At 59.9% G+C, this 57671-nt stretch carries 53 protein-coding genes, 1 tRNA gene and 1 pseudogene (1 of these 55 running past the window's edge); 26 read left to right on the top strand and 29 right to left on the bottom strand.

Going from position 1 to position 57671, the window contains the following annotated elements:
• Positions 1–191: the 5' portion of a DUF2905 domain-containing protein gene (locus tag OP494_RS13290; RefSeq protein WP_280541411.1), read on the bottom strand. It extends 10 nt beyond the left edge of the window; 191 of the gene's 201 nt are visible here — the first part of the coding sequence; it begins with the start codon at positions 189–191; its stop codon lies beyond the left edge, outside the window.
• A gap of 11 nt (positions 192–202) precedes the next feature.
• Positions 203–3415, bottom strand: coding sequence for an FAD-binding and (Fe-S)-binding domain-containing protein (locus OP494_RS13285; protein WP_280541409.1), 3213 nt, complete (start codon positions 3413–3415; stop codon positions 203–205).
• Positions 3416–3640: 225 nt separating this feature from the next.
• Here OP494_RS13285 and serS point away from each other — a divergent pair, with 225 nt between their 5' ends.
• The 15 genes from serS (at position 3641) to OP494_RS13210 (ending at position 18012) form a co-directional block, all read left to right on the top strand.
• Positions 3641–4918, top strand: coding sequence for a serine--tRNA ligase (gene serS / locus OP494_RS13280; protein WP_280541408.1), 1278 nt, complete (start codon positions 3641–3643; stop codon positions 4916–4918).
• A 165-nt stretch (positions 4919–5083) separates the two neighbouring features.
• Entirely contained in the window at positions 5084–5956 is an 873-nt protein-coding gene (gene cobA, locus OP494_RS13275) for a uroporphyrinogen-III C-methyltransferase (RefSeq protein WP_280541405.1), read from the top strand.
• A 397-nt stretch (positions 5957–6353) separates the two neighbouring features.
• Positions 6354–7604, top strand: a complete 1251-nt coding sequence (gene urtA, locus OP494_RS13270; protein ID WP_280541549.1) for an urea ABC transporter substrate-binding protein — start codon at positions 6354–6356, stop codon at positions 7602–7604.
• A 239-nt stretch (positions 7605–7843) separates the two neighbouring features.
• Positions 7844–9412 carry an urea ABC transporter permease subunit UrtB gene (gene urtB, locus OP494_RS13265; RefSeq protein WP_280541546.1) on the top strand — a complete coding sequence of 523 codons (1569 nt, stop codon included), beginning with the start codon at positions 7844–7846 and terminating at the stop codon, positions 9410–9412.
• Positions 9409–10461, top strand: a complete 1053-nt coding sequence (gene urtC, locus OP494_RS13260) for an urea ABC transporter permease subunit UrtC (protein WP_280541403.1) — start codon at positions 9409–9411, stop codon at positions 10459–10461. The genes urtB and urtC overlap by 4 nt, the downstream gene beginning before the upstream one ends.
• Positions 10458–11324, top strand: a complete 867-nt coding sequence (gene urtD, locus OP494_RS13255) for an urea ABC transporter ATP-binding protein UrtD (RefSeq protein WP_280541400.1) — start codon at positions 10458–10460, stop codon at positions 11322–11324. Before urtC ends, urtD begins: the two co-directional genes overlap by 4 nt.
• Positions 11324–12034 carry an urea ABC transporter ATP-binding subunit UrtE gene (gene urtE, locus OP494_RS13250; protein WP_280541398.1) on the top strand — a complete coding sequence of 237 codons (711 nt, stop codon included), beginning with the start codon at positions 11324–11326 and terminating at the stop codon, positions 12032–12034. The genes urtD and urtE overlap by 1 nt, the downstream gene beginning before the upstream one ends.
• A complete protein-coding gene (locus OP494_RS13245; RefSeq protein WP_280541397.1) occupies positions 12031–12975 on the top strand; it encodes an urease accessory protein UreD in 945 nt (314 codons plus the stop codon). Before urtE ends, OP494_RS13245 begins: the two co-directional genes overlap by 4 nt.
• A 57-nt stretch (positions 12976–13032) precedes the next feature.
• On the top strand, positions 13033–13335 hold the full coding sequence (locus OP494_RS13240) for an urease subunit gamma (protein ID WP_280541396.1): 303 nt from the start codon (positions 13033–13035) through the stop codon (positions 13333–13335).
• 8 nt (positions 13336–13343) lie between these two features.
• Positions 13344–13676, top strand: coding sequence for an urease subunit beta (locus OP494_RS13235; RefSeq protein ID WP_280541394.1), 333 nt, complete (start codon positions 13344–13346; stop codon positions 13674–13676).
• A complete protein-coding gene (gene ureC / locus OP494_RS13230) occupies positions 13673–15388 on the top strand; it encodes an urease subunit alpha (protein WP_280541393.1) in 1716 nt (571 codons plus the stop codon). The genes OP494_RS13235 and ureC overlap by 4 nt, the downstream gene beginning before the upstream one ends.
• Positions 15389–15502: 114 nt before the next feature.
• The gene (ureE, locus tag OP494_RS13225; protein ID WP_280541392.1) at positions 15503–15997 is read left to right on the top strand and encodes an urease accessory protein UreE; all 495 of its coding nucleotides are present in this window, start codon (positions 15503–15505) and stop codon (positions 15995–15997) included.
• A complete protein-coding gene (locus OP494_RS13220; protein WP_280541391.1) occupies positions 15987–16679 on the top strand; it encodes an urease accessory protein UreF in 693 nt (230 codons plus the stop codon). Before ureE ends, OP494_RS13220 begins: the two co-directional genes overlap by 11 nt.
• A gap of 11 nt (positions 16680–16690) precedes the next feature.
• The gene (ureG, locus tag OP494_RS13215; RefSeq protein ID WP_280541390.1) at positions 16691–17350 is read left to right on the top strand and encodes an urease accessory protein UreG; all 660 of its coding nucleotides are present in this window, start codon (positions 16691–16693) and stop codon (positions 17348–17350) included.
• A gap of 56 nt (positions 17351–17406) precedes the next feature.
• Positions 17407–18012 carry a HupE/UreJ family protein gene (locus OP494_RS13210; RefSeq protein ID WP_280541388.1) on the top strand — a complete coding sequence of 202 codons (606 nt, stop codon included), beginning with the start codon at positions 17407–17409 and terminating at the stop codon, positions 18010–18012.
• A gap of 7 nt (positions 18013–18019) precedes the next feature.
• On the opposite strand, the gene OP494_RS13205 is transcribed toward OP494_RS13210, so the two are convergent.
• The gene (locus OP494_RS13205; protein WP_280541386.1) at positions 18020–18841 is read right to left on the bottom strand and encodes a DUF1206 domain-containing protein; all 822 of its coding nucleotides are present in this window, start codon (positions 18839–18841) and stop codon (positions 18020–18022) included.
• 214 nt (positions 18842–19055) lie between these two features.
• Here OP494_RS13205 and OP494_RS13200 point away from each other — a divergent pair, with 214 nt between their 5' ends.
• From OP494_RS13200 to OP494_RS13190, 3 genes are all read left to right on the top strand, one after another.
• A complete protein-coding gene (locus OP494_RS13200; RefSeq protein WP_075369869.1) occupies positions 19056–19286 on the top strand; it encodes a hypothetical protein in 231 nt (76 codons plus the stop codon).
• On the top strand, positions 19276–20784 hold the full coding sequence (locus tag OP494_RS13195) for a sodium:solute symporter family protein (protein ID WP_280541384.1): 1509 nt from the start codon (positions 19276–19278) through the stop codon (positions 20782–20784). Before OP494_RS13200 ends, OP494_RS13195 begins: the two co-directional genes overlap by 11 nt.
• Before the next feature lie 362 nt (positions 20785–21146).
• The gene (locus tag OP494_RS13190; protein ID WP_280541382.1) at positions 21147–21521 is read left to right on the top strand and encodes a Rap1a/Tai family immunity protein; all 375 of its coding nucleotides are present in this window, start codon (positions 21147–21149) and stop codon (positions 21519–21521) included.
• A gap of 356 nt (positions 21522–21877) precedes the next feature.
• Here OP494_RS13190 and OP494_RS13185 read toward each other — a convergent pair whose 3' ends face one another.
• Together OP494_RS13185 and OP494_RS13180 are read right to left on the bottom strand one after the other, a co-directional pair.
• Positions 21878–22030, bottom strand: coding sequence for a hypothetical protein (locus OP494_RS13185; protein ID WP_280541380.1), 153 nt, complete (start codon positions 22028–22030; stop codon positions 21878–21880).
• Positions 22031–22306: 276 nt separating this feature from the next.
• Positions 22307–22391, bottom strand: a tRNA-Leu gene (locus OP494_RS13180).
• A 209-nt stretch (positions 22392–22600) separates the two neighbouring features.
• Between OP494_RS13180 and OP494_RS13175 the strand changes: the two genes are divergently transcribed.
• The 6 genes from OP494_RS13175 to OP494_RS13150 all read left to right on the top strand — a co-directional run bounded on the left by OP494_RS13175 (position 22601) and on the right by OP494_RS13150 (position 27589).
• Positions 22601–23329, top strand: a complete 729-nt coding sequence (locus OP494_RS13175; protein WP_280541378.1) for a ComF family protein — start codon at positions 22601–22603, stop codon at positions 23327–23329.
• A 33-nt stretch (positions 23330–23362) separates the two neighbouring features.
• Complete coding sequence (locus OP494_RS13170; RefSeq protein ID WP_280541376.1) at positions 23363–24346, top strand: serine/threonine protein kinase; 984 nt, start codon at positions 23363–23365, stop codon at positions 24344–24346.
• A 171-nt stretch (positions 24347–24517) separates the two neighbouring features.
• The gene (gene folE, locus OP494_RS13165) at positions 24518–25072 is read left to right on the top strand and encodes a GTP cyclohydrolase I FolE (protein WP_040241905.1); all 555 of its coding nucleotides are present in this window, start codon (positions 24518–24520) and stop codon (positions 25070–25072) included.
• A 59-nt stretch (positions 25073–25131) separates the two neighbouring features.
• Positions 25132–25530 carry a dihydroneopterin triphosphate 2'-epimerase gene (gene folX / locus OP494_RS13160; RefSeq protein ID WP_040241902.1) on the top strand — a complete coding sequence of 133 codons (399 nt, stop codon included), beginning with the start codon at positions 25132–25134 and terminating at the stop codon, positions 25528–25530.
• 43 nt (positions 25531–25573) lie between these two features.
• On the top strand, positions 25574–26026 hold the full coding sequence (locus OP494_RS13155; RefSeq protein WP_280541373.1) for a hypothetical protein: 453 nt from the start codon (positions 25574–25576) through the stop codon (positions 26024–26026).
• A gap of 105 nt (positions 26027–26131) precedes the next feature.
• On the top strand, positions 26132–27589 hold the full coding sequence (locus OP494_RS13150; RefSeq protein WP_075369863.1) for an NAD-dependent succinate-semialdehyde dehydrogenase: 1458 nt from the start codon (positions 26132–26134) through the stop codon (positions 27587–27589).
• A gap of 114 nt (positions 27590–27703) precedes the next feature.
• Here OP494_RS13150 and purH read toward each other — a convergent pair whose 3' ends face one another.
• The 7 genes from purH to aroQ all read right to left on the bottom strand — a co-directional run bounded on the left by purH (position 27704) and on the right by aroQ (position 34168).
• Positions 27704–29293 carry a bifunctional phosphoribosylaminoimidazolecarboxamide formyltransferase/IMP cyclohydrolase gene (gene purH / locus OP494_RS13145; RefSeq protein ID WP_280541371.1) on the bottom strand — a complete coding sequence of 530 codons (1590 nt, stop codon included), beginning with the start codon at positions 29291–29293 and terminating at the stop codon, positions 27704–27706.
• A gap of 100 nt (positions 29294–29393) precedes the next feature.
• Complete coding sequence (gene fis, locus OP494_RS13140; protein ID WP_040241893.1) at positions 29394–29693, bottom strand: DNA-binding transcriptional regulator Fis; 300 nt, start codon at positions 29691–29693, stop codon at positions 29394–29396.
• Entirely contained in the window at positions 29690–30721 is a 1032-nt protein-coding gene (gene dusB, locus OP494_RS13135; RefSeq protein WP_280541544.1) for a tRNA dihydrouridine synthase DusB, read from the bottom strand. Before dusB ends, fis begins: the two co-directional genes overlap by 4 nt.
• Before the next feature lie 97 nt (positions 30722–30818).
• Positions 30819–31718, bottom strand: coding sequence for a 50S ribosomal protein L11 methyltransferase (prmA, locus tag OP494_RS13130; protein WP_280541368.1), 900 nt, complete (start codon positions 31716–31718; stop codon positions 30819–30821).
• A 68-nt stretch (positions 31719–31786) separates the two neighbouring features.
• Positions 31787–33133, bottom strand: a complete 1347-nt coding sequence (accC, locus tag OP494_RS13125; RefSeq protein ID WP_280541367.1) for an acetyl-CoA carboxylase biotin carboxylase subunit — start codon at positions 33131–33133, stop codon at positions 31787–31789.
• A 70-nt stretch (positions 33134–33203) separates the two neighbouring features.
• A complete protein-coding gene (gene accB / locus OP494_RS13120) occupies positions 33204–33668 on the bottom strand; it encodes an acetyl-CoA carboxylase biotin carboxyl carrier protein (RefSeq protein ID WP_280541365.1) in 465 nt (154 codons plus the stop codon).
• A 62-nt stretch (positions 33669–33730) separates the two neighbouring features.
• Positions 33731–34168, bottom strand: a complete 438-nt coding sequence (gene aroQ, locus OP494_RS13115) for a type II 3-dehydroquinate dehydratase (protein ID WP_280541363.1) — start codon at positions 34166–34168, stop codon at positions 33731–33733.
• A 215-nt stretch (positions 34169–34383) separates the two neighbouring features.
• Here aroQ and OP494_RS13110 point away from each other — a divergent pair, with 215 nt between their 5' ends.
• Positions 34384–35394: a DUF2333 family protein gene (locus tag OP494_RS13110; RefSeq protein WP_280541361.1), complete on the top strand. Its 1011-nt coding sequence runs from the start codon at positions 34384–34386 to the stop codon at positions 35392–35394.
• A 66-nt stretch (positions 35395–35460) separates the two neighbouring features.
• Here the strand turns inward: OP494_RS13110 and ppa are convergent, their stop codons facing one another.
• Complete coding sequence (gene ppa, locus OP494_RS13105; RefSeq protein WP_280541359.1) at positions 35461–35991, bottom strand: inorganic diphosphatase; 531 nt, start codon at positions 35989–35991, stop codon at positions 35461–35463.
• Positions 35992–36178: 187 nt separating this feature from the next.
• On the opposite strand from ppa, the gene OP494_RS13100 reads away from it, so the two are divergent.
• On the top strand, positions 36179–37900 hold the full coding sequence (locus OP494_RS13100) for a bifunctional protein-serine/threonine kinase/phosphatase (protein WP_280541357.1): 1722 nt from the start codon (positions 36179–36181) through the stop codon (positions 37898–37900).
• Positions 37901–38070: 170 nt separating this feature from the next.
• Here the strand turns inward: OP494_RS13100 and OP494_RS13095 are convergent, their stop codons facing one another.
• From OP494_RS13095 to OP494_RS13020, 16 genes and pseudogenes are all read right to left on the bottom strand, one after another.
• Complete coding sequence (locus tag OP494_RS13095) at positions 38071–38295, bottom strand: SEL1-like repeat protein (RefSeq protein ID WP_280541355.1); 225 nt, start codon at positions 38293–38295, stop codon at positions 38071–38073.
• Between the two features lie 8 nt (positions 38296–38303).
• Complete coding sequence (locus OP494_RS13090) at positions 38304–38858, bottom strand: tetratricopeptide repeat protein (RefSeq protein WP_280541354.1); 555 nt, start codon at positions 38856–38858, stop codon at positions 38304–38306.
• 11 nt (positions 38859–38869) lie between these two features.
• Complete coding sequence (locus OP494_RS13085; protein WP_280541353.1) at positions 38870–39583, bottom strand: hypothetical protein; 714 nt, start codon at positions 39581–39583, stop codon at positions 38870–38872.
• Positions 39584–39792: 209 nt separating this feature from the next.
• Positions 39793–40641, bottom strand: a complete 849-nt coding sequence (locus tag OP494_RS13080) for a tetratricopeptide repeat protein (protein ID WP_280541352.1) — start codon at positions 40639–40641, stop codon at positions 39793–39795.
• On the bottom strand, positions 40638–42419 hold the full coding sequence (locus OP494_RS13075) for a hypothetical protein (protein WP_280541350.1): 1782 nt from the start codon (positions 42417–42419) through the stop codon (positions 40638–40640). The genes OP494_RS13080 and OP494_RS13075 overlap by 4 nt, the downstream gene beginning before the upstream one ends.
• A pseudogene (locus tag OP494_RS13070) lies at positions 42419–43995 on the bottom strand (T6SS effector BTH_I2691 family protein). Before OP494_RS13070 ends, OP494_RS13075 begins: the two are co-directional and overlap by 1 nt.
• Positions 43992–44891 carry a DUF4123 domain-containing protein gene (locus OP494_RS13065; RefSeq protein ID WP_280541347.1) on the bottom strand — a complete coding sequence of 300 codons (900 nt, stop codon included), beginning with the start codon at positions 44889–44891 and terminating at the stop codon, positions 43992–43994. Before OP494_RS13065 ends, OP494_RS13070 begins: the two are co-directional and overlap by 4 nt.
• A 2-nt stretch (positions 44892–44893) precedes the next feature.
• On the bottom strand, positions 44894–45940 hold the full coding sequence (locus tag OP494_RS13060; protein WP_280541346.1) for a type VI secretion system Vgr family protein: 1047 nt from the start codon (positions 45938–45940) through the stop codon (positions 44894–44896).
• A gap of 34 nt (positions 45941–45974) precedes the next feature.
• Positions 45975–47048: a DUF6708 domain-containing protein gene (locus tag OP494_RS13055; RefSeq protein WP_280541344.1), complete on the bottom strand. Its 1074-nt coding sequence runs from the start codon at positions 47046–47048 to the stop codon at positions 45975–45977.
• Between the two features lies 1 nt (position 47049).
• Positions 47050–49746 (bottom strand): T6SS effector BTH_I2691 family protein, encoded by a 2697-nt coding sequence (locus tag OP494_RS13050; RefSeq protein ID WP_280541343.1) that lies wholly within the window; start codon positions 49744–49746, stop codon positions 47050–47052.
• A 171-nt stretch (positions 49747–49917) separates the two neighbouring features.
• The gene (locus tag OP494_RS13045; protein WP_280541341.1) at positions 49918–50952 is read right to left on the bottom strand and encodes a DUF6708 domain-containing protein; all 1035 of its coding nucleotides are present in this window, start codon (positions 50950–50952) and stop codon (positions 49918–49920) included.
• A 12-nt stretch (positions 50953–50964) separates the two neighbouring features.
• On the bottom strand, positions 50965–51930 hold the full coding sequence (locus tag OP494_RS13040; protein ID WP_280541339.1) for a hypothetical protein: 966 nt from the start codon (positions 51928–51930) through the stop codon (positions 50965–50967).
• Between the two features lie 5 nt (positions 51931–51935).
• Complete coding sequence (locus OP494_RS13035; protein WP_280541338.1) at positions 51936–52982, bottom strand: DUF6708 domain-containing protein; 1047 nt, start codon at positions 52980–52982, stop codon at positions 51936–51938.
• A gap of 12 nt (positions 52983–52994) precedes the next feature.
• The gene (locus tag OP494_RS13030; protein WP_280541336.1) at positions 52995–55730 is read right to left on the bottom strand and encodes a T6SS effector BTH_I2691 family protein; all 2736 of its coding nucleotides are present in this window, start codon (positions 55728–55730) and stop codon (positions 52995–52997) included.
• Entirely contained in the window at positions 55727–56644 is a 918-nt protein-coding gene (locus OP494_RS13025; RefSeq protein ID WP_280541335.1) for a DUF4123 domain-containing protein, read from the bottom strand. The genes OP494_RS13030 and OP494_RS13025 overlap by 4 nt, the downstream gene beginning before the upstream one ends.
• 12 nt (positions 56645–56656) lie before the next feature.
• Positions 56657–57671: type VI secretion system Vgr family protein (locus OP494_RS13020; protein ID WP_280541333.1), on the bottom strand; the 1015-nt coding region annotated here is incomplete at its 5' end.

The following is a 57671-nucleotide window of genomic DNA, read 5'->3' as shown; positions in this document are numbered from 1 at the left end:
AATAGCCACAACAGAGCCGATACGACCACGCTGACCAGGACCATGGTGGTGATCGGAAAATAGAAGGCAAAGCCCTCGCGCTTGATGGCGATATCGCCGGGCAGATGCCCGAGCGGTAGCTTGGAAAGCCAGGGCCACAACAAGCCGATGACCACGATGGCCAGGCCAATGAAAATAATCGATCGGGACATCGTCGACACCTTCAAGATCGGGTGCGTTTGAGTGCCGTCAGCAAGCCCTGTAACGGATGCGGCAGTACGGCATCGGAGAGGCGCTTGGCCTGGCTGCGGCACGAGTAACCGGTGGCCAGCAGGCGCCCGGCATTGGCGTCGTTCTCGACCGGCGCTCGCCACGAGAGATCGTAGATTTTCTCGGAGGTCTCGCGATTACGGGCTTCGTGCCCGTAGGTGCCGGACATGCCGCAACATCCGGTGGCGACGCTTTCCAGGTCCAGCCCGAAAGCCGCGAACACCTGTTGCCAGGCCTTGGTAGCGCCTGGCGCGTTAGTCTTTTCGGTGCAGTGCGTCAGCAACTTGTAGCCAGGGTCCTCGAGCGTCGGCAGGCTCGTGGGCGGCAGGGCGCGACCCAAGGACAGCAGCCATTCCTGCAGTAACAGCACCTCGGGGACGGCCTCGGGACCCAGCGCCTTGACGTACTCCTGACGGTAGGCGAGCGTCATGGCCGGGTCGATGCCCACCAACGGCACGCCGAAGTAGGCGAGTGTCTTGAGACGCCTCGCCTGGGCCGTGGCGGTCTTTTCGAATGCATTGAGGAAGCCTTGCACGTGCAGCGGTTTGCCGTTGGCGCGGAAGGGCGCCACGAAGACGCGAATATCCAGTCGCGAGAGCAGCTCGACGATATCCATCACCAGCTTGGCCTCGAAGTGGCTGGTGAAAGCATCCTGAACGATGACCACGCTGCGCGTCTTCTGGCGTTCGGTCAACAGGCCCAGCGCGGTGGGCGTGGCCTCGGCGATGCCCCACGCCTTGAGTTGCTTGGCGAGACTCGCGCGAGACAGGCTCGGGGTGTCGACCATGCCCAGTGGCCCGGCGAGAAGGCGCTCTGCGAGGCGTGTGTTTAGCAGCGCGTTATACGCAGGCGCCACCGGCTTGAGATAGGGCACGAAGAATTCCAGCGAGCCGATCAGGTAGTCGCGTGGCGGGCGCAAGTAGCGGTTGTGATAAAGCTCCAGGAACTGCGAGCGAAACTCGGGGACATTGACCTTGATCGGGCACTGGCCAGCGCAGGACTTGCACGCCAGGCAGCCGGCCATGGCGTCATACACCTCATGGGAAACATCTTCCTGGCCACGTCGCTTGCGCAGGGTGTTGCGCAGGCGATGCGGGAAGGCCTTGGTGGCGCCCCAGAGGCCCTCGGCTTGCTTCTGGCGTGATTCCTCGATGACGTCGATGCCGGCCTGGTCCTGCAGGCGTAGCCATTCGCGCATCAAGCTGGCGCGCCCCTTGGGGGAGTGCACGCGCTCGCGGGTGGCCTTCCATGAGGGGCACATGGCGTCATTGGGGTCGTAGTTGTAGCAGGCGCCGTTGCCGTTGCAATAGACGGCACTGGCATGGTGCTGCCAGACGCGCTCGTTGATCTGGCGGTCGCTTTGCCCACGGGTCGGCACGCCGTCGATGGTCAAGAGCCCCGGATCGACCCATTTGACCGGTTCCGCCTCGGCGGCCTCAGGCGAGCTAACCGCTTCATCGTTCGTGGAACTAACCGCTTCATCGCTCGTGGAAGATGTATCGGCGGGTGTGGCGATCTTGCCAGGGTTGAGCTGATTATGCGGGTCGAACGCTGCCTTGAGGCGTTGCAGGCTGGGATATAGCTCGCCGAAGAACTGGGGTGCGTATTCCGAACGCACGCCTTTACCGTGCTCACCCCACAACAGGCCGTGATAGCGCTGGGTCAGGGCGGCGACCTGGTCGGAAATCTCGCGGATCAGGGCTTCCTGCGCCGGGTCTTTCATGTCGATGGCCGGACGCACGTGCAATACCCCGGCATCGACGTGGCCGAACATGCCATATGCCAGTCCGTGCGCGTCGAGCAGGGCGCGGAACTCGGCGATGTAGTCGGCCAGGTGCTCGGGCGGTACGGCGGTATCCTCGACGAAGGGAATCGGGCGCTTTTCGCCCTTGGCGTTACCGAGCAGACCCACCGCGCGCTTGCGCATGGCGTAGACACGGCCGATCGCTGCGCGACCTTCGGCCAGGGTATAGCCCAGGCGCTCGACTTGGGTATCGGTGCCGAGGTGCGTGCAGAAAGCCTCGACGCGTGCCGCGAGGCGCTCGGGGTCGTCGTCGTTGAACTCGACCAGGTTGATACCGTGGATATCCTCGCCGTCGGCGGGGAAGAACTCGGCCACGTCGTCCCAGACGAAATCCTCCATGGCCAAGGTGAGCACCTTGTCGTCGACCGTCTCGATCGAGGTAGGGCGCGCCTGCGGCTGGGTTGAGGTGGAAAGCGCCTGCGGCTGCTCTGGTGAAGAGGTACTGCCCATCAGCGCCTTGGCATCGCGCAGGGCGTCCATGAAGCCTCGGTAGCGGACGTTGACCAGCGTCGAATGCGCCGGGATCGGCAGCACGTTGAGTGTCGCCTCGGCAAGGAAGCCAAGCGTTCCTTCCGCGCCGCACAGCACGCTGTTGAGGTCGAAGTCGCCATTATCGCGATACAGGTGTGCCAGGTCGTAACCCGTCAGGCAGCGGTTGAGTGGCGGAAACGTGGCCTTGATCAATGCGTCTTGCGTGTCGGCGATCTCGTGGGCGGTGCGATGCGCCTCGCCGATGCGGTCGTCGCGCTTGCAGGTCTGCTCGAGGGCGGCGGCATCCTGTGGCTGGCTGTGCAAGCGTTCGCCGCCCAACAGCAGCATGTCGAGTGCCAGCACATGATCGCGGGTCTTGCCGTATTCGCAGCTGCCCTGGCCGCTGGCATCGGTGGAGATCATGCCGCCAATGGTCGCGCGGTTGGAGGTCGAAAGGTCCGGGGCGAAGAACAGGCCATGCGGCTTGAGGGCAGCGTTGAGCTGATCTTTCACCACCCCGGCCTGGACACGCACGCGGCGGTTTTCCACGTCGATCTCGAGGATCTGGTTCATGTGCCGCGAGACGTCGACCACCAGGCCATCGGTGAGCGACTGGCCGTTGGTGCCGGTACCCCCGCCGCGGGGTGCGAGCACGATGGCTTGAAACTCCTCACGCCCGGCGAGTCGTGCCAGGCAGGCGAGATCCTCGGCGTCGCGCGGATACAGTACCGCCTGCGGCAAGCGCTGATAGATGGAGTTATCGGTGGCCATTACCGTGCGATTGGCGTAGTCCGGGGCGATGTCGCCACTGAAACCGGCCTGGTCGAGCGCATCGAGAAAGCGCAGATAGGGTGTGGCGGTGCGTTCCGGGGTATCCAGGGGTGCGATCATGAAGTCTCAAGCCATCGGTCAGCGTCGGGCGGCGGTTTCTATGGCCGCCTGTGCCAGGGCGTCGTCGGGACGCCGGTATCTGGCACCACTTTACTTCAGCGCGCCGCGTGACGCATCCCGCCTGCGGGTTCGAGAAGGCGGTGAGCGTGGTGAACGGCGTGGCTTTTCCCTACAATGTGGGCCTATTCACGTGGCTTCATTATTTCTTTTCGACGGATAAGATCCATGCTCGATCCTAAATTGTTGCGCAGCGACCCGGCATTGGTCGCCGAACGACTGGCCCGTCGCGGCTTTACTCTCGACACGGCGCACCTCGAGACGCTGGAATCGCAGCGCCGCGAGCTGCAGACCGAGACCGAACGCCTGCAGAACGAGCGCAATACGCGCTCCAAGGCGATCGGCCAGGCCAAGGCATCGGGCCAAGATATCCAGCCGCTGCTCGACGAGGTCAGTGACCTGGGCGAACGCCTCGATGCGGCAAAAGCGCGCCTCGCCGACGTGCAGGCGCAGTGGGACGCGTTCGCGTTGGCGCTGCCCAACCTGCCCCACGACAGCGTGCCCCAAGGTGTTGATGAAGCCGACAATGTCGAGCTGCATCGCTGGGGAACGCCGGGCACCTACGACTTCGACGTGCGCGATCATGTCGATCTGGGCGCCAAGTTCGGTTACCTCGATTTCGAAATGGCGGCCAAGTTGACCGGGTCGCGGTTCGCCGTCATGCGCGGTCCCATCGCGCGTCTGCACCGTGCACTGGCGCAGTTCATGCTCGACAAGCAGACCCGCGAGCACGGTTACGAGGAATGCTACGTTCCCTATATCGTCAATGACGACTCGCTCACCGGCACGGGGCAACTGCCCAAGTTCGGCGAAGACCTGTTCAAGCTGGAAGGGGAGAGCGACTATTACCTGATCCCCACCGCCGAAGTACCGCTGACCAACATGGCGCGGGAGCAGATCTTCACCCCGGCTGAATTGCCCTTGAAGCTGACGGCGCATACACCATGCTTTCGCAGTGAGGCCGGCGCCTATGGGCGCGATACCCGCGGCATGATTCGTCAGCACCAGTTCGACAAGGTCGAGATGGTGCAGATCGTCGAGCCGGAAACCAGCTATGACGCGCTGGAGGCCATGCGTGGGCATGCCGAGGCGATCCTTCAGGCGCTCGAGCTGCCGTATCGCGTGGTCACCCTATGTGCCGGCGACATGGGCTTCGGTGCCACCAAGACCTACGATCTCGAGGTCTGGCTGCCGAGCCAGGAGACGTATCGCGAGATTTCTTCGATCTCCAACTGCGAGGATTTCCAGGCGCGTCGCATGCAGGCCCGCGTACGTCATCCCGAGCAGAAAAAGCCGCAGCTCGTGCACACGCTAAATGGCTCCGGCCTGGCGGTGGGGCGCTGTTTGCTGGCGGTGCTCGAAAACTACCAGCAAGCCGATGGCGCGGTGGTGATTCCCCAGGCGCTGCGTGCCTACATGGACGGCGTCGAGCGGATCAACGCTTGATGGCTATATGAACGGAGCATGCCATTGCCGTACGCGGGCAATGGCATGCCTAGCCACTTGGTTATAACCTTCCAACCAGACGTTCCTTCCTGCGGATAGTCTAGACCCTTATCTTTTCGGCTATATAATTTCGTTTTTTAAGTCGATTCGGGAATAAACGACGCCATGCCTGCATCTCCTCATGACGCCACTTCACGTCAACCGAGCGCCACGCCCAGCCCTGGGCATGTCGCTTTGGTGGGCGCCGGCCCCGGCGATCCCGAACTATTGACGCTCAAGGCGCTGCGGTTGTTGCAACAAGCCGACATGGTGCTGCACGACCGGCTGGTCAGCGACGAAATCATGGCGCTGGCCAATCCCGAGGCGCGACGACTTTATGTCGGCAAGGCGCGCTCCTCGCATAGCGTGCCTCAGGAAGGCATCAATCAGGCATTGGTCGACTGGGCGCGTGCCGGTCATCGTGTGGTACGGCTCAAGGGCGGCGATCCGTTCATTTTCGGGCGCGGCGGCGAAGAGCTGGAAACCCTGGCCCAGGCGGGTGTCGCGTTCGAGGTGGTGCCCGGCATCACCGCGGCGAGCGGTTGCGCCGCCTATGCGGGAATTCCATTGACCCATCGCGATCATGCCCAGTCGGTGCGTTTCGTCACCGGGCACCTCAAGAACGGTGGCTGTGATCTCGAATGGCCGACCCTGGCACGTCCCGGGCAGACGCTGGTGTTCTACATGGGGCTGGGGACACTGGCGACCATTCGTCACCAACTACAGGCGCATGGCTTGCCGAGTCAGACGCCACTGGCGTTGATCGAGCAGGGCACCACGGCGCGCCAACGCGTGCATGTGGGGACGCTGGAGACACTCCCCGAATCAATGCAGGCGGCCATCGAGGCAGGTGATATTCGTCCGCCGACGTTGATCGTAGTCGGCGATGTCGTTTCCCTGCACGGCACGTTGGACTGGTTCGAGCCCGGCGCCGCGACCAGCCAAGGGTGGCAAGACGGCAAACATCCCACGCCACTGGGTAATGCCTCGAGCGTCTGATCCCAGGCGCTTGTCTTCCTTCCTTTCTGGGGCATGCCGGAGTGTCGGGCGCTGCGTTGCATTCACCGTTTCCTATCGACTCTGCTTCCATGCACCTTCTTGGTGCTTTTTGAATTTGAAAGCCCACTTGTTGGTGCATCCATGTTGGCTGTTTGCGCTAAAATAGTGCGCAAAAGCTCACTCCGCCCTTTTTGTATACTTCTTAAGTATCTGTTATTGAATGATTTTTAACCCTTGTGCACGAGATTGGCACATGCCTTGCGACATGTCGTGTAGACGCCATCGAGCGTCGTCGCTGGATAACACGACAACAGCGTGAGTCGCGCTGCATAACAATCAGATTCGCAAGGAGTCATTCGTGAACAAGATCTCCACTACCACTGCATTGTTGCTGTCAATGGGTATCGCGTTGCCGGCCGCTGCTCAGGAAGACGACACCATCAGGGTCGGTATCCTGCATTCGCTCTCCGGCACCATGGCTATCAGCGAGTCGACGCTGAAAGACGAAATGCTGATGCTCATCGAAGAGCAAAACGAGAAAGGCGGGCTGCTGGGCAAGAAACTCGAGCCCGTGGTGATGGATCCGGCGTCGGATTGGTCGCTGTACGCCGAGCAGGCACGCGACATGCTGACCGGCGACGATAAGGTCGATGTGATCTTCGGCAACTGGACCTCGGCGTCGCGCAAGGCGGTGTTGCCGGTAGTCGAGGAAGAAAATGGCCTGCTGTTCTATCCGGTGCAATATGAGGGTGAGGAGTCGTCCGAGAATATCTTCTACACCGGCGCGGCGCCCAATCAGCAGGCGATTCCCGCCGTCGATTATCTGAGAAGCCAGGGCGTGGAACGCTGGGCGCTGCTGGGCACCGACTACGTTTATCCGCGCACCACCAACAAGATTCTCGAGGCGTATCTCAAGGATCATGGTGTTGCGGATGACGACATCATGGTCAATTACACGCCGTTCGGGTTCAGCAACTGGCAGTCGATCGTCTCCGACGTGGCCGACTTCGGCAGCCAGGGCAAGAAGACCGCCGTGGTCTCGACCATTAACGGCGATGCCAACGTGCCGTTTTATACCGAGCTTTCCAATCAGGGGATCAGCGCTTCCGACATTCCGGTCGTCGCCTTCTCGGTGGGCGAGCAGGAACTCAGCGGGATCGACACCGGACCGCTGGTGGGGCACATGGCGGCGTGGAACTACTTCATGAGCGTCGATAGCGACGCCAACTACGACTTCATCGACAACTGGGTCGAATACACCGGTGACGAGACCGCCGTTACCAACGATCCCATGGAAGCGCACTACATCGGCTTCAACATGTGGCTGGAAGCGGTGCGTGAAGCCGGTACGGCGGACGTGGACGCAGTGAAGGATTCCATTATCGGGGTCACGGTGCCCAACCTCTCCGGCGGCTCCTCGGCAATGATGCCCAACCACCACATCACCAAGCCGGTGATGATCGGCGAGATCCAGGACGACGGCCAATTCAGCGTGGTCTGGGAAACCTCGGGCAACGTCGCGGGCGATGCCTGGTCCGACTATCTCCCGGAATCGCAGAACTTGATCAGCGACTGGCGCGCGCCGCTGCGTTGCGGAAAGCTCAACGTCGATACCATGACCTGTGAGGACGGCGCCGGCGCCGAGTGAGCACGCTGACGGTGGGCGTGTGCCGCTCACCGTTTCCTTCCAGTCAAGGCGCCCGTTGCGGCGGGCGCTCGTGAACCGTGCGCCGCGACCCTCGCGGCGCGAGAAGGACTTCTTCGATGACGCCAACTCATACAACGATATCCCGTTTGCGGGGTAATTCCGGATTGAGGCGCGTGACCGGATTGAACCTGGCTTTTGGGCTGAACATCGTCTCCGGACTCTGGCGTTGCCTGCCGGTCATGGCCGCGCTGCTGGCGTGTTTCGCCCTCGTGTCGCCGGCGCAGGCCGATGTCTCGCCGGAACGGGCGCGGACGTTATTGCAGGCCCTGGCTACCGATGATTTCGACGCCAAGGCCGACGCCGCCCAAGCTATCGCCGCCAGCGACGCGGCACAGAAAACGCGCTGGCTCGACGCTTTGCTCGACGGCCGTTTGGGACGCGAACGCCGTGGCGAGCGTTTCTACATCATCACCGATGATAGCGGCCGCGAATGGCCGATCATCGATGCCATCACCTTCGAGGATGCCGGTACCGGCTCCCGACGCAGTGTCGATGCCTTCCGCATCAACAACGACTTGCGAACGCAGTTGCAGGGTTTGATCGCTTCGCTGTCGCTTGGTGCGGGCGACGAGGCAACGCGTCTCGACGCCGCCAAGCGTTTGATCGGCGAGGTCGATGCGCAAAGCGTGGATGCGGTCGCGACACAGCTCGACAACGAGGAAAGCCCTGCGGTACGCGCCGAGATCGAAACCGCGCTGGCGTTGTATCGCGTGGAGCAGGGACAAGGCGAGGCGCTGGCGACCTTGCAAGGCAATCTCGACACCCGCGTACGCAATTCTCTGACGACAATCGCCAATAGCGACGCTCCGATTGCCGCCGATGCCGAGCGAGTTCTGGCGGGCATCGAGAACAAACGCGCCTGGTACGAGCGTGGGCAGACGCTGTTCTTCGGTTTGAGCGCGGGCTCGGTGCTGGTACTGGCGGCGATCGGCCTGGCGATCACCTTCGGTGTGATGGGCGTGATCAACATGGCGCACGGTGAATTGATCATGCTGGGCGCCTATACCACCTGGATGATCCAGCAGCTGTTACCCGGACAGCCGGGGCTGGCGTTGTTGCTGGCAATCCCCGGCGGTTTCCTGGTCGCGGGCGCGTTCGGCATCCTCATCGAGCGCAGCGTGATTCGCTTTCTCAAAGGCCGGCCGTTGGAGACGCTGCTGGCGACCTTCGGTATCAGCCTGATTCTGCAGCAACTGGTGCGTACGGTGTTCTCGCCGCTCAATCGGCGCGTGAACTCGCCGGACTGGCTGCAAGGGGCGTGGCACCTCAACGAAGCGCTGTCGTTGACCCTCAATCGCCTGGGCGTGCTGATTTTCTGCCTGGTGGTGTTTGCCGCGCTATGGGCGTTGATGCGCTACACGCGGCTGGGGCTCGAGGTGCGTGCGGTGACCCAGAACCGTGCCATGGCACGCTCGATGGGGGTACGTGCTGCGCGGGTAGACATGCTGACCTTCGGTCTGGGGGCCGGTGTAGCGGGGCTGGCGGGTGTCGCGCTCTCGCAGATCACCAACGTCGGCCCCAACCTGGGGCAGAGCTACATCGTCGACTCCTTCCTGGTGGTGGTCTTCGGCGGCGTCGGTAATCTCTGGGGCACCTTGGTCGCCGGCATGTCGCTGGGCGTGATCAATCAGGTCCTGCAGCCCTGGGTGGGCGCGGTGCTGGCCAAGGTGATCGTGCTGATCGGTGTCATTCTGTTCATCCAGAAACGTCCGCAGGGCCTCTTCGCGCCCAAGGGGCGGACGTCATGAGTCTCGCCACGATGTTCAAACGCAACTCTCTGCTCGATGAACGCTCGACCTGGGTCACCAGCGTCGTACTGGTCGTCGGCATGCTGGCAGTAGTCGTGCTTCATGCTTTGCCGCCGGATCATGCCTGGCATCTGAACGGTTCCGTCGTCTCGCTGCTGGGCAAATACCTGACCTACATGCTGCTGGCGCTGGCGGTGGACCTGATCTGGGGCTATCTAGGTATCCTGAGCCTGGGCCACGGCGCCTTCTTCGCCTTGGGGGGCTATGCAATGGGCCTTTATCTCACGGCGCAAGATGCTCCCCTGGAAGGCTGGCAAAGCGCCATGGCCCATTTTCCCGTGGCGGCGCTCGGTGTGGTCCTGGCGCCTGGTTTGCTGGCGCTGGTGTTTGGCTGGCTGGCGTTTCGCTCGCGGGTCACGGGGGTGTATTTCTCGATCATTACCCAGGCGTTGACGTTCGCGCTGATGCTGGCCTTCAACCGCAACGAAATGGGCATGGGCGGCAGCACCGGACTGACGCGGTTCGATGAATTGCTGGGCTTTTCGCTGTCTAGCGAGAGCATGACGGTGGCGCTGTTCGTGGCCTCCGGCGTGGCCGTCTTGCTGGCCTTCTGGGGCTGTAAGGCGCTCACCCGCTCACGGCTCGGCCGGGTGTGCATGGCCACGCGCGACGCCGAGGCGCGAGTGCGCTTCATCGGCTACCGCGTCGAGCACGTCAAGCTGGCGGTGTTCGTGCTGTCGGCGATGATCGCGGGTATCGCCGGTGCGCTCTACGTGCCCCAGGTGGGCATCATCAACCCCAGCACCTTCGCGCCGCTGTTCTCCATCGAGGTCGTGGTGTGGGTCGCGCTGGGCGGTCGGGCCACGCTGTACGGGGCGCTACTCGGCGCCTTGGTCGTCAATTATCTCAAGACGGTGCTGACCGGTGTGATGCCGGATGCCTGGCTGTTCCTCCTGGGCGGCTTGTTCGTGGTGGTCACCATGTTCCTGCCGCAGGGCGTAGCGGGCTTGATGGCACACCTGCGTCGGCGTCGGGAGGTGGCCACATGAGCATGATGGATGCACAACGCCTGCGCGAGTTCGCGCGTCCCGACCGTGTCTTCGATTTCATGGCGCCGGCGCGTTCGCCCGTCGATGTGCGCCATGGGCCGATTCTCTATCTCGAGGATGTCAGCGTGAGCTTCGATGGCTTCAAGGCCATCGACGACCTCAATCTGACCATCGATGACGGCGAGCTACGCTGCATCATCGGCCCCAACGGCGCCGGCAAGACCACCATGATGGATATCATCACCGGCAAGACGCGTCCCGATCGTGGTCAGGCCTGGTTCGGCAGCCGCCACAATCTATTGCAGATGGACGAGCCACAAATCGCCAACCTGGGCATCGGACGCAAGTTCCAGAAGCCTACCGTGTTCGAGGCGTTGTCGGTGAGCGCCAACCTCGAGCTGGCGATGGCCGGCGACCGGCGCGTGTGGAAGACCTTGCTGGCGCGTCTCGATCACGAGGGGCGCGAACGCATCGACGAAGTGCTGGAGACCATCGCCTTGAGTGCCGAGCGCGACCGCCTGGCGGGTGTGCTCTCGCACGGTCAGAAGCAGTGGCTGGAGATCGGCATGCTGCTGATGCAGCGCCCACGCCTATTGCTGGTCGACGAACCCGTGGCCGGCATGACCGAGCCGGAGATGCACCGTACGGCGGATTTGATGACGCGCCTGGCCGGCCAGCAGTCGGTGGTGGTCGTCGAGCATGATATGGGGTTCGTGCGCTCCATCGCCCGCACCGTCACCGTCCTGCACCAGGGCAGTGTGCTGGCCGAAGGCAGCATGGATGAAGTCGCCAACGACCCGCGCGTGATCGATGTTTACTTGGGCGGTGACGACGACCCAGCCGATACGCGGGAGGAGGGATAATGCTCAGTGTCGACAGGCTCAATCAGTATTACGGCGAAAGCCATATCCTTCGCGATCTCTCGCTGGACGTACCGCAAGGGCGCTGTACCTGCGTGATGGGCCGCAACGGCGTGGGCAAGACCACCTTGCTCAAGGCCGTCATGGGCGAAGTGGCGGTGCGCGATGGCCAGGTACGCTTCGCTGAAGAGGACTTGCTCAAGCGCCGCCCGGAGACGCGAGCCGATCTGGGCATCGGCTACGTGCCGCAGGGGCGCCAGATATTCGCCACCCTTAGCGTAGAGGAAAACCTGCGCATCGGCCTGCCGGCGCGACGCAAGCGTGTGCAGAGCGGATCGGAACGCGGCATTCCCGAGCGTATCTATGAACTCTTCCCGGTCCTCAAGGAAATGCGCCACCGGCGTGGCGGCGATCTTTCCGGCGGTCAGCAACAGCAACTGGCAATCGGCCGGGCGTTGGTGATCGAGCCGCGCCTGTTGATCCTCGATGAGCCCGGCGAAGGCATCCAACCCAATATCGTTGCGCAGATCGGCGAGGTGATCCGCCGCCTCAATCGCGAGGACGGCCTCACTGTGTTGCTGGTCGAGCAGAAGCTGCCGTTCGCGCGCAAGTTTGCCGATCGCTTCACGATCATGGATCGCGGCCAGACAGTGGCCGGTGGCGAGATCGGCGAGCTCGACGACGACCTGGTCAAACGGCATTTGACGGTATGACCCACTACGAATCGCCATCGCATCTTGCAGCCAGTGAGGCGACTGCTTCGAATGCCTCCGGGCATCGTTTCGACACTCATCGGCACTGGGCGGCGTCCCTGTCGTTGCGGTTCGCCGCACGCGGCGAGCGCACACGCATGACGCGGGCGCGCCACCACGGGCCCTTGCGTGTGCAGCGGCCGTTCTATCCCGAAACGGTCCATGTCGCCGACCCGCACTATGCCGAGCCCCCGTATGCCGAGCCCTGCCATGTGTATCTGTTGCATCCCCCGGGCGGGCTGGTCAGTGGTGATGAGCTGCGTATCGAGGCCGAGGCCGAGCGCGGTGCGCATGCCCTGTTGACTACGCCAGCGGCGACCAAACTCTACCGCGCCGATCGCAATGGCGTGAGCTGGGGGCAGCACACGCATCTGAGCGTGCAGCCGGGCGCACTTCTCGAATGGCTACCGCAGGAAACCTTGTGTTTCGACGGCGCACGTGGCCAGCAGAGCACGACGTTAGATGTGCAGGGCGATGGTCGCTGTGTGGGCTGGGAAGTCCTGGCGCTGGGGCGCCCCGCCAGCCAATTACCGTTTATCAGCGGCCGGGTCGAGCAGCGTTTCGCGTTGACGCGCGACGGCCAACCGCTGTGGCTGGAACGCCAGCCACTCGATCCCGCGCATCCGCGCTTCCAGGGGGCGTGGGGGCAAGGTGGACGCACGGTGCAAGCGACGCTCTGGGCGGTGGGATTCGACGACCCTGCGGCGGCCGTGGAGGCTCTGCGCCAGCAGTTACCCAGTTCGACGCAGTGGGCGGTGACCCAGCGCCTCGACGTACTGCTTCTGCGCTACCTCGGGGATTCTCGCAATCAAGCCTGGGATCTGTGCCAGCGGGCCTGGGAACTGCTGCGCCCCTGGCTTTGCGGACGCGAAGCATGTGTGCCGAGGATTTGGATGACCTGAGGGCTCGGGCGACGCCCGAAGCTCGAAGCCCGAATACATGAAGAGAGAGTTGCCGATATGGAACTGACCCCGAGGGACAAGGATAAGCTGCTGTTGTTTTCCGCCGCGCAGCTTGCCGAGCGCCGCCGTGACCGTGGCTTGAAGTTGAATTATCCCGAGGCGGTGGCGTTGATCAGCTTCGAGATTCTGGAAGGTGCACGCGATGGCAAGAGCGTCGCCGAGTTGATGGGCTACGGCCGCGAGATCCTGACGCGTGACGATGTGATGGAAGGCGTGGCCGAGATGGTCGATGAGGTGCAGGTGGAGGCGACCTTCCCCGACGGCACGAAGCTCGTCACCGTGCATAATCCTATTGTCTAGGAGGTGTCATGATTCCCGGTGAATACCAGTTGAAAGCAGACGCAATCGAGCTGTGCGCGGGACGCGAGCGGATCAGCGTCGAGGTCGCCAATACCGGCGACCGGCCGGTTCAGGTCGGTTCTCACTATCACTTTGCCGAGACCAACCCGGCGCTCATCTTCGACCGTGACAAGGCACGCGGCTACCGCCTCGATGTGGCGGCGGGCACGGCGATCCGCTTCGAACCTGGTCAGACACGTGAGGTGACGCTGATTCCCTATGCGGGGCGCCGATACATCTACGGCTTCCACGGTGATGTGATGGGCAGCCTCGAGCAATCCGGCGCGGGAGGAAAGTCATGAAGCCGAGTAACACGATCAGTCGCCAGGCCTATGCCGACATGTACGGGCCAACCGTCGGCGATCGCGTGCGTCTGGGCGATACCGAGCTATGGATCGAGGTCGAGAAGGATCACACCCATTACGGCGACGAGGTCAAGTTCGGCGGCGGTAAGGTCATCCGCGATGGCATGGGTCAGAGCCAGCGCAGCGATGCCGCCGTCATGGACACGGTCATCACCAACGCCTTGATTCTCGACTGGTGGGGCATCGTCAAGGCCGATGTCGGCCTCAAGCATGGCCGCATTGCGGCGATCGGCAAGGCCGGCAACCCGGATACGCAACCGGATGTCGAGATCATCATCGGTCCGGGCACCGAGATCATCGCTGGCGAGGGCAAGGTCCTGACGGCGGGCGGCCTGGACGCGCATATCCACTTCGTATGCCCGCAGCTGGTGGAAGAAGCGCTGATGAGCGGGATCACCACCATGCTGGGTGGCGGCACCGGCCCGGCTACCGGCACCAACGCCACCACCTGCACCCCGGGCGAGTGGCACCTCGGCAAGATGCTCCAGGCTGTCGATGACATGCCGATGAACATCGGCTTTCTCGGCAAGGGCAACGCCAGCCTGCCCGAGGCGCTGGAAGCGCAGCTCGAGGCCGGCGCCATGGGACTCAAGCTGCATGAGGACTGGGGTACCACGCCGGCTTCTATCGATAATTGCCTGAGCGTGGCCGAGAAGTACGATGTACAGATCGCCATCCACACCGACACGCTCAACGAGTCGGGCTTCGTCGAGGACACCCTGGCGGCGTTCAAGGAACGCGGCATTCATACCTATCACACCGAAGGGGCGGGTGGCGGTCACGCGCCGGACATCATCACGGCGTGTGCCAAGGACTACGTGCTGCCGTCGTCGACCAACCCCACGCGGCCCTACACGGTGAACACCATCGACGAGCATCTCGACATGCTGATGGTGTGCCACCACCTCGATCCCAATATCCCTGAAGATGTGGCCTTCGCCGACTCGCGGATCCGCCGCGAGACCATCGCCGCCGAAGACATCCTCCACGATCTGGGCGTGATCTCGATGATCGCTTCCGACTCCCAGGCCATGGGGCGGGTCGGCGAGGTGGTCTGCCGTACCTGGCAGACGGCGCACAAGATGAAGGTGCAGCGTGGCTTGCTGCCCGAGGACCGCGAACTCGGTGCCGACAACCATCGCGCCAAGCGCTACATCGCCAAGTACACGATCAATCCGGCGATCACGCACGGTATCGCCAATGAGGTGGGCTCGGTGGAGGTCGGCAAGCTGGCCGACCTGGTGCTCTGGGACCCGGCGTTCTTCGGCGTAAAGCCGGCATTGATCCTCAAGGGCGGCATGATCGCCGCCGCGCCGATGGGCGATCCCAATGCGTCGATTCCGACTCCTCAGCCGGTTCACTACCGGACCATGTTCGGCGCGCTGGGTCGGGCGGCGAGTCAGACGCGTCTGAGCTTCGTCAGCCAGGCTGCGCTCGACGCAGGCATCAAGGCGCGTTTGGGACTGCATAGTGAGCTGGCGGCGTGCAAGGACGTGCGGCAGGTACGCAAGTCGGATATGAAGCTCAACGATGCCTGCCCCAAGCTCGAGGTCGATCCGCAGACGTATGAAGTCCATGCCGATGGCGAACTGTTGACCTGCGAGCCGGCGACGGAATTGCCGCTGGCTCAGCGCTATCACTTGTTTTAAGGCCATCAAGGCTGAAGTTCTTGGTGGGAGGGACTTCAGTCCCGATGGTTTCAGACGGCTTCTATCGCGAATAAATTCGCTCCCACTACTGACCTACGCGTGCTGAGGTGACACATGCTGAAACTAAATGAACGCCTGGGGCCGGTCACGGTGGAGCAGGCCAACGACACCTTGACGCTGCCGTTCGAGTCGCGCATGCGCGGGCGCCTCAAGGCGGTAAGCGACGGCGGCCGTGAGCTGGGGCTATTCCTCGACCGAGGGCCGGTGCTGCGCGATGGCGACGGCTTGCGGGCGGAAAACGGCGAGATCGTGCGTGTGCGCGCCGCCGCAGAGCCCATGGTGACCGCGCGCACCGCCTCAGGGCTGCCCTTGGCGCGCCTCGCCTATCACTTGGGAAATCGTCATGTGCAATTGGCTATCGGAGACGATGACGGCGGTGGCTGGGTGCGCTTTCCCCCGGATCATGTGCTCGAAGCGTTGGCCGAGCGGTTAGGAGCGACGCTAGAGCATCACAACGCGCCGTTCGATCCCGAGCCCGGCGCCTATGCTGCCGGAGAAGCCCATCAGCATACGCATGATCATGCCCACGAGCACGACCATGTCCACTGAACGGCAAGCGGGCCACGACCCGTTGGCCTTGGCGGGATTGCTGCAACTCGTCAGCCCGGCGTTACCGATCGGCGCCTTCGCTTGGTCGCAAGGTCTCGAGAGTGCGTTGGAACTCGGCTGGGTAGAGGGCGAAGCGAGCCTTGGCGAATGGATTGCCGGGGTGCTGGACGATGGTCTGACGCGCTGCGAGTTGCCGGTTCTGGCCCGCGTTTACCACGCCTGGGTGCAAGGCGATGGCGAGGCGCTGGCCTATTGGAACGCCTGGCTCCAGGCCAATCGTGAAACCCATGAATTGCTCGAGGAAGAACAGCGCCTGGGCGGCACTCTGGTGCGACTGCTGCATAGCCTCGAGCAAGTGCCCGAGACACCGGCTCTACCCGACACGCCGGGTTACGTGGTGGCCTTCGCCTTGGCGGCACGCGTGCGGGGTGTGAGTTGTGAGGATGCCATGCTGGGGTTTGCCTGGGCCTGGCTGGAGAACCAATTGACGGTGGCCTGCAAGGCATTGCCGTTGGGGCAGACGAGCGCGCAGCGTCTTATCGAGAAGTTGCGTCCCCATCTGGGCGATGCGGTGGCGACGGCCATCGCGCTGGACGACGAGGAGCTGGGGCCGGCATTGCCCGGCTTGGCGTTGGCCAGCGCGTTGCACGAAACCCAGTATTCACGACTGTTTAGAAGTTGAGGAGAAAGGATATGACACATTGTCTACGCGTCGGGGTCGGCGGCCCGGTGGGGTCCGGCAAGACGGCCTTGCTCAAGCAGCTCTGTTTGGCACTGCGCGATCATTACGATATCGCCGTGGTCACCAATGACATCTATACCCGCGAGGATGCCGACTTCCTGCTCAAGCACGACGCCTTGGAATCCAACCGCATTCTGGGGGTAGAAACTGGAGGGTGCCCACATACGGCGATCCGCGAGGACGCCTCTATGAACCTGGCGGCCATCGACGAGCTGCAGTCACGTCATCCGGGGCTCGAGTTGGTGATGGTCGAATCCGGTGGCGACAACCTGTCGGCGACGTTCAGCCCCGAGCTTTCTGATCTGACGATCTATGTCATCGATGTGTCCGCCGGAGACAAGATCCCGCGCAAGGGCGGGCCGGGGATTACCAAGTCGGATCTATTAATCATCAACAAGATCGATATCGCCGAGCAAGTGCATGCCTCGCTGGAGGTCATGGAGCGCGATGCACGCAAGATGCGCGGCGAGCGCCCCTTCGTGTTCGCCAATCTGTACGACGGAGTGGGGCTCGAGACGATCGTCGACTTCATCCTCGAGCGCGGCATGCTGCCCGAGCGTCGTCCGCAGCATGCGGGCCAGGCAGCCGCCGATGTAGCACCGAGTCCCTAAGGCACGCTGGTTATCACTGACTATTCGGTTGTCACTGACTATAAAGGAGAATATTCATGTCCCTGTCTCGTCTTCACAAGCGCCATCTGATCCTGGCGTTGTCGCCCTTGCTCTTGTTGTTCGCCGGTTCCGCATTGGCGCACCCGGGGCATATGCCGCATTCGCATGCCGGCAGTTTCATGGCCGGCTTGACGCATCCCTTGACCGGGCTCGATCACTTGTTGGCGATGGCGGCCATCGGGCTTTGGAGCTTCCGTCAGGCCGGGGCGTTACGCCGTGCCATGCCGTTGTTGATCGCGATGGGTATGCTGGTGGGCGCCGGTCTGGCCTGGATGGGCGTGCCGTTGATGGGCGTCGAGTTCGGCATTGCCTCGAGCGTGCTGCTGGCCGGGGTACTGCTGGCCACTCTGGTGCGTTTGCCGAGTGCGCTGGGGGGCGTGCTGGTGTTCGCGTTCATTCTGATGCATGGCCATGCGCATGGCAGCGAACTGGCGCCAGGCGCCTCCGCGCTGCTTTACGCACTGGGCTTCGTGCTGACCAGTGTGGCCATCACCCTGGCAGGACGTGTGCTCGGCGAGTGGCTGTCGCGTCATGACAACCGTTGGCTACGTGGCATCGGCGCCGCCATTGCTGCTGCCGGCGGCGCCTTGTTGATGGGCTAAACCCTGGTCACAGGCGCGGGGTGCGCGTGCGTCGGTATCCCGCGTTGATGAAGCAGTACAGGCCATAGGCCATCAGCCCCACGGCGACACCGCCGAGCAGCCAGCGACCATAAGGTTGCGCGGCGAGTGTGCCGAGAACGCCTCCCAGACCCTCGGCATTGTCGGGATCGACTTCGATGGCGGCTACGCACAAGAAGACCCCGATGATCCCGAACACGATGCCGCGTGCCGCGAGTCCTAGCCGGGCGATGCCCTCGAGGATGGGCAGTGGCCCATTGGGCATATCCTCGACATGCCAATTGCGTCGGTAGTGGCGTTTCCAGGCACGATGAATCTGGTGTAGCCCCACGCCGATGAAAGCGACCCCGAGCCCGAACAATATGAAGACGCCGCCTGGATAGTCGAGCAGCTCGGCGGTTTGTTGTGACGTGCTGCTGCCTCCCCCGGCACTAGCGAGAGAGCGTACGAGCAAAGTGGCACACTGCCAGGCGAGGGCAACATACAGGGTGCCGCTGATCGCAAAGCCCAGGCGCTGAAAAATGCCTTTCAAGCTGTTGCCCTTATGCTCTAGATCCCACCAGGCTTGGGCGAGTCGCCAGAGCACATAGGCCAGCAGGCCCAGTCCCAGCAATCCAATCAACAATGTGCCGAATGGCCACAACGCGATGGTGCGAATGACCTCGTTGGTGCCGGCATTTTGGCCACCCATGCCGAGTGTGGTGAGCAACGAGAGCCAGCCGATGGTGATATAGATCACCCCCTTGGCGATATAACCGGCACTTGCCGTGCCGCTGAGCGCGTTGCGCAAACCGGCCAGGGAAAATTTCATCAAGACATCCTTGTCGCCGGAAAAAAACAGAGGCAGCAGTGGGCGCCTCTCTATGCCAAGTGTACTGACAATACCCACTGGCCGTTAAGAATATGCGAGCACGTGCTGATCCCCTGGAGCGAATGAATGCGCTACCATGAGCGCTTTTCGCGTATCGCCATTGTAAGGCATACGCCATAGCAACGTAGACTATCTTTCCTGAGCGAAACGTTTCATGAAGCATTATATCGTGCGGCCGACCACGGGCCGTGGCTGGGGTTTGACTCTGGCATTTGTCGTGCTCATTGCGGCGGGTATCTGGCCGGTGATCGGTTGGTTCAATCGAGCCTGCGTGGTGCTCGGCTTGCCGCTGATCGCGGTATGGGCTTACGTCATCGTGTTCGCCTGTTGCGGCGTCATGGCCATCGGCAACCGGCTAGTGGAGCGTTCTTGCGATGACGAGTAGTGTGCCGATAGTCATGACACTCGCGTATCTGGGCGTGGCGATCTTCCTGGGGTTGCGCGCTCGGGCAGGACGCTCGATGAATTCGCTGGAAGAGTGGGGCGTCGCCGGTCGCAGCATGGGGCCGGTCACGCTCTATCTGCTGATCGCCGCAGGCAGCGTGAGTGCATACACTTTCATGGGCGCGCCAGGCTGGGCCTACACCAAGGGCGTTGCGGTGTTTTACGTGGTGATCTATCTATCCTACCTGGCGCTGGTGGCTTGGTATTTCGGTCCCAAGGTGTGGGCTTTCGGTCGGCGTTTCGGCCATGTCACGCAAGGGGCGGCCATTGCCGATCGCTATGAAAGCCCGTTGTTGGGTGCCCTGGCCGCCGGGGTAATGTCGATCGCGTCCTTGGCTTATGCGGTACTACAGACCATCGGGGCGGCGTATATTCTGCACGTCATGAGCGCTGGACGCTTACCGATCTGGGTGGGGGTGCTGGTGGTCTTGAGTTGTATCGCCCTCTATCTCTATGCCAGCGGCCAGCGTGCGATCGGCATTACCAACGCCTTCCAGGGCGTGCTGATGCTGGCCGTGGCGTGGGCGATTGGGCTCTGGGCGTCACAGCGTTTCGGCGGTGGTCTATGGTTCGGCGATGTCTTTACCACCCTGCGTGAGCGTGATCCGGCCTTTCTGACCTTGCCGGGCGCGCAGGGAGACATGAGTTTCGCCTTCTGGACGACATCGATCATCGTCTCGATGCTATCGTTCATGCCGCCGGTCTGGACGCAGTGGATGAGTGCATCATCGGCACACACCATTCGCCGCAGCGCGACCTGGTTGCCCAGTTACTACGTGGTCATCTTGCCCATGGTGGTGGTGGGCTTCATCGGTATCTATAGCCTGCCTGAACTGGCGCGTGCCGATACCGTGGCTCTGGAGCTTGCCATGCAACAGATGCCGGTCTGGCTGGTGGGCTTGTTGGGCGCGGGCACGTTGGCTGCCTCGATGTCGTCTTGCGAACCCTTCTTGCATTCGGTGGCGCTGTCTTATGCCAAGGATATCGCTCAGCCGGCTTTCAAGCTTTCCGACGCCGCCGCCGGCAAGCTGGCGCGGCGCTTACTCTTGCCGATCATGGCGCTGATCGTCGCGCCGGTGGCCATCGCCGAACCCAGCAACCTAGTGATGATACTGCTCGTGGGGCTGGGATTTGCCACCCAGGTACTGCCTGCCTTTATCGGCATGTTCTTTTGGACTCGTGCCTCCAAATTGGGCGTGTTGAGCGGCATCGTGATGGGCTTTACCGTCACGCTGCTGTTTACGCTGGTGTGGCGCAATCCGTTGGGCATCCACGCTGGGTTCTGGGGACTGCTGGTCAATCTGCCCGTATTCGTGGCGATCTCTTGCCTGACACGCCCGGCTTCGACAGCCGTGATCGAGCGGTTTTTCGCCATTGCCGCGCCCGCGAGACGTCGTCTCAGTGCAGCAGGCAGCGAAGACTTGGTATCGCGCGGCTGAGTAAGTGCTTACGCCGAGTATTGTACAAAGCTTTTCCAAGCCCGGTCTGACGTCTAAGATGGGGGTGATTCAAGCGATCATCGGTCACTGGGACGCTGCCAAGGGAATTGCGCGCTTGCGCTGGTTGGTGGCCGGTAGCCAAGGAATGAGGCGGATTTAGCCTCGAAGGCTCATGTGATCCGAATCGCCAAGGAAGACGCAGGTCTCATGTGTCTCCAGAGGTGGAAAATCATCCGCCTCCAACCGGTCTGCAAAGGCCGGCGTATGTCTCTCGCCATGCAGCAAGTGGCGGCTTGCCGGTTGACTGTCAGCCGGCTTTTTTTTGTCTTCGTGTTGACGTTCGATGAATACAAGGAGTCAGGGTGAGTCACAAGAAACAAACCGCCAAACGGGCATTGAGCGTGATGCTGGTGGTCGGGTTGGGCAGTGCGGGAATCGGTAACGCCTGGGGCTATTTCTACAATGGTGCCGACCTTCTCGATTTTCAGCGCCATTACCAGCAATTTCGTGCTGATGAAGCCTACGATACCAGTAAGTTCTTTACGTATACCGGTTACGTATTAGGTATTTTCGACCGGCTAGAATCTCGAGGAAAGATTTGTGCACCCAGTGACGTTCGTGGCCGCGATATCTTGGATGAAGTGTCGCAGTATCTGGAAAGTGCTTCCGAGAGCTGGAGCGAGCCGGCCAGCGATGTAGTCACCGAATCCTTGAAAAAGACATATACCTGTCAATGATATATTGGTATTAGGATTGTAAAGCGCTGGGTCATACCCTGAAAAAAGCGGACCTGAACCACCGCATGATTACCTGGTCTTCTCACGAACCTTTTGTTAATGCAGATTAAGTTTATTGCATTCGGAATTTGTCAGAATAGCGACATCTAGGAAGGATACTCAGCAGCCAAGGACGTGTTGAATTCATTCAGGCACATCGGCTTATGCTGATTGAGCGCCTCCGATCGTCCTCGGGGGCTCTCTCTTTCAACGCATCACCGGCCGGTTCATTTCAGCTGTGCATTTGCCCAGCTCGTAAGCTGGGCAGTCTACTCGCACGGCATAAAAGGGCTCTAAAGCCCATCTATCCGACGTGATTAAGCGCTGTCAGGTTTTACGCTGACGATCTCAGACGGTTTATGATTACGATCAATGATCGTACGTGCCTCGGCCTCACTCTCCGCTTCGATCTCTTCGCTCCGGAGCTCATCCTCACCCGGCAATTTGAACTCAATCGTGTACAAATCCATGTATGCGTTCCTCCATCGTTTTGATCATGCACCCATAGGTTTAGTAGCTAGCGGAGGTCTACGCCAATGGCTATCGCTCGATCTGAGATCGTTTCATGATGAGCGTTCCCCAACGCTTGTACCCTATGTACCCAAGAACTTTAGGGTACACGTGGGTATACACCGTGCAAAGCGCTGTTGCGTATAGTTCGGATTAGGTCAGGTCAAAGAAAAGCCCGTGGTTGAGCGGCTTTCAGAGTATCTTGGGGAGATCAGGTGAGGCTTAGGGAAGCCCCGTGGTGCGGATGGGGAGACTCGAACTCCCACGCCTTTCGGCACTAGAACCTAAATCTAGCGTGTCTACCAATTCCACCACATCCGCAGTCGGGCAGGTCGAGCGATATTCTACGGATGCAGAGAGGGAAGTCAATCGCCATGGGCACGGCGGTGATATTGAACGCCTCGGCGCTTTTCGGTCATGGGGAGACTGTTCGGCATCGCGCGTAGCATGCGGGAGGTGGCGGACATGCTAGTCTGTTCCTGTCGAACAAGGCGGGGCCGCCCTGTGAACTTAAAAAGAATTCGTTAACCATGATGATAGTGAGAAGCGCCTGGAAGTGGTCGGCCAAGGTAAGGTTACTGGTTGACCAGTCGGTGCGTGTGGGGCTGCCGGGCCACTGTGCCTTTTGCATGGGCATGACGCCGCTGGCGTCGCCGTGGTGCGAGGCGTGTTTCGAGACGCTACCTTGGAATCGCGTGGCCTGCGCGCGCTGTGCCGAGCCGTTGGCGCGTCCCGCCGAGCTTTGCGGCCACTGTCTGCGTCATGCACCGTCTTTTGATGTGGCGCGGGCGCCACTGCGTTATGAAGATGCCTCGCAGGCATTGCTTCAGCGGTTCAAATTCGGTGCGCAACCGCGTGCGGGTATCTTGCTGGCGACCCTCTTTGCGCGTAGCCGCGGCGACGGCGTGTTACCCGAGGCACTCGTCGCGGTGCCGACGCATCCGCAGCGTCGGCGTGAGCGCGGCTTTGATCACAGCGTTTGGCTGACGCGTGAGCTCTCGCGTCAATTGAGCGTGCCATATCGGCGAGTCTGGCGTGAGCGTGACACGCCGACCCAGCGTGGGCTGACACGTCGTGCACGACGCGGCAACGTACGCGGGGCGTTTCGAGTGACGTCCAGCTTGCCGGCTCATGTGGCGATCGTCGACGACGTAATGACCACCGGCAGCACGCTTTCGGCACTGGCGGATGCCTGCAGAGGGGCGGGCGCACAGCATGTCGAGGCTTGGGCGATGACGCGAACGCCGCGAGGAATCTGATAGCATAAGAGGGCATCTCCAATAGGACACGCCATGACTGCCCCGAAGCACCCGTTCGAAAGTTTGTCGCCCGCGCACGTTGTCGATGCGGTCGAGTCGCTGGGCTTTTGGTTGCCGGGTGAGCCGTTTGCGCTCAATAGCTATGAAAATCGCGTGTTCTTGTTGAGCGACGACGACCGCCGCCGTTGGGTGGCCAAGTTCTATCGTCCCGAGCGTTGGAGCGAGGCGCAGATTCGCGAGGAGCATACCTTTCTCGATGAACTCGAGGCGGCGGGTGTGCCCGGCGCGCCGCCTTGGCGTGACGATGGCGGTGAGACGCTCCACTATGCCTATGGATTCGCGTTCGCGCTGTTTCCGCACGTCCCGGGGCAGGCGCCGGAGCTCGAGAACCCCGCGCATCTCTTTGCCCTCGGCGATTTGATCGGCCAGGTGCATGCCGTCGCGCGCCGTGGCTCCTTCCAGGCGCGTCCTGTTCAGGAGCCCATGGCGATCAGCCAAGCCAGCTGTGAGCGCGTGCTGTCGAGCGATTGGCTGAGTCGCCGTCAACGTCAGGCGTATGCCCGCATCGCTGAGCGTCTGCAGACGCTACTGGTCGAGCAGCGGTGGCCGGAGGCGGCCTTGCAACGTGTCCATGGCGACTGTCATCTGGGCAACATTCTTGGACGCGACGAAGATTTTGCGCTGGTCGACTTCGATGATTGCTGCATGGCGCCGGCGGTCCAAGATTTGTGGATGTTATTGACGGCGCCTGAAGCCGACGAATGGCAGATGCAGCTATCCGAAGTGATCGAGGGCTACGAGCAGCATGTCGAGTTCGATCGGCGCCAGCTGCGCTGGATCGAGCCGCTACGCACATTGCGCTTGATGCGCCATAGCGCCTGGCTGGTCGATCGCTGGGAAGATCCGGCGTTTCCCAGGGCTTTCCCTTGGGTGGCCAGTGAGGGATATTGGGATCAGCACATCCGTATTCTTGAGCAACAGCGCCTAGCGTTGGAAAATCCGCGTTGGCTGGCGTGACTTTGCCACCTCGAAGGCCCCGGCGCGGCGTCGGGAAATGTAGTGTCGCCGACGTTGGCGCGAATCGCGCGTGCGTCGCGCTTTGCCCGTGTGGCAAACTTCCGGTGTTGTATTCATTTTGTAACGTATGCCCGGTCGGGCGTCATGACGAAGGCACTCAAAGGCACTTAAATGACAGAAGAACTCGCAACGCATTACCGCGACATCATCGCCGGCTTGGGCGAGGATCCCGACCGGGAAGGGCTGCGTGATACGCCCATGCGAGCCGCCAAGGCCATGCAGTTTCTCAACCAGGGCTATGGGCAGACGCTCGAGTCATTGGTCAACGGCGCGGTGTTCGAATCGCAGACCGACGAAATGGTGCTGATCAAGGACATCGAACTCTATTCGATGTGTGAGCATCATTTGTTGCCCTTCATCGGCAAGTGCCATATCGCGTATCTGCCCAAGGGCAAGGTACTGGGGCTCTCCAAGTTCGCGCGTATCGTCGACATGTATGCACGACGCATGCAGATCCAGGAAAACCTGACACGCCAAATCGCCGAGGCCGTGCAGGAGGTGACCGAGGCGCGCGGTGTGGGAGTGATCGTCGAAGCGCAGCACATGTGCATGATGATGCGTGGGGTCGAGAAACAGAATTCTTGCATGAAGACCTCCGTGATGCTGGGCGCCTTCCGCAACAACTTGAACACGCGTCAGGAGTTCTTGACGTTGGTGCATGGCTGAGCGAGGCGTCGATCACTGCCGCGCGTGACGCGCGTTTCGTACTTTAGGAGAAATGCCGCATGGCCTTACATGCCCTGAACGATCAGCACCTCGATCACGATCTGGCGACGATTAATATCAAGAATCTGCGCCTGCGTACCCATATCGGTATCAAGGATGAGGAAATCCAGAACCGCCAGGATGTGGTGATCAATGCCACCATTCGTTATCGGGCCGATCGTGCGGTCAAGTTCGATCATATCGAGCAGGCGCTCAATTATCGTACGATCACCAAGCATATCATCGGTTATGTCGAGGATAACCGTTTCCTCTTGCTGGAACGGATGACTCGCGAAGTCCTGGATATCATCATGAGTTACGAGCAGGTTCTCACGGCGCAGGTAGAAATCGACAAGCCTTTCGCGCTGCGTTTTTCCGATTCCGTGTCGGTGACGCTGTCGGACTCGCGCCTGGACTGAGGTGATATGACCATGTCATCGGTATTTGGCCGGGAGTCGCGTCGTGAACGGTAAGCTGGAAACCTTCGACGATGCGGCTCAGCGCGGCGTGATCGTCGGCGACGATGGGCATCGTTATACATTCACATTGACCGAGTGGCGTGGCCGGGGCCTGCCTAGGGAAGGCAGTCGGCTACGCTTCGATGGCGATGCCGGCCGTGCCGAGCAGGTGTTCGACGCGCCCGTGCCGCAGCGCACCGCGCGGCAAACGCGTGACGATCAAGGGCAGGTCAAATCTTCTCTATTGTCTCCCTGGGCGGTGCTGGCGCTGGTGCTCGTTGCCGTTGCTCCGTTGCTGGCGTCTTATATGCTGCTCGTCGATGCGCTGGCGGTGCTACTGGCAGTGCTCGGGATCCGGCAGATACGGCGCTCGCCGTCGCGTTACAGAGGCCAGGCGCTGTGCGGGGCCGCCATCGCCATTGCGGTGCTGAGTCTCTTTATCTGGGGTGTGGGGTGAACGTCATGTCAGTGCGCGCTGCGTTTGGTGGCATCAAGAGACTCGGCATAAGATGAATTCACGGCGACGGCCAGCGTCGCCCTCATTGTCAGGAAGGAGAACGCCATGGAGTCCCTTCAGGAGAACTCGCTGTTTCGCCCCTTTGCCTATATCGACGGCAATTGGGTGGCAGCGGACAGCGGCGAACAGATCGAAGTCGACGATCCGGCCACCGGTGAGATCGTGGGACGCATGCCCAAGCTGGGGCGTGCCGAGACAGAGCGTGCCATCGAAGCTGCCGAGTCGGCCTGGCCGGCTTGGCGTGCCCTGACGGCGCAAGAGCGCGCGGACACTCTGATGAAATGGTATGACCTGATGCTCGAGCATCAGGACGAACTGGCGGCGATCATGACCGCCGAGCAGGGCAAACCGCTCAAGGAAGCGGCCGGCGAAATCGCCTATGCGGCGAGCTTCCTGCGCTGGTTCGCCGAGGAAGCGCGGCGCGTCTATGGCGACACCATTCCCGCAGCCAAGTCCAACCAGCGCATCGTGGTGCTCAAGCAGCCGGTCGGCGTCGTCGGGGCAATCACGCCATGGAATTTCCCGTCGTCGATGATCACTCGCAAGGCGGCCGCCGCATTGGCCGCGGGGTGCCCGATCGTCATCAAGCCGGCCAGTCAGACGCCGTTTTCCGCTACCGCGCTGGCGGCGTTGGCCGAGCAGGCTGGGGTGCCGCGCGGCGTGTTCAACGTGGTGCCGGGGCGTGCCAGCGAGATCGCCAAGGCGATGACCGAGTCGCCCGTGGTGCGCAAGATCACGTTCACCGGCTCGACCGAGGTGGGCAGCCAATTGATGGCCGGCGCTGCCGAGCATATCCAGAAAATTTCGCTGGAGCTGGGGGGAAATGCGCCGTTTCTGGTTTTCGAAGACGCTGATCTCGATGCCGCCGTCGAGGGGGCAATGGCCAGCAAGTTCCGCAACGCCGGCCAGACCTGCGTGTGCACCAACCGTTTTCTGGTGCAGTCCAGCGTGATCAATGCTTTCAGTGAAAAGCTGGCGGCGGCCATGAATAGCGAATTGCACGTCGGCCCCGGGACCGAAGAAGGCGTGAACATCGGGCCGTTGATTGACGACGATGCCGTCGCCAAGGTCTCCGAGCATATCCAGGATGCCGTCGATAAGGGCGCCGAGCTGTTGTTGGGTGGCCATACGCATCCGCTGGGTGGACGCTTTTTCACGCCGACACTGGTGAGCCACGCGAACGCCGATATGAAGGTCGCGCACGAGGAAACCTTCGGACCATTGGCGGCGGTACTCCCGTTCGATGACGAGGAAGACGCCGTGCAGATGGCCAACGACACGCGCTTTGGGCTGGCATCGTACTTCTATGCCAACGACCTGAGTCGTGTATGGCGCGTGGCCGAAGCGCTGGAGTACGGCATGGTCGGCATCAATACGGGGTTGATCTCCAACGCCAGCGCCCCGTTCGGAGGCGTCAAGGCCTCGGGACTGGGGCGTGAAGGCTCCAAGTACGGTATCGACGAATACATGGAAACCAAGTATCTGTGCATGGATCTAGGCTAAACGCTAGCAGCTCGCAGTGCAGCGCTACGCGCCTGTAAGTGCGAAGAAAAACACCCTGTCGGATGCACCGGCAGGGTGTTTTGCTATTGGCTGGACTTAGGCCGTCTTCGAGCTTCAGTGCCTGAAGTGACGCATATCGGTGAAGACCATGGCGATGCCGGCTTCGTTGGCGGCGTCGATCACTTCCTGGTCGCGCATTGAGCCACCAGGTTGGATGACGGCCGTGATGCCGGCAGCGGCAGCGGCGTCGATACCATCGCGGAAGGGGAAGAAGGCATCCGAGGCCATCACCGAGCCGGGTACTTCCAGACCTTCATCGGCGGCCTTGATGCCGGCGATCTTGGCCGAGTAAACGCGGCTCATTTGCCCGGCTCCCACGCCGATGGTCTGACCGTGCTTGGCATAGACGATGGCGTTGGACTTGACGAACTTGGCGACCTTCCAGGCAAAGCTGAGATCGCGTAGCTCCTGGTCGCTGGGGGCGCGCTCGGTGACGGTGCGCAGGTGTTCGGATTCGACCATACCTTGGTCACGGTCCTGGACCAGGAGCCCGCCGGTGACGCGCTTGAAGTCATGAGCGGGACGCGGCTGGCTGGGCCAGTGCTTGCTGACATCGAGCAGGCGCACGTTTTTCTTCCCCGCGACGATCTCGGCGGCATCGTCGTCTATGCCTGGTGCGATGATGACTTCCACGAACTGGCGGTTGACGATGGCATGTGCCGTATCGGCATCCAGCGGGCGGTTGAAGGCGATGATACCGCCGAAAGCACTGGTGGGGTCGGTCGCGAACGCGCTCTGATAGGCGGCGAGCGGCGTGTCGGCAACGGCGACGCCGCAAGGGTTGGCATGTTTGACGATGACGCAGGCTGTTTCGTTGAAGACCTTGACGCACTCGAAGGCGGCGTCGGTGTCGGCGACGTTATTGAACGACAATGCCTTGCCTTGAAGCTGCTCTGCCGTGGTCACGCTGGCGTCGGCTGCATCTGCCTCGGCATAGAAAGCTGCCTGCTGATGCGGGTTCTCGCCGTAGCGCATCGCCTGTTTTTTCTGGAACTGCACGTTATAGGTCCGTGGGAAGTCGCTCTCGCCGCCTTCCACCAGAGTGCCCAGGTAATTGGCGATGGCACCGTCATAACCGGCGGTATGCTCGAAGGCCTTGACCGCCAGGTCGAAACGTAGCGTTGCGCCGACGCCGCCATGAGTACGCATGTCGTCGAGCACGCGGCCATAGTCGGACGCATTGACCACGATGCTGGTGTGCGCGTGGTTCTTGGCACAGGCGCGGACCATAGTGGGCCCACCGATGTCGATGTTCTCGATGGCCTCTTCCAGCGTGCAATCGTCACGGGCGATGGTGTCGGCGAAGGGATAGAGATTGACCACGACCATGTCGATGGCGTCGATGCCATGCTCGGCCATTACCTCGTCATCCTGCCCGCGGCGCCCGAGAATGCCGCCGTGAATCTTGGGGTGCAGCGTCTTGACGCGGCCATCCATGATTTCCGGGAAACCCGTATGCTGCGAGACTTCCGTGACCGGGATGCCGTGTTCGTTGAGCAGGCGAAAGGTGCCGCCGGTGGAGAGCAGGGCGACGCCGTGCGTGCTGAGTTCGCGAGCAAAATCGACGATGCCGGTCTTGTCGGACACGCTGATCAATGCGCGACGCACAGGCTGGGGAGACGAGGATGCGGTGTGATCGGCCATGGGGCTCCACTCTTGAAAGGTGAGGGACGATTGACGCCAGACAGTAGCATGAAACGTGAAGGGCGCCCGGCGAGGGCGCCCCTGTCAGATCGGTTTGGAATCAGATCAGGTCGTACTGCTTGAGCTTCTTGCGCAGTGTGCCGCGATTGAGGCCCAGCATGTCGGCGGCGCGTGTCTGATTGCCGTCGGCATAGCGCATCACAGCCTCAAGCAAGGGCACTTCGACCTCAGTCAGCACCATGCCATAAAGGTCGCTGACCGTTTCGCCATCCAGGTGGCCGAAGTAGCGCTGCATGGCGAGCTCGACCGACTCACGCAAGGTTTGCTGATGCGCTGGCGATGCCGTGGCGCTGGCATCGAGCGTATTCTGATCGATGGGAAATGCTTGCCTGCTGGTCATGCTGCATTGCTTCCATTTGAGGCCAACGCCGGTGCGTCGTGAGCGAGCGTATCCACGAAGCGGTGTTGGGCCGAGGGCTGTTCCAGAACGTTGAAGCGTGCGCGCAATGCCGCTGCTTGTGGGCGAGTGGCGAGATACCAGCCCACATGCTTGCGTGCGATGCGCACCCCCATGTGCTCACCGTAAAAGGCATGCAGTGCCTCGAGATGACGGTGCATCACGGCGGCGATTTCTGCGGGCGTCGGGCGTGCCAGGGTGTCACCGGTACGTAAGTAGTGTTCGATCTCGCGAAAGATCCACGGATTGCCTTGGGCGCCGCGTCCGATCATGACCGCGTCGGCTTTAGTGTAGTCGAGGACATGGGCGGCTTTCTCGGCGCTGTCGATATCGCCATTGGCGAATATCGGCAGCGACACCGCTTGCTTGATAGAAGCGATGGTGTCGTATTCGGCGTCGCCGCGGTAACGCTGCTCGCGGGTACGACCATGCACCGCGAGTGCCTGAATACCGGCGGCCTCGGCCAACTGCGCCACGCGTATGCCGTTGCGTGACTCCGAGCACCATCCGGTACGAATCTTCAATGTCACCGGGACATCCACGGCCGCAACGACACTCTCGAGAATGGCCGCGACCAAGCGCTCGTCGCGCAGCAACGCGGAGCCGGCAGCCTTGTTGCAAACCTTCTTGGCCGGGCAGCCCATGTTGATATCGACGATCTCGGCGCCTTGCGCGACATTGAGCCGCGCGGCTTCGGCGAGCATTTCCGGGTCGCCGCCAGCGATCTGTACATCGCGTGGGCCGGGCTCGCCGGCATGATCGAGACGTTGCCGCGACTTACGGGTATGCCATAGGCGCGCGTCGGCGGTGACCATTTCCGAGACGACCAGGCCCGCGCCGAGCTCTCGGCACAATTGCCTGAACGGACGATCGGTCACGCCCGCCATAGGCGCGAGAATCGCCCGGTTGGGCAGTGCGTAAGGGCCGATGCGCGGCAACGGCGTCACCGGAGATGAGACGTGGGTCGGCATCACGAGACGGGTCTAGGTAGTGAAAGGGGCTTATGATAGCCGCCAGAACGATGTTCTTGAAGGGGCTTTTCGTCGCCCCCGGCGTGGCAGCCCTTCATCATGAGGCGGCGACACCGGTGATGCGCACCCAGCCTTCACGTTCACAAGGGGTGTCGAGGTCGATGCCCTGGGCGCGATAGGCGTCCATCACCTCCTCGGCCTGCCCCGCGAGAATACCTGATAAGGCGAGGCGACCGCGGGGGGCGAGGTGGGCGCAAAGCGTCGGTGCCAGTTCGACCAGGGGGCCGGCGAGTATGTTGGCGACCACTACCTCGTAGCGTTGTGCCGCGAGCCGCTCAGGATAGCAAAGCGACAAACGCTCATCGTCGATGGCATTACGCTGGGCGTTTTCACGGCTCGCTTGCAGGGCCTGCGGATCGATATCGGTGCCCGTGGCGTGATCGGCTCCCAGCTTGAGCGCGGCGATGGCGAGGATGCCGGAGCCACAGCCGAAATCCAGCACGTTGCTCGCACCGAGATCGAGGCCGTCGAGCCAGCCGAGGCACAATGCGGTGGTAGGGTGGGTACCGGTGCCGAAGGCCAGGCCGGGGTCGAGCAGCAGATTGACGGCATCGGGCTCAGGGGCGGCATGCCAACTGGGCACCACCCACAGCCGTTCGCCCATCTTGAGCGGGGTGAAATCGTCCATCCACTCGCGCTCCCAATCACGATCGGCGAGCAGCTCGTAATCGATTTCGGGGCAGGGCTCGTCGGCCATCTCGGCGGCCCACTGTTGGCGGACTCGATCGAGCATCGGCTCGATGTCTTCCAAGTCGTCGTAGAGACCGGTCAGCACGGTCTCATCCCACAGCGGCGTAGTGCCGCTTTCGGGTTCGAAGACGGGGTCGTCGTAAGCGTCCTGCAGGGTGATGGCCTGAGCACCTTCGGCCAGCAGCAGCTCTTCCAAGGTTTCGGCATGCTGCGGGGCGATGTGTGCCTTGAGTTGCAGCCAGGGCATGAAGTCTCCTTGAGCATCAACGCAAACGGGACGGCCAAGGCCGCCCCGTGTCGAGTCGCGAGGGCTGATCAGGTCAGGCCAAGCTTCTTCTCGAGGTAGTGAATGTTTACCCCGCCTTGCTGGAACGCGCTATCGCGGACCAGATCCTTCTGTAGGTCGATATTGGTCTTGATGCCTTCGACGAGCAGCTCGTCGAGGGCATTGCGCATGCGCGTCAACGCGGTCTCGCGACTGGCGCCCCAAGTGATCAACTTGCCAAGCAGAGAGTCGTAATGCGGTGGTACGCTATAGCCGGTGTAAATATGCGAATCCATGCGCACGCCCAGACCACCCGGCGCGTGGTAGAGATCGATCTTGCCGGGCGAAGGCATGAAGGTGCGCGAGTCTTCGGCGTTGATCCGGCACTCGAAGGCGTGTCCGTTGAGCTGAACATCATCCTGGGTGATCGACAACGGCAAGCCGGAAGCAATACGTAGCTGTTCCTTGACGATGTCTACGCCGGTGACCATTTCGGAGACCGGGTGTTCGACCTGAACGCGCGTGTTCATCTCGATGAAGAAGAACTGGCCGTTTTCGTACAGAAACTCGAAGGTTCCAGCACCACGGTAGTTGATCTCGATGCAGGCATCGATGCAGGCCTTGAAAACGTTCTCGCGGGCCTGGGGATCGAGATGAGGTGCTGGGGCTTCTTCAAGCACCTTCTGATGGCGGCGCTGCAGGGAGCAATCGCGATCGTAGAGATGAATGGCATTGCCCTGGCCGTCGGCAAGCACCTGCACCTCGACGTGGCGCGGGTTCTCGAGGAACTTTTCCATGTACAGCGTGCCGTCACCGAACGAGGCATTGGCCTCGTTGCGCGTCACGCTGACCGAGGAGAGCAGGCTGTCCTCGCTATGCACCACGCGCATGCCGCGCCCGCCACCGCCGGCAGCTGCCTTGATGATGACCGGATAGCCGATGCGTTGCGCGGTAGCCAGTATGGCCTCGTCGTTATCTTCGGGGAGCGGGCCATCGGAGCCGGGCACGGTGGGTACGCCGGCTGCCTTCATCGCCGAAATAGCACTGACCTTGTCACCCATCATACGGATGGTTTCGGCACGCGGGCCGACAAATACGAAGCCCGAACGCTCGACCTGTTCGGCGAAGTTGGCGTTCTCGGAGAGAAAGCCATAGCCGGGATGGATGGCGCTGGAATCGGTGACCTCGGCGGCACTGATCAGCGCAGGGATATTCAGATACGATTGCGCGGAGGAGGCCGGCCCGATGCACACGGCTTCGTCAGCCAGGCGCACGTGCATGAGGTCACGGTCCGCCTTGGAGTGCACCGCCACGGTCTTGATGCCCAGTTCCTTGCAGGCGCGCAGTATGCGAAGAGCGATCTCGCCACGGTTGGCGATGAGTACCTTGTCCAACATAGTGTCGTCCGTCTCTATGTAAGCTCGGAAGCGTTTCGCGATCGACCGCCAAGGGCGATCGCAAACGGCTTCAAGAGATGATGACCATCGGCTGGTCGAATTCGACCGGTTCGCCGTCCTCGACCATGATGGCTTCGATCACGCCATCCTGGTCGGCCTCGATCTGGTTCATCATCTTCATGGCCTCGACGATGCACACGGTCTCGCCCTTCTTGACGCTTTGGCCGACTTCCACGAAGGCTTTCGCGCCCGGTGCTGGCGAGCGATAGAAGGTACCTACCATGGGCGAGGTCACCGGATGGCCGCTGGGCTGCGCGGGTGCCGCCTCGGCCGCTGGCGCGGCTGCTTCGCTCGGCGCGGTGGGGGCGGATGCGGGCGCTACGGCTGGCGCGGGGGCCTGCGCCGCGGGCGGTGCGCTGAAGCCACCGGTGTGGCGGCTGATACGGACGGATTCCTCGCCTTCCTGGATTTCGATCTCGCTGATATTGGACTCTTCCAGGAGTTCGATGAGTTTCTTGACCTTGCGAATATCCATAAGCCTGTCTCGATCAATGTGAATGTGAGGTGGCGTGATTTGCCATCGGAGCGTGGGCGCTGTCAGCCGAGCTGGCGTAGCGCGGCCTCCAGGGCAAGCTCGTAACTGTCGGCGCCGAATCCGGCGATGACGCCGCGAGCAACATCCGAAAAATACGAATGCGCGCGAAACGGTTCGCGCGCATGCACGTTGGAAAGATGCAACTCGATAAAAGGGATGGCGACACCCGTGAGCGCGTCGCGCAAGGCAACGCTGGTATGCGTAAAGGCGGCCGGGTTGAGCAGGATGAAGTCGGTGCCGTCGTCACGCGCCGCATGCACACGCTCGACCAGTAAGTGCTCGGCGTTGGACTGTAGCCAATCGAGTCGATGGCCGGCATCAGAGGCGCGCTGAGTCAGGCGCAGACGAATGTCCTCGAGGGTGGTGGTGCCGTAAACGCCTGGCTCGCGGGTGCCGAGCAGGTTGAGGTTAGGGCCGTTGAGTACGAGAAGCTTCGCCATGTCATGGGTCCTGATCGACGCTGTTAACCTGTTCAGGATTGGCTTAGATCACGGCACGATCACGCAAAATGCCGCCGCTGGTGCCATATATCGTTAGTGTGGGCGGAGTTTGCCCAAAAACGGGCGGGCTGTCTAGTTTGCGTTGGCACAAGCAAAAACGCCACTGCATGATAGGATGGAAGTCATTGCCCTCAACTTCATCACAAGGACGTCTTATGGCTCTTTTTCGCAAGCGTGAGCGTCACCAGCGCAATGTTTTGGAATCGCCCCAGTATGGCTGGATCTGGAAGCCCCTGGTTGCCTTGCTGGTCATTTACCTCGTGGTCTGCGTGGCGCTGGGTGTCTGGTGGAGTCAGCGGCCCGACGATTTCAACGTCGATGATGCGGTGGGCGTGCAGCGTGGTGCCTCGCAGTCGTCCGGTGCCGAGGCCGCGTCGACCGCCCCTCGGCCTGGCGAGACCGTAACCGCCACCACCTTGACGCTTCTCGGCAGCTTGCTCGACAAGCCCGGTGGCTATTTGCGCAACGATATCGCACCGCCGGGGCTGTGGCTGGATAACATGCCGAGCTGGGAGCATGGCGTACTTGGGCAAGTGCGGGCCATGAGCGCGACCCTCAATGATCCCATCGCCAGTGACGATGATGATGTGCAGCAAGCCGTCGATGCCCTGGCTACGCGCAGTGACGCTTGGCGTTTTCCGTCAGCAGAAGGACGTTACCAAGAGGCGCGCGAGGCGCTGCGCGATTACTTGGGGCGTCTGAGTGAGCAGCAGGCGGATTTCTCACCGGACGCCCCGGCATTGGCTGCCTGGCTGGATCGCGTGCAGACTCGTCTCGACCAGCAGACGCAGCGTCTGGCGGCGAGTGTGGGAGGCGCCGAGCGTCGCAGCGCCGATATCGAAACCGGCGAGGATGGCGAGAGCACCCCGTGGTGGCGCATCGACAACGTCTTCTTCGAAGCGCGCGGCAATACCTGGGCCTTGCTGCACCTGCTCAAGGCGGCCAAGCGTGACTTTGCGCCGGCCATCGAGGAGGCCGGGGTCGGCAAGACGTATGATCGTCTGATCGATGAGCTCGAAGCTTCGCAGGCACGCGTTTGGAGTCCGGTGGTGCTCAATGGCAGTGGCTTTGGCATCTTTGCCAATCACTCGCTGATGATGGCCAACTACACGTTGCGGGCATCGCAATTGATTCAAGAGATACGCAGCGATCTCGGGTCGCAATAGCCCTCACTGAAACACCCCGCGTCGGTATGTCCGGCGCGGGGTGTTGTTGGGCTGGCGGCGAACGCTTCAGGCTTTGGTATAAGCGTCGGCTGCTTTCTCGATCGCCTTGCGGGCAGCGTCGGCGCCGTCCCAAGAATCGATCTTCACCCATTTGCCTTTCTCGAGATCCTTGTAGTTCTCGAAGAAATGCGCGATTTGCTGGCGCAGCAGCTCGGGCAAGTCGGTGACTTCCTGCACGTCGTCATACAGTGCGCTCAGCTTGGAGTGCGGAACGCAGACCAGCTTGGCGTCTTCGCCGGCTTCATCGGACATGTTGAGTACGCCGACCGGGCGCGCACGAATTACGCTCCCCGGCTGCACCGGATACGGAGTCACTACCAAAGCGTCGAGCGGATCGCCATCGTCAGCCAAGGTGTTATTGATGAAGCCGTAATTGGCGGGATAAAACATCGGCGTAGCCATGAAGCGGTCGACGACCAGCGCGTCCATGTCCTTGTCGATCTCATACTTGATCGGCGCGTGATTGGCGGGGATCTCGATCGCCACATAGACGTCGTTGGGAAGATCCTTGCCTGCGGGAATGTTTTTGAAACTCATCGTCGAGTCCTTGCGGTTTGCAGGTTGAACACCAGCGGGGGAAAATCCGAGAAATTATACGAGTAGCGTCCGGCGTTTACCAACCGACGTGGGATGTAAATGGCATCATGCAATCGTCGTCTTGCGTTGTCATGCTCAGCGAACACGGGAATTATCCGTCTCATCATCATCGACAAGGAGACGATCGTTGACGGAAAGCAGCCTTTCTATCAGCTTCGGTCAGGCATTCGTGGCACCGGATCGGCGTCGCCATCGCAGTTCGATGTCGGTGCAGATACCCGGCGGTTCGCAATTGTCCGCCAAGGGCGCCTGCGCCCTGATTAGTGACTCCACCTGGCGTAATGCTATCGCCAAGCAGGCCGGAGACCTGAGCGTACGGGGCTTTCTCGCCGATTACTACTCAACGCCGGAGCATTGGGACGTCAAGACATCGGCGCACCGCGTGCTGCGTGCCCTGAATGGTTGGAGCTATAGCCAAAGCGCCTACATCGAAGGCGGCAGTTATATCTGTTCACTGTCGGCCATGGTGTTCCGTCATCGTGAGGTGCATCTCTTTCATATGGGGGACACGCTGGTGTTCCGCCTGCGGGGCGCCGAATTCGAGCAAATGTCCCGCGATCATGTCACCGACCTGGGCGGCTACCGCTATCCGTCACGTGCGTTGGGCATGGACGGTAGCCTCGACATCGATTACGTGACGGATTCGCTCAAGCAGGGCGATCTTTTCCTGTTCACTACCCAGGCTGTGCGCGGCACCTTGTTGCCCTCGGACTTCGTACAATTGATCCGTGCCGATGTCAGCGACCTCGATGCGACCTGCGAGCGCTTGGCCGAGGCGGCGCTGTCCCGGGCGCAGGAACGCGGTTACGGTGGAGACCAATTCTGCTTCCAACTGGTGCGCATCGATCGGTTGCCCGAGGAAGTCGAACCCGAGCATCCCGTGCCGTTGTATGGTGACTTGCCGGTGCCTCCCGAATTATCTCCCGGTGAGCGTCTCGATGGATTTGAAGTGCAGGAGGTGTTGTCGCGTACGGCCAAGTCGCGCGTCTATCGTGTCCATGATGCGCGCAATGAGCGCGAGATAGTGATGAAAGCGCCTAGCCCTGAGCTTTCGCTGCGCAATGCCTATCAGGAGCATTTCGCGCTTCAGCAGTGGGTGGTGCAGCGCGTCAACTCGCCGTTCGTGCCTAAGATCGTGGAGCCATCCCGCCCGCGCCGTTACCAGTATTACCTGGTCGACTATATCAAGGGCGAATCGCTCAGCGATTGGGCGTTGCGACATCCCCAGGCCAGTCTCGGGGCACGCCTGGATTTGGCGCGTCAATTGGTCAAGGCTGTGCAGGCGCTGCATCGCCGTGATGTGCTGCACCAGAGCATTCATCCCGACAACCTGATGGTCGATTCACATGGCCGGTTGGTGCTTACGGATTTTGGCGCTTGTCACCTGCGCGAAGGTGATAGCCAGCAGGGGGCTCGCGAACTTGCGCGTCAGGTGGGGTTGAACGAGCACAGCGCACCGGAATACGCGCTGGATACCGAAGTAGGGCGGCGCAGCGATCAATACGAGCTGGCCTCGACCATCTACTGGTTGTTGACCGGGCATCAGCCCTATGCGCTGGCGCCCAACGAGTTGCGCAGCCATACTGACCTTGAGCGCATGAGCTACACCAGCGCTCGGCGCTACAATCCCGCCATCGATACCGAGCTCGATGGCGCTTTGCGGCGTGCGCTTGATCCCCAGCGTGCGCTGCGCTTTCGCCGCCTGGGCGAGTTCGCCTCTCACCTACGCACGCCCAAGCGCCGCGACGACCGCGAAGCCCGCCAGCCATGGCAGCAACCGGCCACGCTATGGAAAGTCGTAGCCGGTGTGCTGCTGCTACTTTTGTTGCTGTCGTGGTGGCTGGGATAAAACCTTCGGATATGCTGGGGCGTTGTCGAGCACGCATTACGACCAGCGCCATGATCTTGTCGTAACGGCCGGACCCCATTATGGTTCCGGCCACTTGGACAACACGAAGGCCATGTTCGACTGCTCATCGAATGCTGGCTAGACACTGCCAAGGGTGCGATAGGCCAGTATCAATCGGCACGACGGATGAGACCGCCTCCGACCTGAACGTTATGCTCTTCCTGCCAGGCCTGTGACTGACGGATAGCCTCGTCGATCTGTTCCTGGGTCATTTCCTTGGCGACACGATGTTTGCCTTCAGCGCCAGCGTTGCCACTTAGATCGAAATATTTATAGGCTTTGACGAGATTCTTATCAGTACCAACACCTTCCTCGTAAAACTCAGCCAGCTTCAAAAACTGTACTAGGCGAGAGTTTCCGTACTTAACTGAGGCTGCTTTTTTTTCCACTCAAAAGATAACTTATCGTTACGCTTGACGCCATCACCATCTCTATAAATAACTGAAAGACTGGCTGCTGACAGTTGGTCGCCATTCTTGGCAGCCTTTTTAAACCACGAGATGGATTGCTCAATATTTTTATTAAAAACATCCTGAAGCACCTCCCCTTTATATGCACGACCAAGAGCTCTTTGCGACTTAATATACCCACCCTCGCCAGACTTAAGCAGTAAATTTCTAACCTTGCAAAAGTTTTTATCGACTGACTGACCCTTATAATACATGGTTGAAAGTGTATATCCAGCGTCCATAACCCCCGCTTCCCAAGCATTTTCTAATAATGAGAGCGCCTTCTTTTTGTTGGAGTCGATGCCCCACCTATCGTCCCCGCTTAAATATATCATTCCCATCATGTATTCTGCTGACGGTTCCCCTTCCTTTACCTGACTTTCAAGTTTTGTCCTTCCAATTTTCTCATAAGATGAGTTAAGGTCGTCCCCCGTCGGATCTGTAAACAAAACATCTGCGTTTACAGTCGAAGGTGTAAGAATAAAAAAAGTGCGACAAAAAACATTTTAATCATTACCAAACTCCACCTTGAACACATCATGGCTTCTTGCTTTGCTGGCACGCAAATCATTAAAAACCACGTCCAGAACAACTTGGTCAGACAGGGCCTGTTTTTCAAAACCCCTTTCCATTTCCAGAAAAAACTATCCCTTCTAGATTTGACCACAGGGTATTCTTTTTTCTCTTCTTCAAAGCTGGTATCGGCCACGTCCCTCTCTATTATAGGGGTCTCCATATTTTCTGTTTTGATAACTTTATGACTGTACAGCTCCTTGTTACCATCAGGACAGAAAAGAGAGAAGGTCAGTTCAAATCTCTCGACATGTGGAACGCTCAACTTCAATAATATTTCTCTCTCGGAACTAGGCCCTGGCCCTGCATGACTGGCCTCTCTCCAAGACAATTCTACCACCACCCCCTGAAACACCATCTCCAGCGAGCTCTGTTCCGAGGCCATGTCCTCGAAGCGTTGTATCTGGCCTTGATGGTGGCCGACCAAACTGCGGTTGATCCACATCTCGACGGAGGGGGCAACCAGGGTGACCAGCCAGTAGCCGAACACCAGGGTCACCAGGCTGACGAACAGACCGACCACCAGGCTTGCAGCGACACCAATGCCGATCACGAGCAGGGTGGCGATGCCGCCGAGTACGCCAACGCTCCCCAGGATCATGCCATGCTCGGCGCTGAGGGACTGGCCCAGCCGTGAGGCATGAGCGGCATCCGTGAGTTTTTTGATGCCGTCCCAGACCGATATGGCCTACATCCCCCACTGGCCAGACTGACACTGGCTCCCATTAGAATCGCCTAATCTGTCCCCGTGTCGTCATCGGTGAACATACCGAATGCTGGCTAGCAACTGCCAAGGAGGCGATGCAAGCATCAATCGGCACGACGAATAAAACCGCCACCAACCTGTACGTTGTGCTCTTTCTGCCATTCCTGGGACTGGCGGAGGGCTTCGTCGATCTGTTCCTGGGTCATTTTTTTAGCGACGCGCTGTTTGCCTTCAGCGCCAGCAGTCCCGGTCAGGTCGTAAAACTTGTAGGCTTTGATAAGGTCCACCTCAGTACCGATGCCTTTTTCATAGCTTTCAGCCAATATGGAAAATCCACTCCTGTTTCTTTTTTCGTATTTATTGAAAACGCCTTTTTTCAGCCATGAAAAGGATTTTTTTTGATCCTGAGGAACCTTTTCACCTTTGTCGTACATGTATGATAATTGTCCGGCGGATTCTCTATCACCAGCATTCCCCGCCTTACTGAGCCAGTAGATGCCTTTTTCGACATCGTAAGGGTAGAGCTTCGCCCATTTCTCATCCACATAGGCCAGGCCCAGCATGCGTTGTGCCAGAATGAAACCTTCCTGCGCCGTTTGAGTCGCTAGCTCTCTTGCCTTATTGATGTTCTTTTCCGTGCAAACCCCATTATAATACATGGTTGCCAGAGTATAGCCAGCATCAGTGATGTCCTTCTCCCAAGCGTCTTGCAAGAAATCGACAGCCTTTTCGCAATCTTTCTCGATATGAAACTCTGGCGCCCCTTTTATATAAAAAATACCGAGGAATAATTTTTTTCGGTTCGCGTCAGTCGTAGATAAATCTTTAACCTCTTCCTCCGAAAGCTTATCGATGGCCGCGCCAAATGCCTTTCCCGTTGGATCCTGAAACAGGATGTCCGCTTGTACGCTACTGGATAGGCATAGCACAATGCTAAAAATCAAGTATTTCATGTGCGCATTTCTCCTTTGCTTGCTCTGTCTTCGATTTTTAAAACAAGGCTATCACTACTAAACGTATGAGTATCCGAGGACCTGAAGTCGATCGTGAGCTCGGCCAATTGGGTCAAAGTGTTTTTCTCGTATACGTGTGACCATTCCGCCTCGTAAACCTTATCTTTCAGCGTGAATTCTGGCCGGTCGCTTGGCCCTCTACTTTGGGTCATGCCATATTCCGAGTTTGAGGCAAGTGATAGCGCTTCACTGTCCCGGTTCTTTTGATAGGTCCAGTCAAAAACTGCTCGCAGGCTTTTCTCACGAGGCTCAAATTTCAGCCCCAGCTCAATGGTATCCAGCTTCGGTACCCGGACCTTCAGGTTGATTCGCACCTGTTGGCTGGCTTGCTCGATGTCTGCTTCCATGCCCGCCGTATCGATATCGTAGGGCGACCTGACATATTGACTGACATTGGGCCGTACCGGCTCCCACGACAATTCCACGACGACGCCCTGAAACACCATCTCCAGCGAGCTCTGTTCCGAGGCCATGTCCTCGAAGCGTTGTATCTGGCCTTGATGGCGGCCGACCAAACTGCGGTTGATCCACATCTCGACGGAGGGGGCAACCAGGGTGACCAGCCAGTAGCCGAACACCAGGGTCACCAGGCTGACGAACAGACCGACCACCAGGCTTGCAGCGACACCAATGCCGATCACGAGCAGGGTGGCGATGCCGCCGAGTACGCCAACGCTCCCCAGGATCATGCCATGCTCGGCGCTGAGGGACTGGCCCAGCCGTGAGGCATGAGCGGCATCAGTGAGTTTCTTGATGCCGTCCCAGACCGATATCAGGCCGGCGGCCGCGCCCAACAGGTGGCCGGTCATTTTCCAGGAGGCATTTCTTACTGCCCGGCCGAGCGCGCCGGCCTCGCCGTCGCCCAGGCTGGCAGTGCGAATCGTGGTGTAGCCCTCGATGGCCTGCATCCCTCCACTGGCCAGACTGACACTGGCACCTATTAGCTTCGCCCAATCGGGCCCCGTGTCGTCGTCGGTGAACAGTGCCTGGTCCACCGCCAATACGGTGTTCCAGAACACCAGGCCCAGCGCCATGATCTTGCCGTAACGGCCGGAACCCGCAACGACACCCGCGACGTCCCTGGCGCTTGTCGACAGATCTGCCCAGCGCTGTCGTTGCTGATCGGGGCCGAAGGTCTCGTCAAGGGCTCCGTCGGTCAACCGCTCAAGGACACCGGCGTCCAACGCGAAACAGGGCAGGGCGACATCGACGACGTGGCCGGTGTCCGCCATTGGTGCGGTGAAGTTGCCGCTGCCCCCATCCAAGGACTTCAGGGCCTGGCTGGTGTCCACGCCTTGGGGCGACGAGTCGCTGAAGCGCGTCACCCACTGCAGCCACTGGTGATATTCCGCCAGGGACAGACGGACGTTGTGCAACTTCTGTGGTGGCGCCTTTTCCCCTTGGACTTCCGGATCGCTCATGTAGGCCAGTTGTGCATAGCGGATGAAACACGCCAGCGAGGCCTTGGACTCAGTGATGGGCAGCCCCGCCGCTTCATAGGTCACCAGGGAGGCGAACGAGTTGCCAATCGTGATCGCCAGCGCGCCTTGAACGGGCCGCAGGCGGTTGCTGATCTCTTCCGGGCGTGGCGTGCGGTGCGCCAGTGTCCTGGCCTCGGCCTGGGTGGACCGGAAACGCTCGCCCCAGTCTGCCAAGGTCGCCGGCGTCAACGTCTCGGTCGGTGCCTGTTCGCTGGCGGTGGCTTGTGCCTGGCTCATCAGCGTTTTCTGGTTGGGAACAAAGCGCTCAGTACCAGCGAGTCCGAGGCATCGACGTTGCGCGCCAGTTGCTGCCACAGGCGGCCGCTGGCGGATGATAGGATGCCACCGCGCAGCCCATTGGCCAGCAACCCGCTCAGCCCCATTCCCATCCAGTAGTCGGTGCGGCTGTAGCGCCCGATGACCGCGGGAAGGTGATCCCGAACCCAGAGCGCGTAGTCGCTATCGTGCAGCGCTAGCAGTGCCTGGCAGATGTCGGTCTGCTCAAGATAGCCGGCATAGAAGGCATTGAGTGCTTCTTTGTCATACAACTCGGCCAGTTGACTCTGGTGATCCGCGATGACCTCATCGGCATCTTCTCGATCAGCCTGGTGGCGCTCCCTCACCTGGCGTATCAATTGCTCATAGCGCTTTTCCATGGCGCTGGCATTCTGCGCGACGAAATCGATGTTCGCTTGATTACCTTCCCGACGCTGCTTTTCCAGAGACTCTTCGAACGCTTGTCGCTCTTCGGCGCGTTCCTGCTTCAGTCGTTCGATCTCGGCATCGCGTGACTGGCGTTCCTGCTCGTTGTAGTTTCGCGCGAAGTTTTCATGGAAAGCGTCGATAGCCTGTTTGCACAGCAGCTTGCGGCGGTTCGTTTCACTGCCTTGAACAAAATCCTCGGTCTCGGCCAGCGCCTGATGACGATAGGCGTTGAGCTCGTCGATGATGCCGGCTTCGTCCTTGACGGCTAGAATCAGCCCTCTGCCCTGATAGCGACTGGCCGCATGGTCGAGCCGCAGGTCCATGGCGTCTTGCAGATCCTGGCGGCTGTAGAGATCGCGCTTCGGACCGCTGGACCAGAATTGGGTACCGAGATCTTCTGCGCCCTCGCTGTACTCGGCCACCATGGCTAGCTCGTCGGTGCCGTAAGCAAAGGGTTGTGACTGTCCGGCGACCCAGGCCCCGATGTCGATCTTCTGCATGTGCCGATCACGCCACGCCGGGTCACTGCCGATCATACGGATATGCTCGATAGGCCAGGCGTGTTCGCTGAAGGCATAATAGAGTGTGCCACTTTTATCCGGACTGGGCAGTGTGACCAGTGAGGCGTGCAGGGCGTCGTTGGCCTTGTCCTGACAGGGGAATTCGGTGCTCTCCAATGTGGGGGCTGCGCTACGGGGAACTGGTAATACTTGCCATCGCTGGTGATCGCGTAAGCGTACCAGTACATCCCGTCCGGATTGTCCTGATCATAGAAATAGAGATAGCCTTGACGCAGTTGGCGCAGGATATATTTGTTGACTTGGCTGGACGTACTGTCCGTGATCCACGGGCGGACCTCGTCGTCGACGGTCCGGATGTGTTGGCCGTTCTCGTCCCACGCTTTGTCGAGCCCGATGTCGGTGAACTCCCGGATACGCTCTTCGGGAAGTTCAGGGACTGGACGGTTGCGATCGTTGCGCTGACACACTGCGTAACGGACAGGCAGTATTGGCAGTCCCTTGCGTTCGCAAAATTCGCACTGACCGTTTTCAGTGCCGCTTGTTTCCCCTTGGGCGGCATACTGACTGACCCTAGATGCCTGCGTCATGTCACGATGTCTCCTTCATCGTTCGTAATCGTCTCCCAGTCGCGCTCGGAGAGACGGTTCGTCAGTTCGATATAGCCTGGACGGTCCTCGCCCCGGCTCCGCAGTAGACGCTGCATGATCGGGTGCTGATAGAACGTCTCGTGTATCGTCAAGCCGTGCAGTACGAAAGCGGTCACGGCTGTCCGCTCATGTAGTCCGTGCACCTGCGCTGCCACGATCAAAGCGTCGATTCGCATGGCATTGACCCCTGCGGGGCGGTCTGGCTCGGGTAGCGAACGGCAGAGTTCCAGGCACCGATTGATCTGCCCGATACGTTGAATTGCTTGCCACTGGTCCGTTGTCAGCTTAAGGCTGCCGAGATGGCGTCTATCGTCATGCGGCTCGATACAACGCAGGCGCCCATGCCTATCGAGATAAACCCAACGGTCGATGGGACCCAGCAGGGCAGAGAGCTGGGACGGTTGCAGAATACGGGGGAGTTGACTCATCACCCGGGGATCGTAAAAGCGCAGTAGCGCCCGTCTGTTCTCTGCTGTGGTTTGCGCTAGCTGTCGGCTGATATACGTCGCGACAGTTGAGCGCGCCTGTTGGGTGAATATCCAGCCGCAGAAGGGCGCGGGTTCGAGTAGGCTCTCTGGGCGTTTCGCCTTTTCCTCGGCCAGTTCGTCCTCGAGGTCGAGTGCGGGCGTGATTTTACGAGCCAGAGGCCATAGGTAGAGACACTGTGCCGGCGTCTGCGCCAGCAGTGGGTTTTTGATCACCCCTGCCTTACCAAGCGTTTCGGCGCTTAGCTGCCGTTCGGGCGCTGCGCAGGGATCGACCAGCCGGTAAAGCTGTCCGGCCGCCATGGCGGTCTCGGCCTCGGCAATGAATGCAGCGTCTTCAATGACCGGCATGATTAATTTTCCACCGTGCCATCACCGCCGCTGGCGGCAGCCTGATTCTTGCGAGGGCAAATGACGTTTTCGCCCTCCGGCAAATCGGGCATCGCCACGTCCATGCTCGCTGGACCACCGAATTGGTGTTGCGCGCCCTTGACGTCGACTTTGCCGGGGCCGTGGACGTCGATGTTGCCGCCTTCGATGCGGATATAGCCGCCGCCGCTATGCAGCAGGATGCCGTTGGCGGCGTTGATCTCGACCCGTCCTTCGGTGGAGGTGATCTTGACGTCCTTCTGCGCGGTCAACGCCATCGCATCGCTCTGGGCCTGCACTTCGACCTTGCCACGACCGGCGAAGAGCTTGATCCCGGCACGGTAGACGAATAACGAGAGCTTCTCCGAGATCGAGGCGACTAGGCTCTTGCCGGTGGCGATGTTGACGTCTTCGCCGCTGGCCACGCTGAGCGATTTGCCCTGGGCCAGGTGGGTCGACGCCGGCGTGCTCGCCGTGATCCCCGCCGGGGAGGCCAGGTGCAGCCAGGGCGCTTTCATGCGCGCGGCTTCGCCTCTTCCGCCGCTGTCCGTGGCGCCGGATGCGCTGTTCTGGTCGCTGCCGGTGAGCTGTTCGCTGTTGCCGTAGGTGTCGTCGGCGTCTGTGCCGGCCTGCTTGAGATTCGTCCGGCTGTCGAGCGCTTCGGCGTTGTGATCCTGGGCGCTCTGACTCAGCGTATCGGTGAGCTGGTAGGCGCTGTCGAGCTGCTGCTTCGCCGGGGTGAGGTCGAGCTGGTCGCCGCTGGCACCGAGCTGGCCCCAACTGGTGAGGTAGAGCCCCTGGTTGGCGCGGATGGCGCCATAGGCGTCGCTGCGCAGTTCGAAGCCGGTGCCACGGAAGGCGCCGCGGGTGTTGCCGGTCTGGTGGATTAGGTAGCCAAGGTTGAGCTGGCTCTTCTCGGCTTCGGAGTTGAGGCGCACGCGCTCCTGGTCGGTGGCGTCGTCGAAGACCAGTTCGTTGTACTTGCTGCCGCGATAGGTCTTGCTCTTGAACCCGGAGAGCAGGCCGTGCAAGTCGAAAGCCTGCTCCCTGTCTAGGTTCAGCGCTTCAAAAATACCCTCTGAAGCAGAAATACAGAATTGCCAGTACCTCTGCCCAGCCAAGCAGGTAGCAGAACAGCGGCCAGAGAATTTCCTTCGCGGTCAGCGGGCGCTCGTTGTGGCGATTACGCACGTAAGGGTCGTTCGGATCAACCCGACACTTTTCCTCGACCCACTCGGGCCAACGCGGCACGCGGCAGGTCCACTTGGCAATGATGCGGCCGGTGCCGGCCCACATGACCATGGGCGCAAAGATCAGCTGAACCGCACGGCTATCAGCCAGCACCTGAGTCGCCTGGATCAGCGAGTGGATGAAGCTTTCGCGCTTGCCATCCAGGTCCAGCAGACGCTGATCGACTTGGTAGGCCTGGATATGGCCGTCGGGTTCTTCCATATAGCGGCGCACCAGCTCCCAGATTTCCAGCACGCCTTTCATGCCCTTGAGGCCTTCATACTTGAAGAAGACCAGGTGATAAAGCATGTGGCCGTTGCGGTCCTTCACGTATCCTCGGATTTCCTCACGCGACATGCCCCGGCGATCCTGAGACTTGGTTGCCTGGCTACTATAAAACTGAATGTCATCCCAATTCATGGTGACGATACCCATATCCTGCGACCAGGCGTAGACCTTGCGATCTCGGCGATTGAAGCGCATGGGGTAGTGGGTCTTACGGAACATGTCCCAGCGAATAAGTATGTTTATTATAGGAATAATGATTAATGATCCTAAAAGCAAAGCAGTCATCGCCAAGAGGAAAACAAAAATAGGAAGGCGATCGCTGTGATTAGATATAACATATATAAGTGCGGCGATACCAAAAGCAGATGGCGCCGCCCCCATAAGGCCGAAGAAAGAATTAACGCCTCTCAAACGATTGCCCGCATCAACGACCTCTAAGTAAGTGGAATTCAATGCGATAACCGAATCGTTAAAGTGTGATTCGCCTCTATCGAGCTTTCTGCTTTTATCCAAAGACTGGGCTCTGCCATCCCATGCGCGTCCTTGGGACATCGTGCTGGAAAATCCCCAGTTGGCTTTTATTAGCAGGTTGCAAAAATCCCTAGCATTCGTGGATTGCATGTCACGCTTCCTTTTGTGTCATTTCTTCGAGGTGTTGTAGTTCGGCTTCCAATCTGGCATCACCCGGCCCAGGATTACCACGTTCACCAAAGGCACACTCAGCCAACCACTCCTGTAGATCATCTTCCGTGTAAAACCAGATGGCGACAGTAGCTGCGACAGCTACAACACCTAGTATGGCACCGCCCCACCAGAGCAGCGGCGCTGCCCGGGCTATCAAGGATAAAAGCATTGAGGTGCTACCAGATACCTTTACCGCGGCACCAATACCAGCAAGAAATAAAGCCAAGGTTGCCCCGACAGTAGAAAGGCCGGAAGTGATATAAAGAGCGCCGATTACCGGCTTGTTCTCACCGACATTCTCGCCCCCCTCCCACAGATCCATTGCTCCTAGAATGAGCCCGCCAGCCAGACCAAACCGTGCCCCGAGTTTTAGCAAAGACTTGCTCATCCTCTGAAGCAACTCCCCAGACTCTTGAAAGGCTTTCTGAGCATGTTCTAGAGATTTTCCCACCACATCAGCCAAGCCACTACCGAGTGCCAACCCCATGCCGAGGAAGCGACCTTGAACCCGCACACCTCCATGAATAATGCTGTCCGTGCGTGTGAAGAAATCCCACATCGTTACGCCAGACAGCGCTACCCCCACGATACCCGCCGAAAACTCCAGCCTTTCTCGTCCCGTCAGGCTGATAGCGGATGGCGAGGATGTCTCAGCCATAAATTCCTCTAGCGGAGTGAGGTCTATCTGGCGTATATCGAAGGTAACCGGGGGCTCCCCATTGACCGCGATGAGTGAGCGCGCCTCTACGCGCATCTTCTGCTGGAACTGACGCAGCTCGCTCTCGCCCCAGTCGGGGTGGATCAGCTTGAGCGGCTCGCGCGTTCGGGATAGGGCTTCCTCGAATGTCACGCTGGTTTGGGTGATCTGAACCGAGCTTCCCGAGATCATCCCCAGGGTGAGCAGAAATGGCGTCGGGTTTTGTTCTTTTGCCACGACACTTTGCATTGGTCCCAACACATGGCCGAGCATTCTGGCGGGCGAGGCAACCTCATCGGGGTAATCTTCCGTCAGGCCAAGATAAGCCGCTATCAATGGCCCCCAGGGCAGGGTGGCGGGGTTATTGGGTTTGGCACCGAAATCGACGTCGCTCGCTGACATGATTTGCTCAATCAAGGCCTTCTGGTTCAGTCCCATTCCCCGCAAAAGCAGGTTGCTATTGTCGATCTCGCTCGCCGATAGCCATTCGACGTACTGCTTGAAAGCTGGGGCGTAGCTCTGGGTGCCCAACAGCACGAAGGAGATGACGGAGACGAAGGGGATCCCCGACTCGACCTGCTTGTCATCGAATCGGCTGTTGAGGTAAACCAGCAGTGGATTGCCCGTCAACCAGCTCACATAGGCCGACGCCAGTGGCCGCATGTTATCTGTATCGTATTGTGATAACTGCTTACGATAGGTGTTTTCCATCCAGTCGTCAGGCTCGCCGGGGCGGAGCTTGTCGCCGTACTTGCCCCAGGCATCGTCGGCGGCCTCTTCGAGTTCCTCCTCGCTGATGCTCTTGTAGGCTGCCAGCCGCGTGGCTTCGACATCTCGCCGATAGGCGGGGTCTTCTTTCTGCCGACGTTCGAAATTGGCTTTGGCAGCATGTGCCATGCCCGGCGGGCCGCCATAAGTACGGTAATACTCATGTTCGAGGTGATTCTCGACGATCTCGTTGGCCCGTTGCATCCGAGCCCGCTCACGAAAACCGTCACGCAGGGCATTGACGACACCCGCCGTGACGAAGGGGCGCTTGATGGCTTCCTGTTCGTTGAACTCATTCTCCCGGGCGTCGAGTAGCGCGGCGAGATCACTGGTAACCCCGGCCGGGTCGTCGAGGACGAACAGCGCCGGCGTCATTTCACTTGGCCCGGCCTGACGCTGTGACCACTCGACGAAACCCTCGACATCGTCGCGCATGCCGTTGACCGGTGCGAGACTATGGCTCAACGCACTCACCTCCGTGGTTGGCGTTGGGTTGCCATTATCGGTGCCGTTCGACTGCCGCGGAATCCAGGGGAAGTTGGCTTCGGCCACCCGTTCTCCGAGTTCGCTGAGCGGTCGGGTATAGTCCGCCGAACCGCCTTTCCATTGCGGCATGGACAGTTTACGCATGCTGTCACGCCGGCCGTTCTCGTTGGTGGCGTGCTCTTTCCATACACGTTTGGTCCAGCGGTCATCCGAGAACGCGAAATAGAGCGCTTCGGCCTCCTGGGCCGCGGGTACCGTGATGCAGCGCCCCGGATAGACGTGATCAGGGTTGGCTCGACACGGAAACTCCTCGTCCTCGACCGGGGCGTTGATATCGGCATCCAGTGGCCCCGGCGCGTTGGGGTCGAGTGCCAGCAGCTCGTCATTGGTGACATCGATGTAGCGACTGAGAAACCCTTCGTCGGTGACGTAGTACCCTTGCCAGCGCCCACGGGCGGCGTTGAAGACATACAGAAAGCCTTCTCGCAGCAGCCTCAGTGTGTAGTGCTGACCTCCCGACAGCGCGATCTGCGATACGGCATCATCCTCTAGATCCGCCGGCAACTCAGGGGCGCTGATGCTGACATCGTCGCTACGCGCTACGGCATAGCGCACGGGCAAGATCGGCAGGCCACCGCCGCCACAGAAGCTACAATCCGGGCGAGGATTATCAGCGCTACTCATGTCCGCTCCTTAACTCTGAAATGAGGATGTTCCATTCGGTTTCAATCAATGCGAGATTGATTTGCTGCATGTTCCGAATGAGCGCATCGATGGCATCGCTGACATGGCCGGTCACCCGAGTGTGGACCACCTTGCAGTTGGCGGTGATGCTCAGTGCTGGACGCACGGTTTTTACATGGCGTCGATAATACTGGTGACTGTCCAGGTAATTGCCGCAACCAAAATGATACTCCCGATGACGAAGCCGATGACGGGAACGGTCTTCCTCTCAAAGGAAAGCTTGCCATTGTCACGCCAGTCTTTTTGATAAGGGTCATTGTCCGAAATGCGACATTCGGCTTCGATGCCTTCTGGCCAGCGGGGCACGCGACTAGTGTACATGGCGATTAACCGCCCCCAGGTAATCAAGGCAAAATATGGGCAGAAGGGTAGCTGCACTAGGTAAGGCGCAATAGCCGCAGGGCTAAAGCCGCCTATGATGCTATATCGTAACCCCTCGCGGCGTTCACCAATGGGCCAGCAGAACTGCGTTAACTTATGATTTTTTTTCACGCCATTTTCGTCTTCCATATAGCGGCGGATGTACTCCCAGAGATCGAGCAGGCGCTCTTCTGCTCCCGAGTGGGGCATGGCTAGCGTGAACGTTTCTCGAACGGTCTCGCCATCTGCGTCAAGGACATGCGCTCGGATGTCGTAATCTTTTTCACTCAAAGGTGGTTTGCTGGAAGCTTTGTGGATAAACAAGTCGTCCCAAGAGGCTTTGATAATATTGCCATCAGGTTTAAAAGCATACACCATGCGATTTTTTCGATTTAGACGGATTGGATAGTGGGTTTTACGAAAAGCTTCAAAATAAATTAGATAAGAAAAGGTAAAGCAAAAGCAAACCATTAGAGATATTGCAATCCATATTAAAAAAACACCCCAGGAATCACCTATTCCTGAAATGGCGCTCATAGACATCAGGGCAATTGTGAGAGATGGGGAAAGCCCAATCACCCCATAAATAACTGCATGTCCTTTGTCGGCATACCATCGATCAACGAGTTCCACGTAAGTACTATTAATACGTATCACGGAGAGGTCGTCATTAGGCTCTCTGCTGGCCGTGTGTTCTTTGTCGAGACGGTTTCGTCTCTCGTCCTCTGTTAGTGGGCGATCCGTCTTGTACTTCCACTTATACGGCCCCAAGCCGGTAAAATTCATACCCGATTTCTCCTATTGATCGGTCAGGACCTCAAATGCATCGGTTTCCGCTTTCAAGCTAGAAAACTGTTCATTCGAATCTTCGACACCGAAGTAGCATTTTTCAACCCACTCCTGAAGCGCATTGTTGCTCCATAAAGCAATAAAGATATTGACCACTACCGCGATTGCAGCCAACAAGACCCCAACTCCTGTAACACTTAAAATCGTTAAGAAAACGAAAGCTCCCAACCCGGAAACGGCTGAAGCCAGATAGAGTGACGCAAGGCCATACTGGCCTTTCTGAACTTTATCTATAAAGTTATACCCATCCCAAACAGCCATGATCGCAGCGGCTGCAAAGCCAAAAGCCTTGCCCAGTCCACCGGCAGTCCTGCGCAGTATTCGACCTAGGCCCTTGGAGAGCCGACTAGTTACACGATGGATGCGTTCCAGAATGGCATGCGCGGTATCCGCCACGGAGCCGAACGCACCGGGGACCAGTGCCCCAAAACGCCATTGCGCCTCGGTGCGGCCATCGGCTGTTGCCTCGTCCATGGCCTTTGCCTGCGCCATCAATGCCCAGGTGCCAAATGCAAGGCTGACGATACCTAACTGGGTGTTGCGGTCGGCCATGCTGCCCCAGACCGATCCGTAGGTTCGCTGCCACTCGTTGTAATCCAGCACGGCACTGGCGGCGCGGTTGGTGGTGGTGAGCGAACCGCTGGAAGAGTCGAGTTCCTCGAGAACGAGGCGATCATGCACGATGCTGATGTCCCATTCACCGCCCCCGGCGGCTTGCATACGCCGCTGGCTGCCGCGGGTCTGGATTTCCAGCTTGCGTTTGAGCAGGCTCTGGTCGGTGTCCCTCAATGCGGGATTGATTCGCTGCATGTCCCGAATGAGCGCATCGATGGCATCGCTGACATGGCCGGTCACCCGGGTGTGGACCACCTTGCGGTTGGCGGTGATGCCCAGTGCAATAGGCGCCGGGCGCACGGTATTTACATGGCATTCGCCATGCTGGTGATAGTGAGGTAGATGGCAGTAATAGCAATAGTACTGCCGATCACGAAACAGATCACCGGCCAGGGGCCTTCGATAAAGGTAAATTTTCCGTTATCGCGCCAGTCCTTTCGGTAAGGGTCGTTCTCGTCTACCCGACATTCGGTCTCGATATCCTCAGGCCAGTGGGGGACACGACTGGTGTACATGGCGATCAGCCGACCCCAGGTGATAACAGCCCAGAAAGGTGACATCAGAGGCTGTGCGATGTACGGGGAAAATGCAGCAATACCAAAGCCCCGAACGATCCCGAAATAAAGACCTTCGCGACGTTCACCCACCGGCATGCAGAGATCGGTGGTCTCATGATTCTTTTTAACGCCTTTGTCGTCTTCCATATAACGGCGGATATATTCCCATAAGGGGAGAATACGATCCTCATCACCAAAAAAAGGATAGCCAAGAGCGAAAGTTTCTCGAACTGTCACGCCATCTTTATCCAGGATGTGGGCGCGAATATCGTAGAATCTTCGGCCCATCAAGGGTACATAGTGGCTGCCTTCACAAACAAACAGGTTGTCCCAAGGCACCCTGATAATGGTGCCGTTGGGTCGAAAAGCATAAATCATGCGGTTTTTGCGATTAAGCCGGATGGGGTAGTGCGTGCGGCGAAAAGCCTCGAAACAAGAAAGATATAAAAAGCCTAAAAGAAAGGAAGTGCAAAACAGTAACATTAAAGATAGAAATAATATCTCTCCTGGGCTAATGTTGGCAGCCATCTCTTTGGCAGTCTGTATTCCTATGGCAACTAAAGCAAGCATAGGTGCAGCCCCAATTATCCCATAAATAACTGCATGTCCTTTGTCGGCGTACCATCGATCCACGAGCTCCATGTAAGTACTATTAATACGTGCCACGGAGAGGTCGTCATTAGGCTCTCTACTGGCCGTATGTTCTTTGTCGAGACGGTTTCGTCTCTCGTCCTCTGTTAGTGGGCGATCCGTCTTGTACTTCCACTTATATGGCCCCAAGCCGGTAAAATTCATACCCGATTTCTCCTATTGATCGGTCAGGACCTCAAATGCATCGATTTCCGCTTTCAAGCTAGAAAACTGTTCATTCGAATCTTCAACACCGAAGTAACATTTTTCCATCCAATCCTGAAGCTCATTGTTGCTCCATGAAGCAATAAAGATATTGACCACGATGGCTGCAGCGGCCAGTACGATTCCGATGCCAGTCGCACTTAAAATCGTGAGTGCTATAAAGGCGCCGGCCCCAGCAATGGCTGAGGCACCATAAAGAAAAGCCAGTCCAATGTTTCCTTTTTTTGCTTGATTGAAAGCATTATATCCATCCCAAAATACCATTATCGCTGCTGCTGCAAAGCCCAATAATTTCCCGCCAACTCGGAACACGCCGCGCCATATCTTGCCGGCTTTTTGCGCCAGTCTTCCGCCTACCCGACGAGAGCGTTCCAGAATGGCATGCGCGGTATCCGCCACGGAGCCGAACGCACCGGAGACCAGTGCCTCAAAACGCCATTGCGCCTCGCTGCGGCCATCGGCTGTTGCCTCGTCCATGGCCTTTGCCTGCGCCATCAATGCCCAGGTGCCAAATGCAAGGCTGACGATACCTAACTGGGTGTTGCGGTCGGCCATGCTGCCCCAGACCGATCCGTAGGTTCGCTGCCACTCGTTGTAATCCAGCACGGCACTGGCGGCGCGGTTGGTGGTGGTGAGCGAACCGCTGGAAGAGTCGAGTTCCTCGAGAACGAGGCGATCATGCACGATGCTGATGTCCCATTCACCGCCCCCGGCGGCTTGCATACGCCGCTGGCTGCCGCGGGTCTGGATTTCCAGCTTGCGTTTGAGCAGGCTCTGGTCGGTGTCCCTCAATGCGGGATTGATTCGCTGCATGTCCCGAATGAGCGCATCGATGGCATCGCTGACATGGCCGGTCACCCGGGTGTGGACCACCTTGCGGTTGGCGGTGATGCCCAGTGCGATCAGTGCCGGGCGTACCGCCTGTTCGTCCATCACTTTCAAGACGGGCGCCATCACCGCACCTAGCAGGCGCCCGGGGGCGGCACGGGCTTCGGCCAGATCCTCGGTGGAGGACTGGTAACCCGACACCAGTCCGGTCCAGGGCAGGGTGCCTACCTGGTCGATGGGTTGGCCACTCGATTGAGCGTTGACCGCTTCTCGAACGACCCGAAGGTTGAGCAATATACCGCGCAGCAGCAGATTGTCGTCGGTGATTGTGGAGGCGGTCAGCCATTCGAGATACTGCTCAAAGGCCGGACCATACTGCTGCGTGTCCTGAAGGCATAGCACCAGCGTATCGGCAAAGGCTTGCCCCGACTCGGCATCCCGGTCATCGAAATGCGCATTGAACTGCGCGCGCACTGCGGGCCCGGTCAGCCAGGCCTGGTGAACGCGCACCAGCGGCAGCATCACGTTCTGGTCGAAACGCTCCTGCTCCAACTGAAACTGTGTGCGTTTCCAGAACTCGGGTTGGCCGTCCTGTAGTCGGCTGCGGTATTGAGCCCAGGCATCGTCGGCCTCGCGTTTTAGCTCCTCGGGCGTGATACTCTCGGAAACCTCTTTACGTGCTTTATCACGCTCCTCTTTATAGAAGTCTGTGCCTGCCTCCCGGCTTGCCTCCAGACGGTCGTGATAAGCGTTGATGCGCTGCTGCTCCTCCCATGAAGGTTGCCCAGGGCCGGCGAAGATGGGCCGATGCAAGGGCCCCGATTCCACTCTTTTGTCGATATAGCGAAATTGAGCCTGCTCGCGAATCGCGGGTTCCAGTGCATCGATCGTGGCAGCGGTGGCCAGTGGCCAGCGCCGACCATCACTGTTCATGAACTCTTTCAGGCGTGACGCCATCAGCGTCGACAAATCGACCGTGATGCCGACCGGATCTTCGAGGCCCACCAACATGGGCGTCATGTCCAACGGCTCGGCCTGCTCATCGGCCCAGCGCTTGAGCCCCTCGACTCGTTCCTTCATGCCGTGAAAGGAAAACGGGCTGAAACTGAAAGCAGTTCCCTGGTAACTATCCTCCCCCCAGGATCCCGTACTTCCCCGGTTCCAGGATCCGGAGCTGCCATGCTGATTGGGTAGCGTCCAGTGATAGTGCGCTTCAGCCAAGTAGTCGCCGATCTTGTCCAGCGTGTCGGCGTATTGCGCGCTGCCGCTACGCCACTGGGCCAGCGAGATCCGGCGCATGGCGTCGCGCCGACCGTTTTCGTTAGTCGCATGCTCTTTCCAGACCCGCTTGGTCCAGGCCACATCGGAGAAGGCCAGGTAAATCGTATCGGCACGGTCGGCATTGGGGATCATGATACAACGACCGGGGTAGGCGTGATCCGGGTTGGCGGCGCAGGCGAACTCTGGCTCATCGGGGGGCGGCTGCAGCCGTCCATCGATGGGTTGCGGATTTTCGGGATCGATCGCCATCGCCTCGTCTTGAGGAAGATTGACGTACTCGATCAGGTAGCCCGCGTCGGTGACGACATGTCCGATCCAGTGGCCGCGTGTCTCATTGAACACGTAAAGAAAGCCCGAGCGTAGCAGCCTCAGGGTATAGTGTTGCCCCTCAGGAAGCGGCGTGGCCGTGAGACTGTCATCGGTCAGCGAGTGGGGCACGACCGGCCCGGCAGGCTCGCCAGCTTGATCTCGGCCATCGGTGCGCGTGACAGCGTAGCGCAGCGGGAAAATCGGCAGACCGCTGCGTTGACAGACACGGCAACTGCTAATGGATTGGACGTTACCGGACGATCCCGTCATGTTGATTCCTTGAGTTCTAAAGCCATGGTGTGCATATCTATCGCCGACAAGTTCTCGCAGATGAAGGAGTAGCGCGCCTCCGTTTCACGAACTTCGTCAAGACGTCTTTGAAGAGCCGGATGATCGTGAATACGTGGATGAAAGCGCGCTGCTTGTTCGGCATATAGGCGGCGGTCGTCCGGATCGGTCATGCCGAAATGTGTCTGGGCTTCTTCCAGCAGGCGATCGAGCCATCGGCAGTTCTCGAACGTGGTTGCCGATTCCGGAGCCAGCATGTTCAGGCGGCCCAATGTGGTGTTGAGCATGGCCATTCGATCGATGGCGGCCCACTGCTCGTCGGAGAGCAGGGGCGTATTGATGGCAGGCTTTTCCACTTGGCAGCCGGCCAGTGAGGACCAGTGTTCGTGCGGTGCTGGCCAGTGCCAGCGTTTGATGGGTCCCAGCAGACGGTTCATCTGGGATTCGTCCAGCAACCAGCACAGGTGCTGAAATATCGCCGGATCGTAATAGCGCAGCCACCACTTCTGGCGACTTCCCCAGCGCGTCTGTTCCAGTGTGAAGCGAAAGTGCTGGAGTATGTCTTCGGGCGGGGCATCGCTTTGAAGCAATGCCGAGAAAAGGCAGTCACCCCGTCGCTGATAACGCATGAGCTGTGGCAGCAGCGACTCCCGTTGCGTGTGGGACAACCTCTCCAGACAGACCAGTTGTGGCAACAAGTGGTCGCGTACTTTCACTGACGGCGTTTTCAGTGGCTGGCAGGAAAGGTCTGCTATGTCCGCCTTTTCGACCCGCAGAGGATTTAGGAGCGCGTACTGACACTCCATTAACCATTGCGGATCGAACGCGTCAGCCGTTTCCACGCGGTGGGTCGGGCTGTCGGCTGGGAAAGAGCGACCGGTTTCGTAGGATGACATGATCGCTCCACTCTAGAGGGGGCTGGCGCCGGTCGAAGCCGCGTCATCGCCGGCAAATTGGGTTTCGCATGCCCCCTCCGGCAAATCGGGCATCGCCACGTTCATGCTCGTCGGTCCGCCGAATTGGTGCTGCGCGCCCTTGACGTCGACCTTGCCGGGGCCGTGGACGTCGATGTTGCCGCCTTCGATACGGATATAGCCGCCGCCGCTATGTAGCAGGATGCCGTTGGCGGCGTTGATCTCGACCCGCCCTTCGGTGGAGGTGATCTTGACGTCCTTCTGCGCGGTCAACTCCATCGCATCGCTCTGGGCCTGCACTTCGACCTTGCCACGACCGGCGAAGAGCTTGATCCCGGCACGATAGACGAATAACGAAAGCTTCTCCGAGATCGAGGCGACCAGACTCTTACCGGTGGCGATGTTGACGTCCTCGCCGCTGGCCACGCTGAGCGATTTGCCCTGGGCCAGGTGGGTCGACTCCGGGGTGCTCGCCGTGATCCCCGCCGGGGAGGCCAGGTGCAGCCAGGGCGCTTTCATGCGCGCGGCTTCGCCTCTTCCGCCGCTGTCCGTGGCGCCACTGGCGCTGTCTTGCTTGGTATCCGCGAGCTGTTCGCTGTTGCCGTAGGTGTCGTCGGCGTCCGTGCCGGCCTGCTTGAGATTCGTCCGGCTGTCGAGCGCTTCGGCGTTGTGATCCTGGGCGCTCTGACTGAGCGTATCGGTGAGCTGGTAGGCGCTGTCGAGCTGTTGTTGGGCCGGGGTGAGGTCGAGCTGGTCGCCGCGGGCACCGAGCTGGCCCCAGCTGGTGAGATAGAGCCCCTGGTTGGCGCGAATGGCGCCATAGGCATCGCTGCGCAGTTCGAAGCCGGTGCCACGGAAGGCGCCGCGGGTGTTGCCGGTCTGGTGGATCAGGTAGCCGAGGTTGAGCTGGCTCTTCTCGGCTTCGGAGTTGAGGCGCACGCGCTCCTGGTCGGTGGCGTCGTCGAAGACCAGTTCGTTGTACTTGCTGCCGCGATAGGTCTTGCTCTTG

It is taken from the genome of Chromohalobacter sp. 11-W, assembly GCF_029889905.1.
GTDB lineage: Bacteria > Pseudomonadota > Gammaproteobacteria > Pseudomonadales > Halomonadaceae > Chromohalobacter.
This window is presented reverse-complemented; position numbering and strand designations above follow the sequence as displayed.

Bases quoted from the DNA above. Each gene is read 5' to 3' on its own strand.
- OP494_RS13050 (WP_280541343.1), bottom strand. From the start codon at position 49,746: ATGAGTAGCGCTGATAATCCTCGCCCGGATTGTAGCTTCTGTGGCGGC.
- OP494_RS13075 (WP_280541350.1), bottom strand. From the start codon at position 42,419: ATGAGCCAGGCACAAGCCACCGCCAGCGAACAGGCACCGACCGAGACG.
- OP494_RS13110 (WP_280541361.1), top strand. From the start codon at position 34,384: ATGGCTCTTTTTCGCAAGCGTGAGCGTCACCAGCGCAATGTTTTGGAA.
- OP494_RS13185 (WP_280541380.1), bottom strand. From the start codon at position 22,030: ATGGATTTGTACACGATTGAGTTCAAATTGCCGGGTGAGGATGAGCTC.
- ureE (WP_280541392.1), top strand. From the start codon at position 15,503: ATGCTGAAACTAAATGAACGCCTGGGGCCGGTCACGGTGGAGCAGGCC.
- OP494_RS13240 (WP_280541396.1), top strand. From the start codon at position 13,033: ATGGAACTGACCCCGAGGGACAAGGATAAGCTGCTGTTGTTTTCCGCC.
- serS (WP_280541408.1), top strand. From the start codon at position 3,641: ATGCTCGATCCTAAATTGTTGCGCAGCGACCCGGCATTGGTCGCCGAA.
- OP494_RS13285 (WP_280541409.1), bottom strand. From the start codon at position 3,415: ATGATCGCACCCCTGGATACCCCGGAACGCACCGCCACACCCTATCTG.
- OP494_RS13210 (WP_280541388.1), top strand. From the start codon at position 17,407: ATGTCCCTGTCTCGTCTTCACAAGCGCCATCTGATCCTGGCGTTGTCG.
- OP494_RS13200 (WP_075369869.1), top strand. From the start codon at position 19,056: ATGAAGCATTATATCGTGCGGCCGACCACGGGCCGTGGCTGGGGTTTG.
- ureC (WP_280541393.1), top strand. From the start codon at position 13,673: ATGAAGCCGAGTAACACGATCAGTCGCCAGGCCTATGCCGACATGTAC.
- aroQ (WP_280541363.1), bottom strand. From the start codon at position 34,168: ATGGCGAAGCTTCTCGTACTCAACGGCCCTAACCTCAACCTGCTCGGC.
- OP494_RS13235 (WP_280541394.1), top strand. From the start codon at position 13,344: ATGATTCCCGGTGAATACCAGTTGAAAGCAGACGCAATCGAGCTGTGC.
- accC (WP_280541367.1), bottom strand. From the start codon at position 33,133: ATGTTGGACAAGGTACTCATCGCCAACCGTGGCGAGATCGCTCTTCGC.
- folE (WP_040241905.1), top strand. From the start codon at position 24,518: ATGACAGAAGAACTCGCAACGCATTACCGCGACATCATCGCCGGCTTG.
- OP494_RS13030 (WP_280541336.1), bottom strand. From the start codon at position 55,730: ATGACGGGATCGTCCGGTAACGTCCAATCCATTAGCAGTTGCCGTGTC.
- OP494_RS13055 (WP_280541344.1), bottom strand. From the start codon at position 47,048: ATGCAATCCACGAATGCTAGGGATTTTTGCAACCTGCTAATAAAAGCC.
- urtB (WP_280541546.1), top strand. From the start codon at position 7,844: ATGGCCGCGCTGCTGGCGTGTTTCGCCCTCGTGTCGCCGGCGCAGGCC.
- OP494_RS13170 (WP_280541376.1), top strand. From the start codon at position 23,363: ATGACTGCCCCGAAGCACCCGTTCGAAAGTTTGTCGCCCGCGCACGTT.
- accB (WP_280541365.1), bottom strand. From the start codon at position 33,668: ATGGATATTCGCAAGGTCAAGAAACTCATCGAACTCCTGGAAGAGTCC.
- OP494_RS13035 (WP_280541338.1), bottom strand. From the start codon at position 52,982: ATGAATTTTACCGGCTTGGGGCCATATAAGTGGAAGTACAAGACGGAT.
- urtE (WP_280541398.1), top strand. From the start codon at position 11,324: ATGCTCAGTGTCGACAGGCTCAATCAGTATTACGGCGAAAGCCATATC.
- OP494_RS13080 (WP_280541352.1), bottom strand. From the start codon at position 40,641: ATGAAATACTTGATTTTTAGCATTGTGCTATGCCTATCCAGTAGCGTA.
- OP494_RS13085 (WP_280541353.1), bottom strand. From the start codon at position 39,583: ATGATCCTGGGGAGCGTTGGCGTACTCGGCGGCATCGCCACCCTGCTC.
- purH (WP_280541371.1), bottom strand. From the start codon at position 29,293: ATGGCCGATCACACCGCATCCTCGTCTCCCCAGCCTGTGCGTCGCGCA.
- urtD (WP_280541400.1), top strand. From the start codon at position 10,458: ATGAGCATGATGGATGCACAACGCCTGCGCGAGTTCGCGCGTCCCGAC.
- folX (WP_040241902.1), top strand. From the start codon at position 25,132: ATGGCCTTACATGCCCTGAACGATCAGCACCTCGATCACGATCTGGCG.
- dusB (WP_280541544.1), bottom strand. From the start codon at position 30,721: ATGCCGACCCACGTCTCATCTCCGGTGACGCCGTTGCCGCGCATCGGC.
- OP494_RS13205 (WP_280541386.1), bottom strand. From the start codon at position 18,841: ATGAAATTTTCCCTGGCCGGTTTGCGCAACGCGCTCAGCGGCACGGCA.
- OP494_RS13245 (WP_280541397.1), top strand. From the start codon at position 12,031: ATGACCCACTACGAATCGCCATCGCATCTTGCAGCCAGTGAGGCGACT.
- ureG (WP_280541390.1), top strand. From the start codon at position 16,691: ATGACACATTGTCTACGCGTCGGGGTCGGCGGCCCGGTGGGGTCCGGC.
- cobA (WP_280541405.1), top strand. From the start codon at position 5,084: ATGCCTGCATCTCCTCATGACGCCACTTCACGTCAACCGAGCGCCACG.
- OP494_RS13025 (WP_280541335.1), bottom strand. From the start codon at position 56,644: ATGTCATCCTACGAAACCGGTCGCTCTTTCCCAGCCGACAGCCCGACC.
- prmA (WP_280541368.1), bottom strand. From the start codon at position 31,718: ATGCCCTGGCTGCAACTCAAGGCACACATCGCCCCGCAGCATGCCGAA.
- OP494_RS13045 (WP_280541341.1), bottom strand. From the start codon at position 50,952: ATGAATTTTACCGGCTTGGGGCCGTATAAGTGGAAGTACAAGACGGAT.
- urtC (WP_280541403.1), top strand. From the start codon at position 9,409: ATGAGTCTCGCCACGATGTTCAAACGCAACTCTCTGCTCGATGAACGC.
- fis (WP_040241893.1), bottom strand. From the start codon at position 29,693: ATGACCAGCAGGCAAGCATTTCCCATCGATCAGAATACGCTCGATGCC.
- OP494_RS13195 (WP_280541384.1), top strand. From the start codon at position 19,276: ATGACGAGTAGTGTGCCGATAGTCATGACACTCGCGTATCTGGGCGTG.
- urtA (WP_280541549.1), top strand. From the start codon at position 6,354: ATGGGTATCGCGTTGCCGGCCGCTGCTCAGGAAGACGACACCATCAGG.
- OP494_RS13220 (WP_280541391.1), top strand. From the start codon at position 15,987: ATGTCCACTGAACGGCAAGCGGGCCACGACCCGTTGGCCTTGGCGGGA.
- OP494_RS13150 (WP_075369863.1), top strand. From the start codon at position 26,132: ATGGAGTCCCTTCAGGAGAACTCGCTGTTTCGCCCCTTTGCCTATATC.
- OP494_RS13065 (WP_280541347.1), bottom strand. From the start codon at position 44,891: ATGCCGGTCATTGAAGACGCTGCATTCATTGCCGAGGCCGAGACCGCC.
- OP494_RS13175 (WP_280541378.1), top strand. From the start codon at position 22,601: ATGATGATAGTGAGAAGCGCCTGGAAGTGGTCGGCCAAGGTAAGGTTA.
- ppa (WP_280541359.1), bottom strand. From the start codon at position 35,991: ATGAGTTTCAAAAACATTCCCGCAGGCAAGGATCTTCCCAACGACGTC.